The organism is Aeromicrobium ginsengisoli (genome assembly GCF_004134905.2).
Lineage (GTDB): Bacteria > Actinomycetota > Actinomycetes > Propionibacteriales > Nocardioidaceae > Aeromicrobium > Aeromicrobium ginsengisoli.
Window position 1 is genome coordinate 1234432 of record NZ_SDPQ02000002.1, and the last position, 55019, is coordinate 1289450.

At 68.9% G+C, this 55019-nt stretch carries 57 protein-coding genes (1 of these 57 running past the window's edge); 17 read left to right on the plus strand and 40 right to left on the minus strand.

All coding sequences use genetic code 11. The features are described from left to right. Positions 1-1110, minus strand: the beginning of a protein-coding gene (locus tag ESP70_RS12840) for a DEAD/DEAH box helicase (protein ID WP_149689634.1). The gene continues 1482 nt to the left of window position 1, outside the view; only the first 1110 of its 2592 coding nucleotides appear in the window; its start codon is at positions 1108-1110; the stop codon falls past the left edge of the window. A 107-nt stretch (positions 1111-1217) separates the two neighbouring features. Continuing rightward, on the minus strand, positions 1218-2498 hold the full coding sequence (locus ESP70_RS12845) for a phytase (protein ID WP_246162016.1): 1281 nt from the start codon (positions 2496-2498) through the stop codon (positions 1218-1220). A gap of 170 nt (positions 2499-2668) precedes the next feature. On the opposite strand from ESP70_RS12845, the gene ESP70_RS12850 reads away from it, so the two are divergent. From ESP70_RS12850 to ESP70_RS12870, 5 genes are read left to right on the plus strand one after another with little or no spacing between them, the layout of a single operon-like run. Then, complete coding sequence (locus ESP70_RS12850; protein WP_149689636.1) at positions 2669-3796, plus strand: serine hydrolase domain-containing protein; 1128 nt, start codon at positions 2669-2671, stop codon at positions 3794-3796. Continuing rightward, positions 3793-4437, plus strand: coding sequence for a 5,6-dimethylbenzimidazole synthase (gene bluB, locus ESP70_RS12855; protein ID WP_149689637.1), 645 nt, complete (start codon positions 3793-3795; stop codon positions 4435-4437). Before ESP70_RS12850 ends, bluB begins: the two co-directional genes overlap by 4 nt. Positions 4438-4466: 29 nt before the next feature. Continuing rightward, positions 4467-4979: a hypothetical protein gene (locus ESP70_RS12860; protein WP_149689638.1), complete on the plus strand. Its 513-nt coding sequence runs from the start codon at positions 4467-4469 to the stop codon at positions 4977-4979. A 39-nt stretch (positions 4980-5018) separates the two neighbouring features. After that, positions 5019-5837, plus strand: a complete 819-nt coding sequence (locus ESP70_RS12865) for a dioxygenase family protein (RefSeq protein WP_149689639.1) — start codon at positions 5019-5021, stop codon at positions 5835-5837. A 47-nt stretch (positions 5838-5884) separates the two neighbouring features. Next, positions 5885-6673 carry an MBL fold metallo-hydrolase gene (locus ESP70_RS12870; RefSeq protein WP_149689640.1) on the plus strand — a complete coding sequence of 263 codons (789 nt, stop codon included), beginning with the start codon at positions 5885-5887 and terminating at the stop codon, positions 6671-6673. Here ESP70_RS12870 and ESP70_RS12875 read toward each other — a convergent pair. The 3 genes from ESP70_RS12875 to ESP70_RS12885 form a co-directional block, all read right to left on the minus strand. Then, positions 6670-7707, minus strand: a complete 1038-nt coding sequence (locus ESP70_RS12875; RefSeq protein ID WP_149689641.1) for an isopenicillin N synthase family dioxygenase — start codon at positions 7705-7707, stop codon at positions 6670-6672. The genes ESP70_RS12870 and ESP70_RS12875 overlap by 4 nt on opposite strands. A gap of 45 nt (positions 7708-7752) precedes the next feature. Then, entirely contained in the window at positions 7753-8139 is a 387-nt protein-coding gene (locus ESP70_RS12880) for a thioredoxin family protein (RefSeq protein ID WP_149689642.1), read from the minus strand. 70 nt (positions 8140-8209) lie between these two features. Further along, positions 8210-9862: a protein kinase domain-containing protein gene (locus ESP70_RS12885; RefSeq protein WP_149689643.1), complete on the minus strand. Its 1653-nt coding sequence runs from the start codon at positions 9860-9862 to the stop codon at positions 8210-8212. A gap of 91 nt (positions 9863-9953) precedes the next feature. Between ESP70_RS12885 and ESP70_RS12890 the strand changes: the two genes are divergently transcribed. Continuing rightward, positions 9954-11066 (plus strand): PQQ-dependent sugar dehydrogenase, encoded by a 1113-nt coding sequence (locus ESP70_RS12890; RefSeq protein ID WP_149689644.1) that lies wholly within the window; start codon positions 9954-9956, stop codon positions 11064-11066. A gap of 80 nt (positions 11067-11146) precedes the next feature. After that, positions 11147-11323, plus strand: coding sequence for a hypothetical protein (locus tag ESP70_RS20150; protein ID WP_157439555.1), 177 nt, complete (start codon positions 11147-11149; stop codon positions 11321-11323). Between the two features lie 113 nt (positions 11324-11436). On the opposite strand, the gene cspE is transcribed toward ESP70_RS20150, so the two are convergent. Together cspE and ESP70_RS12900 are read right to left on the minus strand one after the other, a co-directional pair. Next, the gene (gene cspE, locus ESP70_RS12895; protein WP_056214575.1) at positions 11437-11640 is read right to left on the minus strand and encodes a transcription antiterminator/RNA stability regulator CspE; all 204 of its coding nucleotides are present in this window, start codon (positions 11638-11640) and stop codon (positions 11437-11439) included. Positions 11641-11853: 213 nt separating this feature from the next. Next, the gene (locus ESP70_RS12900) at positions 11854-12312 is read right to left on the minus strand and encodes a CAP domain-containing protein (RefSeq protein WP_149689645.1); all 459 of its coding nucleotides are present in this window, start codon (positions 12310-12312) and stop codon (positions 11854-11856) included. A gap of 253 nt (positions 12313-12565) precedes the next feature. On the opposite strand from ESP70_RS12900, the gene ESP70_RS12905 reads away from it, so the two are divergent. Next, complete coding sequence (locus tag ESP70_RS12905) at positions 12566-14944, plus strand: immune inhibitor A domain-containing protein (protein ID WP_246162017.1); 2379 nt, start codon at positions 12566-12568, stop codon at positions 14942-14944. Positions 14945-15055: 111 nt separating this feature from the next. Here the strand turns inward: ESP70_RS12905 and ESP70_RS12910 are convergent, their stop codons facing one another. The 7 genes from ESP70_RS12910 to ESP70_RS12940 all read right to left on the minus strand — a co-directional run bounded on the left by ESP70_RS12910 (position 15056) and on the right by ESP70_RS12940 (position 21823). Continuing rightward, a complete protein-coding gene (locus tag ESP70_RS12910) occupies positions 15056-16315 on the minus strand; it encodes an MFS transporter (protein ID WP_149689647.1) in 1260 nt (419 codons plus the stop codon). After that, positions 16305-16730 carry a MarR family winged helix-turn-helix transcriptional regulator gene (locus tag ESP70_RS12915; protein ID WP_149689648.1) on the minus strand — a complete coding sequence of 142 codons (426 nt, stop codon included), beginning with the start codon at positions 16728-16730 and terminating at the stop codon, positions 16305-16307. Before ESP70_RS12915 ends, ESP70_RS12910 begins: the two co-directional genes overlap by 11 nt. A 60-nt stretch (positions 16731-16790) precedes the next feature. Further along, a complete protein-coding gene (locus tag ESP70_RS12920; protein WP_149689649.1) occupies positions 16791-18002 on the minus strand; it encodes an APC family permease in 1212 nt (403 codons plus the stop codon). A 1-nt stretch (position 18003) separates the two neighbouring features. Continuing rightward, positions 18004-18819 (minus strand): exodeoxyribonuclease III, encoded by an 816-nt coding sequence (locus ESP70_RS12925; protein WP_246162018.1) that lies wholly within the window; start codon positions 18817-18819, stop codon positions 18004-18006. Between the two features lie 43 nt (positions 18820-18862). After that, positions 18863-19258, minus strand: coding sequence for a DUF1304 domain-containing protein (locus tag ESP70_RS12930; RefSeq protein ID WP_149689651.1), 396 nt, complete (start codon positions 19256-19258; stop codon positions 18863-18865). Positions 19259-19275: 17 nt separating this feature from the next. Further along, positions 19276-20100, minus strand: a complete 825-nt coding sequence (locus tag ESP70_RS12935) for an aldo/keto reductase (RefSeq protein ID WP_149689652.1) — start codon at positions 20098-20100, stop codon at positions 19276-19278. Positions 20101-20170: 70 nt separating this feature from the next. Then, on the minus strand, positions 20171-21823 hold the full coding sequence (locus ESP70_RS12940) for an FAD-binding dehydrogenase (RefSeq protein ID WP_149689653.1): 1653 nt from the start codon (positions 21821-21823) through the stop codon (positions 20171-20173). A gap of 175 nt (positions 21824-21998) precedes the next feature. On the opposite strand from ESP70_RS12940, the gene ESP70_RS12945 reads away from it, so the two are divergent. After that, on the plus strand, positions 21999-22523 hold the full coding sequence (locus ESP70_RS12945; RefSeq protein WP_149689654.1) for a hypothetical protein: 525 nt from the start codon (positions 21999-22001) through the stop codon (positions 22521-22523). Between the two features lie 61 nt (positions 22524-22584). On the opposite strand, the gene ESP70_RS12950 is transcribed toward ESP70_RS12945, so the two are convergent. Both ESP70_RS12950 and ESP70_RS12955 read right to left on the minus strand, forming a co-directional pair. Further along, entirely contained in the window at positions 22585-23328 is a 744-nt protein-coding gene (locus tag ESP70_RS12950) for a hypothetical protein (protein WP_149689655.1), read from the minus strand. 44 nt (positions 23329-23372) lie between these two features. Next, positions 23373-24626 carry a geranylgeranyl reductase family protein gene (locus ESP70_RS12955; protein ID WP_149689656.1) on the minus strand — a complete coding sequence of 418 codons (1254 nt, stop codon included), beginning with the start codon at positions 24624-24626 and terminating at the stop codon, positions 23373-23375. 43 nt (positions 24627-24669) lie between these two features. Here ESP70_RS12955 and ESP70_RS12960 point away from each other — a divergent pair, with 43 nt between their 5' ends. Next, positions 24670-25398 (plus strand): queuosine precursor transporter, encoded by a 729-nt coding sequence (locus ESP70_RS12960; protein ID WP_149689657.1) that lies wholly within the window; start codon positions 24670-24672, stop codon positions 25396-25398. Between the two features lie 9 nt (positions 25399-25407). Here ESP70_RS12960 and tgt read toward each other — a convergent pair whose 3' ends face one another. From tgt to ESP70_RS12985, 5 genes are read right to left on the minus strand one after another with little or no spacing between them, the layout of a single operon-like run. Continuing rightward, positions 25408-26607: a tRNA guanosine(34) transglycosylase Tgt gene (gene tgt / locus ESP70_RS12965; protein WP_149689658.1), complete on the minus strand. Its 1200-nt coding sequence runs from the start codon at positions 26605-26607 to the stop codon at positions 25408-25410. A gap of 4 nt (positions 26608-26611) precedes the next feature. Further along, entirely contained in the window at positions 26612-27244 is a 633-nt protein-coding gene (locus ESP70_RS12970; RefSeq protein WP_246162019.1) for a M50 family metallopeptidase, read from the minus strand. A 26-nt stretch (positions 27245-27270) separates the two neighbouring features. Next, positions 27271-27675 carry a tetratricopeptide repeat protein gene (locus ESP70_RS12975; RefSeq protein WP_149689659.1) on the minus strand — a complete coding sequence of 135 codons (405 nt, stop codon included), beginning with the start codon at positions 27673-27675 and terminating at the stop codon, positions 27271-27273. 49 nt (positions 27676-27724) lie between these two features. Continuing rightward, positions 27725-28366 carry a hypothetical protein gene (locus ESP70_RS12980; protein ID WP_149689660.1) on the minus strand — a complete coding sequence of 214 codons (642 nt, stop codon included), beginning with the start codon at positions 28364-28366 and terminating at the stop codon, positions 27725-27727. Between the two features lie 10 nt (positions 28367-28376). Then, a complete protein-coding gene (locus tag ESP70_RS12985) occupies positions 28377-28997 on the minus strand; it encodes an NAD(P)H-dependent oxidoreductase (protein ID WP_149689661.1) in 621 nt (206 codons plus the stop codon). Positions 28998-29098: 101 nt separating this feature from the next. Between ESP70_RS12985 and ESP70_RS12990 the strand changes: the two genes are divergently transcribed. Next, on the plus strand, positions 29099-30442 hold the full coding sequence (locus tag ESP70_RS12990) for a DNA recombination protein RmuC (RefSeq protein WP_223148710.1): 1344 nt from the start codon (positions 29099-29101) through the stop codon (positions 30440-30442). Positions 30443-30451: 9 nt separating this feature from the next. On the opposite strand, the gene ESP70_RS12995 is transcribed toward ESP70_RS12990, so the two are convergent. The 8 genes from ESP70_RS12995 to ESP70_RS13030 form a co-directional block, all read right to left on the minus strand. Next, entirely contained in the window at positions 30452-31072 is a 621-nt protein-coding gene (locus ESP70_RS12995) for a DUF998 domain-containing protein (protein ID WP_188110614.1), read from the minus strand. 11 nt (positions 31073-31083) lie between these two features. Next, positions 31084-32256, minus strand: a complete 1173-nt coding sequence (locus tag ESP70_RS13000; RefSeq protein ID WP_149689663.1) for a cystathionine gamma-synthase — start codon at positions 32254-32256, stop codon at positions 31084-31086. Positions 32257-32338: 82 nt separating this feature from the next. After that, positions 32339-33715: a cystathionine beta-synthase gene (locus ESP70_RS13005; RefSeq protein WP_149689664.1), complete on the minus strand. Its 1377-nt coding sequence runs from the start codon at positions 33713-33715 to the stop codon at positions 32339-32341. A gap of 44 nt (positions 33716-33759) precedes the next feature. Next, complete coding sequence (locus ESP70_RS13010) at positions 33760-34170, minus strand: hypothetical protein (RefSeq protein ID WP_149689665.1); 411 nt, start codon at positions 34168-34170, stop codon at positions 33760-33762. 296 nt (positions 34171-34466) lie between these two features. After that, a complete protein-coding gene (locus tag ESP70_RS13015; protein ID WP_149689666.1) occupies positions 34467-34955 on the minus strand; it encodes a DUF6318 family protein in 489 nt (162 codons plus the stop codon). Between the two features lie 67 nt (positions 34956-35022). Then, entirely contained in the window at positions 35023-35490 is a 468-nt protein-coding gene (locus ESP70_RS13020; protein ID WP_149689667.1) for a TM2 domain-containing protein, read from the minus strand. Positions 35491-35507: 17 nt separating this feature from the next. Further along, positions 35508-37808 carry a protein translocase subunit SecD gene (gene secD, locus ESP70_RS13025; RefSeq protein ID WP_149689668.1) on the minus strand — a complete coding sequence of 767 codons (2301 nt, stop codon included), beginning with the start codon at positions 37806-37808 and terminating at the stop codon, positions 35508-35510. A gap of 60 nt (positions 37809-37868) precedes the next feature. Next, positions 37869-38213: a hypothetical protein gene (locus ESP70_RS13030; protein ID WP_149689669.1), complete on the minus strand. Its 345-nt coding sequence runs from the start codon at positions 38211-38213 to the stop codon at positions 37869-37871. A gap of 64 nt (positions 38214-38277) precedes the next feature. Here ESP70_RS13030 and ESP70_RS13035 point away from each other — a divergent pair, with 64 nt between their 5' ends. Then, entirely contained in the window at positions 38278-39249 is a 972-nt protein-coding gene (locus ESP70_RS13035) for an aldo/keto reductase (RefSeq protein ID WP_149689670.1), read from the plus strand. A gap of 158 nt (positions 39250-39407) precedes the next feature. Here ESP70_RS13035 and ESP70_RS13040 read toward each other — a convergent pair whose 3' ends face one another. The 4 genes from ESP70_RS13040 to ESP70_RS13055 form a co-directional block, all read right to left on the minus strand. Continuing rightward, complete coding sequence (locus tag ESP70_RS13040; protein ID WP_149689671.1) at positions 39408-39998, minus strand: hypothetical protein; 591 nt, start codon at positions 39996-39998, stop codon at positions 39408-39410. Between the two features lie 140 nt (positions 39999-40138). Next, complete coding sequence (efeU, locus tag ESP70_RS13045; RefSeq protein WP_149689672.1) at positions 40139-41005, minus strand: iron uptake transporter permease EfeU; 867 nt, start codon at positions 41003-41005, stop codon at positions 40139-40141. A gap of 58 nt (positions 41006-41063) precedes the next feature. Beyond that, positions 41064-42341: an HRDC domain-containing protein gene (locus ESP70_RS13050; protein WP_246162020.1), complete on the minus strand. Its 1278-nt coding sequence runs from the start codon at positions 42339-42341 to the stop codon at positions 41064-41066. Next, entirely contained in the window at positions 42338-42931 is a 594-nt protein-coding gene (locus ESP70_RS13055) for a DUF3000 domain-containing protein (protein WP_149689673.1), read from the minus strand. The genes ESP70_RS13050 and ESP70_RS13055 overlap by 4 nt, the downstream gene beginning before the upstream one ends. A gap of 104 nt (positions 42932-43035) precedes the next feature. Here ESP70_RS13055 and hemE point away from each other — a divergent pair, with 104 nt between their 5' ends. The 3 genes from hemE to hemQ all read left to right on the plus strand — a co-directional run bounded on the left by hemE (position 43036) and on the right by hemQ (position 46199). After that, positions 43036-44079, plus strand: a complete 1044-nt coding sequence (gene hemE, locus ESP70_RS13060; protein WP_149689674.1) for a uroporphyrinogen decarboxylase — start codon at positions 43036-43038, stop codon at positions 44077-44079. A gap of 1 nt (position 44080) precedes the next feature. Continuing rightward, entirely contained in the window at positions 44081-45409 is a 1329-nt protein-coding gene (gene hemG / locus ESP70_RS13065) for a protoporphyrinogen oxidase (RefSeq protein ID WP_149689675.1), read from the plus strand. Positions 45410-45488: 79 nt separating this feature from the next. After that, the gene (gene hemQ, locus ESP70_RS13070; protein ID WP_149689676.1) at positions 45489-46199 is read left to right on the plus strand and encodes a hydrogen peroxide-dependent heme synthase; all 711 of its coding nucleotides are present in this window, start codon (positions 45489-45491) and stop codon (positions 46197-46199) included. A gap of 28 nt (positions 46200-46227) precedes the next feature. Here hemQ and msrB read toward each other — a convergent pair whose 3' ends face one another. Continuing rightward, positions 46228-46635, minus strand: coding sequence for a peptide-methionine (R)-S-oxide reductase MsrB (msrB, locus tag ESP70_RS13075; protein WP_149689677.1), 408 nt, complete (start codon positions 46633-46635; stop codon positions 46228-46230). A gap of 27 nt (positions 46636-46662) precedes the next feature. After that, positions 46663-47154: a hypothetical protein gene (locus tag ESP70_RS13080; protein ID WP_149689678.1), complete on the minus strand. Its 492-nt coding sequence runs from the start codon at positions 47152-47154 to the stop codon at positions 46663-46665. A gap of 86 nt (positions 47155-47240) precedes the next feature. Here ESP70_RS13080 and ESP70_RS13085 point away from each other — a divergent pair, with 86 nt between their 5' ends. After that, entirely contained in the window at positions 47241-48080 is an 840-nt protein-coding gene (locus tag ESP70_RS13085; RefSeq protein WP_149689679.1) for a PPK2 family polyphosphate kinase, read from the plus strand. 56 nt (positions 48081-48136) lie between these two features. Here ESP70_RS13085 and ESP70_RS13090 read toward each other — a convergent pair whose 3' ends face one another. The 4 genes from ESP70_RS13090 to ESP70_RS13110 form a co-directional block, all read right to left on the minus strand. Further along, the gene (locus ESP70_RS13090) at positions 48137-48895 is read right to left on the minus strand and encodes a sirohydrochlorin chelatase (RefSeq protein WP_056214478.1); all 759 of its coding nucleotides are present in this window, start codon (positions 48893-48895) and stop codon (positions 48137-48139) included. Between the two features lie 193 nt (positions 48896-49088). After that, complete coding sequence (locus tag ESP70_RS13100) at positions 49089-50774, minus strand: nitrite/sulfite reductase (RefSeq protein ID WP_149689681.1); 1686 nt, start codon at positions 50772-50774, stop codon at positions 49089-49091. A gap of 312 nt (positions 50775-51086) precedes the next feature. Next, complete coding sequence (locus tag ESP70_RS13105; protein WP_149689682.1) at positions 51087-51710, minus strand: hypothetical protein; 624 nt, start codon at positions 51708-51710, stop codon at positions 51087-51089. Further along, positions 51711-53360, minus strand: a complete 1650-nt coding sequence (locus ESP70_RS13110; RefSeq protein WP_149689683.1) for an acyl-CoA dehydrogenase family protein — start codon at positions 53358-53360, stop codon at positions 51711-51713. It abuts the gene before it with no gap. A 17-nt stretch (positions 53361-53377) separates the two neighbouring features. On the opposite strand from ESP70_RS13110, the gene ESP70_RS13115 reads away from it, so the two are divergent. After that, entirely contained in the window at positions 53378-54289 is a 912-nt protein-coding gene (locus ESP70_RS13115; RefSeq protein ID WP_149689684.1) for a YihY/virulence factor BrkB family protein, read from the plus strand. Here ESP70_RS13115 and ESP70_RS13120 read toward each other — a convergent pair. After that, a partial coding sequence (locus ESP70_RS13120; protein WP_149689685.1) for an HNH endonuclease signature motif containing protein occupies positions 54286-55019 on the minus strand: 734 nt, incomplete at its 5' end. The genes ESP70_RS13115 and ESP70_RS13120 overlap by 4 nt on opposite strands.

Sequence of the window (55019 nt, forward strand, 5' to 3'; positions counted from 1 at the left end):
CGTGTCGACCTCGGTCATCCGGCCGTCGATCTCGAGCTCGCCGGTGACCGTGGCCCGTAGCGCCTCGAGCGGCGAGATCTCGCGCGTACGCCGCTCGAGCACGCGCTGGAGGCGGGACTTGTCGACGAACACCCAGCGGTCGCGCAGGCGCAGCAGGCCCGTCTGCGAGCGGGCGAGCTGGTCGAGCTCGGCCGCCGAGAGCACGTCGTCGCCGAGTGCGACCTGCCAGTCGAACGAGAACAGCTGGCCCTGCGTGAACGCCGACGGGCGATCTGATCGCGGCGTCTCGTCACGGCGCACGACCGCGGACGTCGACAGCTCGCGGACGAGCTCAGGTGGCCAGCGGATCTCGATGCGGTTGGCCATCAGCGTCGGCGCGAGCGCGCGGTCGCCGAGGCGGGCCAGCTCGTCGGGGCTGACAGTCGCTGCACCCCGGGTGTGCGGGTCGCGCAGCCGTTCGGCGGGGGACCACCACGGCTCGAGCCGGCGCAGCATCGCCGCGGTCGGCTCCTTGGCGTCCTGGGCGAGCGGGTGCGACGCGGTGCCGCCGAACATGTCGCCGGCGTCGAAGGCGGCCCACGACCCCGAGCGCGGCTGCACCCTCAGGCGTACGACAGCGGCTTGGTCGGCGGTCGGCCGTTCGAGGAACGACACCATCAGCGACCACGAGAACGTCGTCTCGCGCTGGCGCGGTTGCTTTGCCTGGGGCGACACGTAGGGCTGACGCTGCGGCGTCGACGCGGCGGCGGGCGCATCAACCGCGAGGGCCTTGAGGAACGCGTTGATCGTGGCCTGTCCGGCGCCGGCGTTGGGCCCGATCGACGCGGCGGCGCTCTGCAGCTGGTTGAGCTCCGCGGCGTCGGGGGATCCCAGCGCGCCGCGGGCCATGATGCGCAGCGCGAGGATCGCCGGCGTCGCCCACGCGCGTACGGAGGGATCCGCGGACATGACGCGAATGCCCTGGCTCAGCGCGCCGATCGACTCGTTGGCCGTGGCCTCGTGGTCGCCGTCGGGGGCGTGGAAGACGAAGCGTGATTCAGCCGGATCCTCGTGCGCCACGAACTCCACGGGGAAGCGCAAAAGGCGGCGCAGATCCGTGGACGTGGGCATCCCTCCATTGTCGCTCACCCCTCCAACTTGCCGTCATGGGGTCATCCGCTCGACGTCCTGTCGACGGGCTCAAGGACCGGTCCTCGAGCCCGTCGAAAGGACGAACCTCAGCGGGTCAGGATCTTCGCGTCGAGGAACTTGAAGTTGGTGTTGACCCGCGCCTCGCCGTCGTCGCCCAGCTCGACCGGCGTGTTGTCGCCGTCCTGCACGACGAGCAGCCCGTGGGGATAGCCCGGCAGCGGAGTGCTGACCGTGTCGGCGCCGTCGCAGTCCTGCGAGCCGTCCGCCGCGGGACCGTCGACGATCGCGAAGTGCTTGAGCGGCCGAAGGGTCTGCCGGTCGTACGAGTAGAAGGTGTTGTCGCCCTGGCTCGACACGAGCAGAGTGCCGCTGCGCCGGCCCGTCTTGTAGATCGTGAGTCCTTCGGTGTCAGCAGCGATCCGGCCGCCGTAGCCGGGATCGGCGCCCGACGGCACGCACTCCTCGCTCTGCTCGTCGTACGTCGCAGGCACGCCGAACTCCTTCGTACGCTCGACGCTGCGCGGCTTGCCCTGGAACCGGCCGTGCCCGACCTTGACCTGCCACAGGCCGATGTCCTCCTGCGCGGCGTAGAGCGTGCCGGCGGCCTCGTCGACCACGAGCCCTTCGAGCTGCGGACCCTCACCGGGCTCCTCGCACGGCGACCAGGTCGTGCCGTTGGGCAGCCGGAACGTCGACGGGAAGTCGAGCGTGTCGACCTTCTTGTATGTCACCTTGCCGCCGACCGTCGAGAGCTTGAACAGCCCGACGTCCGTGGCGTGCCGGCGCGTGCCCACGACGTACGCCGTGCCGCGCTCCTTGAACGTGGTCAGGCCGTAGACCGTCGACTGCTCGTTGACCGCGGCCTGGTCGGCGGAGAACGCGAGCGGCACGTTCGCGGCCGTCACGTCGGTGAGGCGACCGGTGTGCTGGTCGATGACGTAGGAGCGGATCTGGTCGCGTCCGCGATCGCTCGTCACGGCGAGGTCGACCGTGCGTCCGCCGAGCCGGAAGCCATGCACGATGTCGACGTTGTTGAATCGCCCCGCCTCGTCGTCGGGCCCCGGCGCCGCGGGTGCCTTGATGCTCTGCAGCAGCTTGCCCTTGAGGTCGTACACCTTGAGGCCGGCGTTCTTCGCGGTGCCGATCACGACACTGTGCGCCTTGTCGTGGCGGTTGACCCAGATCGCGGGGTCGTCGGCGTCGCCGTTGCCGCCCGCGTCGTCGTCGTAGACGCCGGGCGTCTCGGTCGTGGCGGTGACGCTGACGAGCTGATCGGTGGGCCGCGGGTGCGCGAAGGCGGGAGCGGCGATCAGCGAGGGGACGAGGACGAGCGAGAGCGCCGCGACGGCGCGTACGGGTGAGGTCACGCGCGAGACGCTAACCAGCGAGCCCGACGGCAAGGTGTCCCCAAGGTGTGCCCCGGGGAAACAGCGTGAGGTCATCGGGCTCGCCGGCGGCAACTCGCCGGTCGAGTAGGGGAGGCCGCCTGCGGCCGAGCCGTATCGAGACCTCGAGAGTGATCTGGGATTCTGAGGGAGTGCTGACGAGGCGAGTGCTGGCGATGGGGGCGGTGCTGCTCGTGGCTGCGTGCACGGGCGAGCTCCCGGAGGACGATCCGGACCCGGCGATCTCGGCCACGCTGCCGACGGTCACCCCGCCGCCCGCGGAGTTTCCGGGCAAGACCTGGAAGCGCAACCCGAGCGGCGACTGGTCGGCCCTCGACGCGACGCTCGAACGTACGGGCTCCACGTGTGTCGCGGTGATCAAGGACGGCGAGCTGGTCCACGACGCGTACTGGAACGGCGGCAGTGAGCAGGGCCGGCACCGGGTCTACTCGATCACCAAGTCCCTGACATCGCTGCTGGTCGGCATGGCGGTTGATGAGGGCACTCTGACGCTCGACGGCACCGCATCGGAGCAGGTCGACGAGTGGCGCGTCGGCCCCGCGGCCGAGGTCACGGTGCAGGACCTGCTCTCGATGACATCCGGGCGCCATTGGGACGAAGCCACCGACGGCCAGATGATCCGTGCCGAGGCGGACAAGACGACGTACTCCGTCAAGCTCCCGCAGGACCACCAGCCCGGCACCAGGTGGGTGTACGACAACTCCGCCGTCCAGGCGCTCGAGTCGGTGCTCGACGACGTCGACGAGACCGATGACGTCGCCGACATCGCGCAGGACCGGCTGCTCGATCCGCTCGGCATGCGCGACACCGTCTGGGCCCGCGACCAGTCCGGCAACGCGCTGACGTTCTCGGGCGTCGAGTCGACCTGCCTCGACCTGGCCCGGGTCGGCCACCTCATGCTCAACCGCGGCACCTGGTCGGGCCAGCAGCTCGTCTCGGCCGACTACGTCCGCCAGGCGACCAGCCCTTCGTCACAGCTCAACGCGGCGTACGGACTGCTGTGGTGGGTCAACGGCAAGGGCCGCATCGTCGAGGTGCTCCGGCAGGCCGGCTACGCGAGCGACAAGCCGCCCTATGACGGGCAGCTCGCGCCGGATGTGCCCGACGACGCGTTCTGGGCGTACGGATACGGTGACCAGTACGTCGCGGTCGTGCCCTCCGAGGGTGTCGTCGCCGTACGTCTGGGTGGCCGGCCGGCGAGCCCGGACGACCTGACATTCGAGGGGTTCACCCGCGGAGTCCTGCAGGGAGTCGAGTGACCGAGCACGCGTACGACAAGGAGGACCGCGAGGCGGTCTATCGCGTCATCGCCGAGCGCCGCGACATGCGGCACTTCGCCGGCGGCACGGTCGACGAGGAGGTGCTCGCGCGTATGCTCGCCGCCGCGCACCAGGCGCCGAGCGTCGGTCTGATGCAGCCGTGGCGCATCGTGCGGGTCACGGATTCTGCGCTGCGCCAGGCACTCCACGACCACGTCGAGGTCGAGCGCCGCAACACGGCCGAGGCGATGGGCGAGCGCGCGGACGAGTTCATGCGGCTCAAGGTGCAGGGCATCCTCGACTGCGCCGAGGTGCTGGTCGTGGCGTTGGGCGACGACCGCGAACGCCACGTGTTCGGGCGCCGCACGATGCCGCACATGGACCTGGCTTCGGTGTCCTGCGCGATCCAGAACCTGTGGCTCGCCGCGCGCGCCGAGGGCCTGGGCATGGGTTGGGTGTCGCTGTTCGTGCCCGCCGAGGTCGCGACCCTGATCGGCGCGCCCGCCGGTGCCGAGCCCGTCGCGATCCTGTGCCTCGGCCCGGTCACGGAGTTCTACTCGCGGCCGATGCTCGAGCAGGAGAGCTGGACGTCCGTACGCCCGCTGGGCGAGCTGTTGGCCAACAACGTCTGGCCCGGCTGACTGTCAGACCTCGGTGCTTGAGTCGAGGCATGGATCCAGACGAACCCGGTTGGCCGCTGATCGACGACTTCTTCGCCGGTGAGGCGTCCGGTCTGGCGGAGCCAACCGTGCGCCGCTATGTCCGGGTGCGCGACCGCCTCACGCAGTTCCTCGACACCGCCGAGATGGGGGAGTGGCTCGGCACGGACCCGGGCACGGTGTTGTCAGCCGAGCGCGAGTTCCACGAGTGCGGAGCCTTCTGGCACCTGTTCGGTCCCAACGAGCTGGTCTGCGTGCTGCCGGGTTTCCTCCAGGAGCCGTGGTTGCCCGACAGCCTCGGCGAGACGCGTACGCAGATCAGCCTCGTCTCGCGATTGCTCAGTCACCTGAGCCGCAAGCGATTGATCGACCACTCGCTGTTCGCCTGCGCCTTCTGGGACGCCGAAGCCGCGGTCAAGCAGGCGCGCATCGACCTGACGAGGCGCTCGGCCACCCAGGAGCCCGACGCGTGGGCTGACCAGATGCCCGATCGCTTCAAGCAGGAGCCGGGGTCGCAGTGGTGATGCTATAGTTGAAGCATCAACTACTAGAGGAATGGCACGATGGCGACGTACTCGATCACCGACCTGGACAACCGGCTGCGGCCCAGCCCGTTGATGCCTGTGCTCTTCGTGGGCCACGGCAACCCGATGTACGCCATCTCCGACAACTCGTTCACCCAGAAGTGGACCGAGGTCGGCCGTGGGCTGCCCGAGGCGCAGGCCATCGTCGTGATCAGCGCCCACTGGCTCACCCCCGGCCAGACCCACATCACGGACGCGCCCAAGAACAAGATCATCTACGACTTCGGCGGGTTCCCCGACGAGCTCTACCGTGTCCAGTACGACTCCGTCGGCGACACCGATGTCGCGAGGCTTCTGGCCAAGCAGCTCGTCGACTACGAGGCCGAGCTCGACAAGCAGTGGGGCCTCGATCACGGGACGTGGAGCGTGCTCAAGCACCTGGCGCCCGCCCCCGAGGTGCCGATCCTGCAGATCAGCATCGACTACGCGATGCCGCTGCCCGAGCTCTACCAGCTCTACGGCCGGCTCCGCGCGATGCGCCGCCGCGGCGTCGTGTTCATCGGCAGCGGCAACATCGTGCACGCGCTCGGCCGGGTCAAGTGGGACGGTGGCACGGCGTGGGACTGGGCCGAGCAGTTCGACGCCGACACGGCGGCGGCACTGCGTGACCGCGAGGTCGGCAAGCTCGTCAACCCCTACGCGACGTGGTCGGAGGCCCGCATCGCGGTGCCGACGGACGACCACTACCGCCCGATGGTCGCAGCCCTGAGCCTGCTCGAGGACGGCGAGGACATCGAGTTCTTCAACGAAGCGATCGACATGGGCGCAGTCGGCATGAGGTCGTTCATCTCCGCCTGACGACGGCCGTCGGCTCGTATGCTGTTCGGCACCCCGAAGGAGCCGTCATGACAGCTGTCACCATCACCCACATCGGCGGTCCCACCGCGTTGATCGAGTTCGGTGGATGGCGCATCCTCACCGATCCGACATTCGATCCGCCCGGCCGGCGCTACTTCTTCGGCTGGGGCACGATGTCCAGCAAGCTCGTCGGCCCCTCGGTCACACCCGACGAGCTCGGCCCGATCGATGCCGTCCTCATCAGCCACCACCATCACGCCGACAACCTCGATCCCACCGGCGTCTCGATGCTGCCGCAGCTCGGCACCGCGCTGACGACCACGAAGGCCGCGAAGAAGCTCGGCGGAGGAGCGATCGGCCTCGCTCCATGGGACACCTGGACGCTCGAGGCGCCGGGCAAGGAGACGATCACCGTCACCGCGACGCCGTGCCAGCACGGTCCGGTCGGCCTCAACCCGATCACCGGCCCGGTCATCGGTTTCGCGCTCGCCTGGGCGGGACAGCAGCACGGCGCGTTCTGGATGACGGGTGACACGGTGCTCCACGGCGGGCTGCGCGACGTCGCCTCGCGGCTCGACATCGGCACGGTGCTGATGCATCTCGGCGCGGTGCGCTTCCGCTACCTCACCGGGTGGTTCCGCTACACGATGGACGCCCGGCAGGGTGCCGAGCTGCTCGACCTGGTCAAGCCGACCTCGGTCGTACCCGTGCACTACGAGGGCTGGTCGCACTTCCAGCAGGGTCGCGACGACGCCGAGAGGGTGCTCGCCGCGTCGCCGTACGCCGACCGGGTCACGTGGGTCGATCCGGGCGGGGCGACGACGGTCACCGCCTAGCGCTGCGACTGCATGACCCGGGCGCTCTCGCGCTCGGCGGCGACGTTGATGACGCCGACGCGCGAGCCGGCGAGCTTCGCGGCGATGTGCTCGGCGATGGTCACCGGCGCATAGAGGTTGGGGTGGTCGGCGTCGACGCATGCGGGCAGCGTGGTCACGACGGCCTCCGCGTTGCCGTCGTGGAAGAACGCGGCTGACCGCCGGCGCCGGATCGTGCCGTCGACGATGGGCGGCTTCACCCGGTGCAGCGTCGACATCCACCGCTCGTTGGTCCAGCGCGCCATCAGGTCGCCGAGGTTGATGAGCAGTGCGCCGTCGGCAGGTGCGACGTCGTGCCACACGCCGTCGGCGCCGAGCACCTGGAGCCCTGGTGCCTGGTCGGCCCACAGCACCGTGACGATGCCGAAGTCGGTGTGCTCGCCCATCCCGGTGAGGTCGGCGTCGAGGGCGATCTCGGTGCCGGCGGGGAGCGCGTAGTTGTTCATGCGCAGGACCTCGATTGAAGCGTCCGTCATCGCGTCGAAGAACCCCCGAGGCAGACCCAGGGCATCGGTGAAGATCTCGACCATGGTCCCGGCGACGCGCTGCGCCTGGTCGGCGTATGCCGTGACACGACCTTCGAACCCGCTGAGCGCCGGCCAGGTGTTGGGCGCGTAGTGCTCGGGCATCGACACACCGGGATGGTCGCTGACGGTGCTGCCGACGTTGAACGCCTCGAAGAAGTCGTTCATCCGCGTCGCCGACTCGACGCCGGCGCTCAGTGAGAGTGACTCCGAGCGTGGCGCCGAGTAGCCGCGGTTCTCCCACGCCGGCCGTACGTACGACAACTTCTCTGCGACCGGCAGGTCGAAGAACGCGTCGATGGCCTCGGTGAGTCCGGTGATGACGTCGTCCGGCACGCCGTGGCCGATCACCTGGATGAAGCCGACCTCGCGGCACGCCGCATCGATCTCGGCGGCGACGCGGTCGCGATCGGCGACCGCGCCGCCCCGGACGTACGGACCGATGTCGACGGTGGGGACGCTGAATCGCATCCGTGGAGATTAGCCAGCCGATGTTTCAGCCGCGTGAAGAGCCGGTCACGCCTGGCGCGCCTCGGGTGCTTCGGCTTCCTGGGCGGCGATCTGACGACGTACGTCGTCCATGTCGAGGTCCTTGACCGCGGTGATGATCTGCTCGAGACCGGCGGCCGGAAGCGCTCCGGGCTGCGAGAAGACCAGGACGCCGTCGCGGAAGGCCATCAGCGTCGGGATCGACGTGATCTGGGCGGCTGCGGCGAGCTCGCGCTGGTCCTCGGTGTCGATCTTGCCGAAGACGACGTCGGTGTGCTGCTCGCTCGCGGCCTCGAAGACCGGGCCGAACTGCTTGCACGGTCCGCACCACTCGGCCCACCAGTCGACGAGGGTGATGCCCTCAGCGCCGATGACGTCGTCGATCGTGTCCTTGGTCAAGGTGACGGTGCTCATGACTGCCTCTCATAGGAAAACTCCGTACGCAGTGTTCAACGGTACGAGTGTGGTGGGCATTCCCGGCCGATCAGGGAGCGGTGGTCGGCTCCTCCGTGGGCGTCGTCGACGTCGCGGGTGCCGGGGTGGGTGTCGGCTTGGTCGGGCCGGTTGTCCCCTTCTTGTCCTTGCCTGCGGGCTTGTCGCTCTTGGGATCCTTCTTGTCGTCCTTCTTGTCGGACGGGTCCGGCGACCCGAATCCGTTCGAGACCGTCAGCGTCACGGTCGAGCCGATCTTGGCGGTGCTGCTCGGATCGACCGCGATCACGGTTCCGGCAGCCGCGTCGTCGGTGGCGAACGAGGCATCGGCGCTGAGGCCCAGCTTGTCGAGGATCGCCACGGCCTCGTCGTACGTTGATCCGACCAGAGCGGCGACGGGGATGCGAACGCGTCCGGTGGCGACCGACAGGGTGACAGTCGTGCCCTTGTCGACGTCGGTGCCCGCTGTCGGCGTCTGGCGTACGACCTCGCCGGCCTTGGCGCCGGCGACGTTCACGTTGCGGATGTCGACGTCGAGCCCGGCCTTCTCGAGCGTCGCTGTGGCAGCGCCCTGTGACGTGCCGTCGACATCGGGCACCGTCACGGTGCCACCGCCAGCGAGCAGCATCCAACCGAGAGCCGCGGCGATCAGCACGACGAGCGCCGAGCCGAGCAGCACCATGCGGCGAGGCCGCCGCCGTGCGTGCTCGGCCGCCACTTCACTCCCGCCGGTCGGCGCCGTCACGAGCGTCTCGGGATTGTCGCCCGGCGCGCCGACGCTCACGGGTCGCTCGACGATGCCCGGCAGGGTGTCATCGGGACGGGCAGCCGCGTCGGGCATGGTCGGCTCCCCACTCATCTGGGGCGCGTGGCCCGGAGGTGCGGGGATCGACGTGGCCAGGGCCGCCGCCGCCACGGCCACCGCGGTCGCTGAGGGTGGACGTGTGCTGGGTTCCTTGGCCAGCAACGCGTCCACGAGTGTCGCGGCGTCCGCGGGAACCGTCTCCGGCAGGTCGGGGACCTCGTCCTGGAGGTGGGCGAGCGCCGTCGCGATGTCGCTGTCGCGGTGGAACGGCAGGCTGCCCGTGAGGCAGGCATAGGCCACGACGCCGAGGGAGTAGAGGTCCGAGGCCGGAGTCGCCGTACGCCCGGCGGCCTGCTCAGGGCTCAGGTAGTCCGCAGTGCCGACCAGTGCGCCCGACTGGGTCAGCGGCTCGCCCCCGGCGGCGTGCGCAATGCCGAAGTCCACGAGCATGACCCGGCCATCAGGCGTCACCAGGATGTTGCCGGGCTTGAGGTCGCGGTGCACGATTCCGGCCTCGTGAGCCACCTCCAGGGCGGACGCGATGCCGGACACGATCGCCATCGTCTCGCCCGTGGAGAGCTCGCCGCGCTCGGCCAGCAACGCCGACAGGGGGGCGCCGTCGATCAGCGGCATCACCAGGAACGGCACAGGCTTGCCGTCCTCCTCGTCCTCCCCGTAGTCGAACACGTTGACGATGCCCGGATGGTGCAGCTTGCCGGCCAGCTGCGCCTCGACGCGCAGGCGCGCACGCACGCTCTCGTCGTCCGCGAGGTGCGGGCGGATGATCTTGATGGCCACGGAGCGGTCGAGGACCTCGTCGTGGCCTTGCCAGACCTCGCCCATGCCTCCACCGCCGATGAGCTTGTCGAGGCGGTATCGACCGCCGAGCAGGGGTGGCATCTGTCCAGATTAGAGGCGTATCCCACGCGCTACATCTCGAGGATTCCCGGACGGGCTGTCGCAGTCGGGTCAGGGCGGGCATGATCGAGGCATGGAGCGCCGAAGCCTGCTGACCGGACTTGCCGCGATCGGTGCCGCCACCCTCGTGGGATGCGGCAGTGATGGGGAAAAACCCACTCCCACGCGTACGCCGACGACGGGTCCCACGACGGCTCCCACCACCGCTGCGACCCCGACCAGCGTCGACCCCGCGATCGCCTCGACGATCGCGACCGGGCTCAACGTGCCGTGGGACATCGTGTTCCTCGAGAGCGGTGACGCCCTCGTCTCCCAGCGCGACGAGGGATCGATCCTCCACATCTCGACGGCCGGCAAGGTCACCACGGTCGGCGACGTCGACGGCGCCAGGGGTGGCGCCGGGGGAGAAGGCGGCCTGCTCGGCCTCGCCCTCGACCCGGAAGACGAGTCGACGCTGTTCGCCTTCGTCACGACCGGCTCGGACAACCGGGTCGTACGCCTGAGGCTCCGGGGCGGTTCGATCGCGTCGCAGAAGCCGATCCTCACCGGCATCGGGATCGGCGGCCGGCACCACGGCGGTCGCCTGTTGTTCGACGGCGACGGCAACCTCTTCGTCTCGACCGGTGACGCCGGCGACGGTGCCCTGGCGCAGGACAAGGACTCGCTCAACGGCAAGGTCCTGCGGATCACCCGCGACGGCAAGGCGGCCGCCGACAACCCGTTCGACAACCGCACCTGGTCCTACGGGCACCGCAACATCGAGGGGCTCGCCTACGACGCGGACGGCCGGTTGTGGGCCACCGAGTTCGGCGACAAGGCCAAGGACGAGCTCAACCTCATTCGGCGCGGTGGCAACTACGGCTGGCCGGAGGTCGAGGGCATGTCCGACAACGATGACTTCGTCAACCCCAAGGTCACCTGGGGCACCGACGAGTGCTCTCCCGCGGGCGTCACCATCACCCGGTCGACGGCGTTCCTCGGCGCGCTGCAGGGTGAGTGCATGTTTGCGGTGCCGCTCGACGGGACCAAGGCGGGCAAGCCCAAGGCGTACTTCAGCGGTGACCACGGACGCATCCGCACGATCGTGACCGCCCCGGACGGCGCGCTGTGGGTGACCACCAGCAACACCGACGGCCGCGGCGACCTGCGCGACCGCGACGACCGGATCCTCCGCGTGACGCTCTGAAGCTACCGAGGCGTAAGGGTTACCGGCGGGCAAACATGAGGATATCCTCAGGTCAACGCCCGTGAGCAGAGGAGAGCCCCATGGACGAGTCCACGTTCGAGATCGATTCGCAGCAGGTGGCCGAGGCATCAGCCAGGTTCCCCGCTCATCGGCTCGCTCCGCGGCACGCCAAGCCCGACACCGACGTCAGCTATCTCGAGAACGCGCCGAGCGCCGAGTACGGCCGGCACGCGTGGGACGAGTGCGGACACCTCTGACGTACGCCTGAACATGCGAAAGCCCCCGGAGCAGTGCTCCGGGGGCTTTCGTCAGTCCGAAATCAGAGCGGACGGCAAGCCGGCCCCAAGCTCTCGCGAGCTTGTTGTCTGACTCAGAGGGGCCGGATGTTCGCGGCCTGCAGGCCCTTCTGGCCCTGCTCGACGTCGAACTCGACCTTCTGGTTCTCGTTCAGCGAGCGGTAGCCGCTGGACTGGATGGCGCTGAAGTGCGCGAACACGTCTTCGCTGCCGTCATCGGGGGCGATGAAGCCGAAGCCCTTGTCAGCGTTGAACCACTTGACGGTTCCTGTTGCCATGTCTAACTCCTCTTGGCGAGTTGTCACTCACGACCTTCGCGAGTGACTGTCGCGACGTACATCCAACCTTCGAGAAGAACTAGACACCCCGAGAGGAACTCATTCATTCTTACGGCCCAACGTCGTGCAACTGCCGACAAGCCTAGGGCACAGCGAACCCCAAAGGGAAAGCCTTCCGGGTGGTGAATTCAAAAATTCACCACCCGGAAACGGTCACTGCTTTCGACCGAAGACCTGCGACACCCACCACACTCCGTCGCCGTCCCTGACGGCGCCGACTCCGATCCAGCGGACCTTGGAGTTGAGCAGGTTGGACCGGTGCCCCGGCGACCTCATCCACGCACTGACCACGCGACCACCGGTCCCGTAGCCGTACGCGATGTTCTCCGACACCAGCGAGAGACCGCAGGCATTGAGGATGGTCGACATGCTCTGGTGCTTGAGCACCCCGTGACTGGCCATCCACGCGGCCTGCTTCTCCGCATAGCGGTCGACGCAGGACTGGGACTTGACTGCGACCCGGTCCCGATCGACTCGCTTGACGTTGGTCCACTTGATGACGTCACTCTCGTACGTCGTCGACGTCACGGCGGATGCCGGTGCAGACGCCAGAACCAACAGCACCATTGCTACTACTCCCGCGAACGCGCGCGGGTTCAGTATTTTCTTCATGGGTTCTCCCTCCCACCCCACACCTTAGGTCAGGCGTGAGCAGTGGCGAGGGAGAACCCGGATGTTCGAGACGTAGTCCTGAAGGACTACGCCCTTATAGTCAGGTCGGGCTAAATGTCAAGACTGCCTTTCTTCCTGAAAATTACCTAAGTTGACCCCGTTGTGCAGGGCGCCTCACGAGGGCGTACGCACCGCAGGCCGGGCAAACCACCCGGCTGCTCCATCAAAGGGAACGAGGGGAACAGTGAAGCGTGTGACGTCAGGCCTAGTCGGCCTCGCACTCGCGGCAGCATTCGGGACGGCCTATACGGCTCCCAGCTCCGCGTCAGCAGCACCGCCGGTCGCCGGTAGCGATCGTGTCACCAACAAGCAGGACGAGCTGAGCAGTCCGATGGAGGACAAGCGCCGCGCACTGCGTGAGTCCGCCATCACCGGAGTGCTCAACGGTGAGCTCAAGCCCGTCGAGAAGGACGGCAGCACCGTGGTCAAGGTCGGCCGCGGCACCAGCCCGGCCGACGCGGCCCGTGCCGGCAACAAGAAGTTCCGCAAGAACTTCACGGCCCGTGCCGGCGCCAAGCAGCAGGACCAGTACGTCGAGCTCTCGCAGGAGCGCAACGACAAGATCTTCGTGATCCTCGCTGAGTTCGGCAACGAGCGGCACCCCGACTACCCGGACGTCGACACCGACCCCGACACCCCCGGACCCACGACGTTCGAGGGCCCGCTGCACAACAAGATCCCCGAGCCCGACCGCACCAAGGACAACTCCACGGTCTGGCAGTCGGACTTCAACCGCCAGCACTACCAGGACATGTACTTCAAGACCGACGCCGAGTCGCTCAAGACGTACTACAAGACGCAGTCGTCGGGCCGCTACTCGGTCGACGGCACGGTCTCGGACTGGGTCAAGGTGCCTTACAACGAAGCGCGCTACGGCCGCGAGGACTCCGGCACCTGGTACCTCATCCAGGACGCGGTGACCGCGTGGATCGCCGAGCAGAAGGCCGGCGGCAAGACCGACGCCCAGATCAAGACGGCGCTGCAGGCGTACGACCAGTACGACCGCTACGACTACGACGGTGACGGTGACTTCAACGAGCCCGACGGCTACATCGATCACTTCCAGATCGTGCACGCCGGCGGCGACGAGGCCGACGGTGACCCGCAGCAGGGCGAGGACGCCATCTGGTCGCACCGCTGGAACGCCTTCCTGACCGACGCCGGCGTCACCGGCCCGGCCTACAACCGCCTCGGCGGCACGCAGATCGGCGACACCGGCATCTGGATCTCGGACTACACGGTGCAGCCCGAGAACGGCGGCCTGTCGGTCTTCGTCCACGAGTACGGACACGACCTCGGCCTGCCGGACGCCTACGCGACCGCTGGTGGCGGCGACAACTCCAACGAGTACTGGACCCTGATGGCCCAGAGCCGGCTCAACGCCAAGGGCGAGCCGCTCGGCACGCGACCGGGTGACATCGGTGCGTGGGAGAAGCTGCAGCTCGGCTGGCTCGACTACGAGGCGATCGGCGCCAAGGAGAAGCGCACGCTGGCCATGGGCCCGCAGGAGTACAACACCAGCAAGGCCCAGGGTGCGGTCGTGGTCCTGCCCAAGAAGAGCGTGACCAAGGACAACGGCGCACCGGCATCCGGGACCAAGCAGTTCTTCTCCGGTTCGGGCGATGACCTGGCCAACTCGATGACCAGGGACGTCGACCTCACCGGCAAGACCGGTGCGGAGCTGACGGCCAAGGTCCACTACGCGATCGAGGAGGGCTACGACTACGCGTACGTCCAGGCCTCGACCGACGGTGGCGCCAACTGGACGTCGCTCGACGGCACGATCAACGGCACGCCGATCGGCGAGGACACCTCAGGGCGTCCGGGCATCGACGGCGAGCAGGCCACGTGGGCCGACCTCAAGGTGCCGCTGTCGGCGTACGACGGTCAGAAGATCAAGCTGCGCATCTACTACAAGACCGACGGCGGCCTTGCCCTCGCCGGCCTGTACGCCGATGACGTCGCGGTCAAGGCCGGTGCCGACACGGTGTTCACCGATGGTGCCGAGGACGGTGCGACGAGCTTCGAGCTCGACGGGTTCTCGATCGTCGGGGCCACCACGACCGAGCTGTTCGACAACTACTACGTCATGGGTCACCGCTCCTACGTGTCCTACGACAAGCACCTGTTGACCGGCCCGTACAACTTCGGCTTCACCAACACGAAGCCGGACTGGGTCGAGCACTACAAGTACGGTCACGGCCTGCTGATCTCGTACTGGGACACCTCGATGAAGGACAACAACACGAGCCTTCACCCGGGATCGGGCCGCAACCTGCCGATCGACGCCAACCCGAGGCCGATCATCAACATCGCAACGGGTGCACCGTGGCGTCCTCGGATCCAGGTCTACGACGCACCGTTCTCGCTTCACAAGGCGGACTCGATGACGTTGCACACCAACGGCGTCCCGAGCTACATCCGTGGGCAGGCTGCTCAGCCACTGTTCGACGACACCAAGAAGTACTGGTACGCCGAGCTGCCCAGCCACGGTGTGAAGCTGCCGGCGGTGGGTGTCAAGGTGAAGGTCCTCGAAGAGGCCGGCACCTCACTGAAGGTCAGGTTCAACTGACCTGAGTGGCAAGGACTGGGGGGCGCGCATCAGGGGGTGCGCGTCCCCCGCTTTGTGCTGGGACGGAGCCGCGGCGCCCGCTCTGACCTGGGGAAGGGGCGCCGCGGCAGCTCAGTGGGTGCGCACGACCTCGTCGATGGCACCCGAGGCGCCGCCGAACTCGTCGGCAACCTCGCCGCTGACGTCGTCGTGGCCCGCGAGGGTGCGATCCGCCTCGGCGAGCAGCCGGCGACCGGAGGCGAGGACGGCGATCGCGACGAGCACCGTGATCGCGCCGATCGCGAACGGCACGTGCACGTTGAAGTGCTCGACGAGCTTGCCGGCGGCGAACGGCGCGAGGCCGCCGCCGATGAAGCGTACGAAGCCGTAGGCCGCCGAGGCCACCGGGCGCTCGACGGGGGAGACCATCATGACGGCCTGCGTCATCAGGGTGTTGTTGATGCCGATGAAGATGCCCGCGGCGATGACGCAGCCGATCATCAGCACCTGGTTGGTCGGGCTGATCGCCATGACGGCGAGGTCGACCGCGAACAGGCCGAGTGAGCCGTAGAGCGACGCAGCGGTGCCGAAACGCTCCTGCAGCCACGGTGCGCCGATGACGGAGAAGAACGCCACCAGCACGCCCCAGCAGAAGAACACCCAGCCGAGCGCCGTGATCGACAGACCCATCGGGAACGGGGCGTAGCCGAGCATCGTGAAGAAGCCCCAGTTGTAGAGCAGCGCCGTGATGCTCATCGTGAGGAGGCCGCGGTGGCCGAGGGCGCGCAGTGGTGCACTGAGGGACGTCCGGTGCTCTGGCTTGGGTGTGGCCGGCAGCAGGAACACCGTGGCGACCAGGGCGATTGCCATGAGCGCCGAGACGCCGTAGAACGGGCCACGCCAACTGATGTTGCCGAGCACGCTGCCGACGAGCGGTCCGGCGGCGATGCCGAGGCCCAGCGCGGCCTCGTACAGGATGATGGCCCCGGCGAACCCGCCTCGGGCACTCGCGACGATCGCGGCCAGCGAGGTGGCGATGAAGAGCGCGTTGCCAAGACCCCAGCCGGCGCGGAACGCGACGATGCCCGAGATCGTGTCGGTGGACCCGGCGAGGGCGGCGAACGCGACGATGATGACGAGGCCGGTCAGCAGCGTTCGCTTGGCGCCGAGGCGGCTCGACACCCAGTTGGTGACCAGCATCGCGACCGCGGTGACGACGAGGTAGCTGGTGAACAGCAGCGTCACCTGGCTCTCGGTGGCGTGGAGCTGGGTCTTGAGCGCCTGCAGGATCGGGTCCACCAGGCCGATGCCCATGAACGAGATGACGCAGGCAAAGGCGACCGCGTAGACGGCCTTGGGCTGCTTGAACAGGCTGATGTTGTCAGACGACATGAAGCTCCGTGACGTTGTAGAGGGCAGGAAGTGCTGCCTCGACGGCAGCGAGCTCGTCGGGGGACAGCCCCGCGAGCCGGTCGATGATGATGGCGTCCTGTGCGGCCCGACGGCGCTCGAGCACCTCGCGGCCGTGCGGCGTGATGTCGATCAGGGCGGCGCGCCCGTCGCGAGCATCGGCCTTGCGGCTGACCAGGCCGCCGGCCTCGAGGCGCTGCACCAGTCCGGTCATGGCGGGTTGGGTGACGGCCTCGCGCTCGGCGAGTGTCGTGATCCGCATGGCGCCTTCGCGCGACAGCCAGGACAGCGTCGACGCCGCCGTACGGCTCAGGGAGTCGGTGCGGGTCGAGCGCAGGAGGCCACCCGCGAACTCGCGGAGGGCCTGGGCGAGGTGTTCCAGATCAGGTTGCGCCATGCAACCAAGTGTATGACGGAGTTATGCAACATTCAACTTGTGGTCGTTGTGGCAGGTGTCTCAGCGGCGACGCAGGGCGTAGAGCGCACCGCCGGTGGCGACGACGATCGCGCCGACCAGGATCGTCGAGGCCGGCAGGCTCAGCGCGAGCGCCGTGCACCCGATGAGGCCGAGGACGGCAACGAGGCGCGGCACAGCGGCGCGGTCGAGGGTCCAGGCCGAGGCGTTGGCGATCGCGTAGTAGATCAGGACGCAGAACGAGGAGAACGCCACGCTGGTGACGAGGTCGCCGAAGCAGATCAGCGCGGCGACCACGACCGCGACGGCGATCTCAGCAGCGTGGGGCACCCGCGTGCGTACGCTCACTGCCGCGAGGCCGCGCGGCAGGTGACCGTCGCGGGCCATGGCGAGCGTCGTGCGGGAGACGCCGAGCATCAGGGACAGCAGCGCCCCGCCGGCCGCCAGGGCCGCGGCGACCAGCACGAGGGGCACCAGGCCGTCGGCATCGGCCGCCTTGACGCCGGAGACGAACGGCCGCACCGAGTCGGCCAGTCCGGCGGGCCCGAGGACATGCAGGAGCGCGAGTGCGGCGGCCGTGTAGAGCCCCAGCACGAGGACGAACGTCACCGCGATCGCGCGGGGGATGGTGCGGGCGGGCTCGCGCACCTCCTCGCCGAGCGTGGCCAGGCGTGCGTAGCCGGCGAACGCGAAGAACAGCAGACCTGCGGCCTCGAGCACGCCACCGGACGAGGTCGGCAGGTCCGGGCTGGGTGCGGTGCCACCGGAGGACATGGCAACGACGGCAACGACCACGATCGCGACGACCCCCGCGACGAGCGGGATGCTGACGGCGGCTGACTTCTCGACGCCCGCGAGGTTGACCGCGGTGAAGACGGCGACGGCCGCCAGAGCGCCGAGCCGAGCGTGGTCGGGCCACAGGTAGCTGCCCAGCGCGAACGCCATCGCCGCGCACGACGCGACCTTGCCGGCGATGAACGACCACCCGGCGAGGTAGCCCCACAACGGTCCGAGCTGCTCGCGGCCGTAGACGTAGGTGCCACCGGCGACCGCGTGCCGGCGAGCCAGCCGCGCCGACGAGATCGCGTTGCACGCCGCCACCACGGCAGCGATGGTGAGAGCGATGAGCAGCCCGTCACCGGCCGCTGAGACCGCAGGCGGGAACACCACGAACAGGCCGGCGCCGATCATGGCGCTCATCCCCACGGCGACGGACCCGACGAGCCCCAGACGTCGATCGAGCGGGGCGGTCATGTCAGAGGTTGTAGTCGATCACGAGGGGAGCGTGGTCGGACCAGCGCTCGGCCCAGCTGGGCGCCCGGTCGACGACGGCCTCACGGGCCACGGCGGCGAGCTCGGGTGTGGCGATCTGGTAGTCGATGCGCCAGCCGGTGTCGGTGTCAAAGGCCTGCCCGCGCATCGACCACCAGGTGTAGGGCCCGTCGATGTCGCCGGCGAGGGAGCGGTGCACGTCGATCCAGCCGAGCTCACCGAAGTAGCGGTCGAAGTAGGCGCGCTCCTCGGGCAGGAAGCCGGCCTTCTTGACGTTGCCCTTCCAGTTCTTGATGTCGCGCTCGGTGTGGCCGACATTGAGATCGCCCGTGACGACGCCGTGGTTGCCGGTGGCCCGGATCTCGGCCAGGCGTACGGCCATCTGCTCGAGGAAGCGGTACTTGTCGTCCTGGCGCGGGGTGCCGGCCTCGCCGGAGTGGACGTAGGCCGAAACGGCCGTCAGCGTCGAGCCGTCGGACAGCGGCACGTCGGCCTCGATCCAGCGGCCCGAGTCGTGGAAGTAGTCGTCACCGTTGCCGACGCGGAACTCGGTGGGCTCGGCGCGGCTCAGCACGGCGACGCCGGCGCGTCCCTTGGCGGCGGCCTCGGCGTGGACGACGTGATAGCCCGAACCGGCGATCAGCTCGCGCACGATCTCGTCGGGTGCGCGGACCTCTTGCAGCGTCACGATGTCGGCGCCCCGCTCGGCGAGCCAGTCACCGAACCCGAGGGTCTGGCCTCTCGTCTTGTTGTGGGCGGCGCGGATGCCGTTGACGTTGACCGTGGCGATACGAAGCACGGGGCTCACCCTAGTCGGCGGCCCCGACGCTTCCGACCGCGTGTCAGTTGGCGGCGATGAGCGCTGTGACGACAGCCAGGAGCGCCGGTACGCCCTGGATCGCGGCTGCGCGGGCGAACGCCTTGCCACCGCTGGAGATCAGCACGATCGCAGCTGCCAGCATGCTGCCACAGGCGAACACGATCAACGTCCAGCCGACCTGGTCGTGCGTGTCCGACGACCTGAGCACCGCGATGCCCACCGCGGTGCCGACAGCGAGGAACAGGTTGTAGAAGCCCTGGTTGAACGCCAGCGACGCCGTCGTGTCGGCGTCCTCCTGAGAGGCCAGCCCGAACGTCTTCCACGTCCTGGGCTTGCGCCAGTCGAGGGACTCCAGCTTGAAGAACAGGATGTGCAGCGCCGCGGCGATGCCGGCGAAGATCAGGGCGAGAACGGTCATGCCCTGCAACCTAGTGGCTAGAACTCCTCGTGCGTACGAGGATCGCCACCGATCCGCTGCCCGGTCTCGAGCCCGGCGATCTGCTCGAGGTCGTCGTGGTCGAGCTCGAAGTCGAAGATGGCGAGGTTGCTGCGGAATCGCTCGGGGGTCGCCGACTTCGGGATCGGGGCGGCGCCGATCTGGGTGTGCCAACGAAGCACGACCTGCGCGACGGACTTGCCGTGCTTCGCGCCGATCTCCGACAGCACGGGGTTGTCGAGCAGGTCGCTGCCACGGCCGATCGGGCTCCAGCTCTGCGTCACGATGCGATAGCCCTCGTCGGCCGCGCGCTGCTCGGCCTGCGGGAAGTAGGGGTGCAGCTCGACCTGGTTGACGGCCGGCGCCACTCCGGTCTCGGCGACGAGGCGGCTGAGGTGCTCGGGCAGGAAGTTGGACACGCCGATCGAGCGCGTCAGCCCCTCCTCGCGCAGCTCGATCATGGCTTGCCACGTCTCGACGTACGTGTCGATGCGCGGGAGCGGCCAGTGGATCAGGTAGAGGTCGACGTGGTCCAGACCCAGGTGCTCGAGCGATGCGGTCAGCTCGATGCGCGGACCCTGTGAGCCGTGGGCGTGGCCCGGCAGCTTGGTCGTGACGAACAGCTCGTCACGGGAGACCGGCGAGTCGGCGATGCCGCGGCCCACCTCGGACTCGTTCTCGTAGCGGGTCGCGGTGTCGAGCAGGCGGTAGCCCGTGTCGATCGCCTCGACGAAGATCTGCGGGTCCTTGATCGAGTACGTGCCGAAGCCGAGCAGCGGCATCTGGCGTCCGTCGTTGAGCTCCAGGAGAGGTGCGATGTCCATGCGTCAAACCTACGCTGAGGCGTCCTTTCGACAAGCTCTAGGAGCGGTAGGCGCTCAAGGACCGTGGAGGTCAACCCACCTGGTGGGCGGCGGCTCGGCCGGCGGCGCGGCCACTGAAGATGCAACCTCCGAGGAATGTGCCCTCGAGCGAGTTGTATCCGTGCACCCCGCCGCCACCGAACCCGGCGACCTCGCCGGCGGCATACAGGCCGTCGATCGGCGATCCGTCGGTGCCGATCACGGCAGAGTCGAGGTTGGTCTCCAGACCGCCGAGCGACTTGCGGGTCAGCACGTGCAGGCGTACGGCGATCAGCGGACCCTTCTTGGGGTCGAGGATCTTGTGCGGCGACGCGACACGGATGAGCTTGTCGCCGCGATAGCTGCGGGCCTGCTTGAGCGCGGCGATCTGCAGGTCCTTGGTGAACGCGTTGTCGAGCTCGCGATCGCGATCGGCCACCTGCCGGCGTACATCCTCGAGGTCCACCGGAGCATCAGGCGTCAGGGCGTTCATGCCCGCGACGAGCTCCTCGATCGTGTCCGCGACGATGAAGTCCTCGCCCTGGGACTTGAACGCCTCGACGGGGCCGGTGGCGCCCTTGGCCAGCCGCTGCTTGACGAGCTCGCGCACGCTCTTGCCGGTCAGGTCGGGATTCTGCTCCTGGCCGGAGAGGGCGAACTCCTTCTCGATGATCGCCTGGGTCAGCACGAACCATGAGTGGTCATGGCCGCTCTGGCGCAGCAGCTTGAGCGTGCCGAGCGTGTCGAAGCCGGGCAGCCCGGGAATCGGCAGTCGCTTGCCGGCGCCGTCGAGCCAGATCGACGACGGGCCGGGAAGGATGCGGATGCCGTGGAGGGGCCAGATCGGGTCCCAGTTCTTGATGCCCTCGACGTAGTGCCACATGCGGTCGCGGTTGATGTGGCTCGCGCCGGCCTGCTCGGCGATGCCCAGCATGCGGCCGTCGACGTGGGCCGGCACGCCGGAGATCATGTGCTCCGGGGGAGTGCCGAGGCGCTCGGGCCAGTTGGCGCGGACGAGCTCGTGGTTGCCGCCGATGCCGCCCGACGTCACGATGACGGCCTGTGCGGTCATCGTGAACTCTCCGATGGACGTACGCGAGGTGGGTGCGGCACGTTCGGCGTCGGTGGGCTCGAGGACCTGTCCTCGTACGCCCGTGACAGCGCCGTCGCTGACGATCAGCTCATCGACCCGGTGGCGGAACGCGAACTGCACGAGGCCCTGGTCGTGCCCGGCGCGGACGAGCTTCTCGAACGGCTCGACGATGCCGGGACCGGTGCCCCACGTGATGTGGAACCGTGGCACGGAGTTGCCGTGGCCGCTGGCGAGGCCACCGCCGCGCTCGGCCCAGCCGACGACCGGGAACACGCTGTGGCCACGTTCCTTGAGCCAGGCGCGCTTCTCGCCGGCGGCGAAGTTGACGTACGCCTCGGCCCACTGCCGCGGCCAGTGGTCCTCGTCGCGGTCGAACTGCGCGCTGCCCATCCAGTCCTGCATCGCGAGCTCGACCGAGTCCTTGATGCCCATGCGGCGCTGCTGCGGCGAGTCGACGAAGAACAGTCCGCCGAACGACCAGAACGCCTGCCCGCCGATGCCCTGCTCGCCCTCTTGGTCGACGAGGATGACCTTGCGGCCGGCTTCGACGAGCTCTGCGGTGGCGACGAGGCCCGCGAGGCCCGCTCCGACGACGATGACATCAGCATCCATGACGCAGATTGTGTCGTACGGGGTCGAGAGGTCCCGCCGAGGAGTCCGGTCAGGCCGTCACATACCACGGATTCGAGCGTGAAACGGCACCTGCGACAGGGATGAAATGTCTGTTGTATAGGACTCCTATGGGTCTAGATTCAGCGGTAACACTCATCGTTGGGAGAAAACAACTATGGCCTTTGACTTCAAAGCGCTGAGCAAGATTGACCAAGGACTGCTGGCGACCGGGGCGGTCACGGTCCTGCTGACCTTCTTCCCCGCTTATGCCAAGGCGACCGTGGAGGCGAAGGGCACCGGACCCCTTGGCAGCTTTGGCGGATCCGAGGACCGCAGCGCATGGGTCGAGTGGGCGACGCTCGGGGCTCTGCTCCTGATTGCAGCCTTCGTGATCGTCGTGCTGAAGCTGGTGGCTGGCAACCTGCCGGAAGGTGCTCCGTGGAACTTGATCGTTGCCGCAGCAGCAGGCTTGGGCACATTGATCCTGGTGCTCTACGTATTCACGTTCGGGGAGGACGTGCCGGCATCCGTGGCGAAGTCGATCGACTACAGCACAGGCCCAGGCTGGTCGGGGTGGCTGCTATTGCTCTCAGCCATTGCGTTCACCGTGTTTGCGTTCCTCTCGTTCAAGGAGTCGGGCGAGAAGATCCCGGAGATCAACAAGAAGGACACGCCGCCGCCGGCGCCGCCTGCCGCGTGACGCACTGAGCTGAACGACGAAGGGCCCGGCTCCGGCCGGGCCCTTCGTCATGTTCCGGGCGCTACTGGCTGATGGTGCCCCGGGTCAGCGCGCGGAAGCAGTAGACCTGCATCAGGAGCGACACCGGGATCGAGACCGCGAGCCCGACGACGATGGCGTACGAACCGAGGCCGCTGATGACGCCGATCAACAACACCGAGAGCAGCGCCAGGCCGAGGTGCTCCCGCACCAGTCGGAAGCTGGCCTTGATCGCCTCGACCGTGCGCATGTCCTGGTCCAGGACGAACAAGATCGTGAAGGAGGCGAAGAACCCGAACGCCAGCCCCGGGAGGAAGCACAGCACCATGCCGACCAAGGTGGCCGCGCCCAGCGTGAGGAACGTGACGAGGAGTCGGCCGAACCCGCGAGTGTCGTACAACATCGCGAAGGTCGGCGTGGTGCCGTCGGCGATCGCGAGGGCCACTCGCTGGAGATTGGTCTGCAGCAGCGAGACCGGGATCAGCAGCACGAAGAAGACCCCGATCGCGATGCCGATGCGGATGAACACACGGCGTATCTCGGCGTCGGACATGTCCTCGCCGTTCAACATCAGGTCGAGGTAGAACACGAAGTACGCGACGTAGAAGGCAATCATCAGCAGGATCATCGGCACCATGCCGAGGACGAACACCTTCCAGTGCTCGGTGAACTTGCGCCAGCTCCAGCTGAGCATCTCGCCGATCTCGTACGGCTGGCGGGGCGGCGGCGTGTAGTAGCCCGGGGGCGGTGGGTAGTACGGCGGCTGGCCCTCAGGCGGCTCGGTCATGGCCAGAGATTAGCCGTTGCGAAAGGCAACGACGTGCGAACGCGCTAAGACGTGAACGGCGGCCGGTGATCGAGGCGTACGGACTGACGGCCGGCCCAACGCCACAGGCGGGCGGTGAAGTCGCGGTCCTCGTCGGTGACGAAGTTGCCCATGACCCGCAGGGCGAACGTCATCAGGCGGTGGGAGCGCATGCCGACCGGGCCCGCGGTCGGCAACAGGCGCGGCACGGTGATCAGGCCGGCGAGGCGGCGGGCGATCGAGAACGCCTCGCCGTAGTGCGTCGTCAGCAGCGCGGGCCAGGCGTCCTGGAGGTCGGTGCGGGACCGCATGAGCTCGGCGCCGACGCGTCCGGTCTCGAGTCCGTAGTCGATGCCCTCGCCGTTGAGCGGGTTGACGCAGCCGGCTGCGTCGCCGACGAGGATCCAGTTGGGCCCGGCGACGCCGGAGACGGCACCACCCATGGGCAGCAGTGCGCTGGTGGGCATCCGGAGCTCGCCGCTCAGGTCCCACTCCTCGCGTCGCAGCGTTGCGTAGTACTCCATCAACGGGCGGATCTGCAGTTCGGCGGGGCGTTTCGCGGTGGCGAGCGCGCCGACGCCGAGGTTCACCTCGCCGTCGCTGAGCGGGAAGATCCAGCCGTAACCGGGAAGCAGCTCGTCGTCCTCGCCGCGGAGCTCGAGGTGCGAGGAGATCCACGGGTCGTCGCTGCGGCCTGACTTCACGTAGGAGCGACCGGCCACTCCATAAGCCGTGTCGCGGTGCCACTCGCGGCCGAGCACGCGACCCAGCGGCGAACGTACTCCGTCGGCGACGACGAGCCGGTCGCACTGGATCGTGTGCGGCGTGCGGTCCTTGCCGAGCTGGAACGTCACGGCGGTGACCTTGCCGGAGGCGTCGCGCTCGGCGTCGACGGCGCGGGCGCCCTCGAGCGGTGTCGCGCCGGACTCCAGCGCGACGCGGAAGATCTTGTCGTCGAGCTCGGTGCGGGGGACGGCGGAGCCCCAGTCGGGCAGCGAGCCGCCCGGCCAGGGGAGCAGCAGCTCCTGGCCGAAACCGGCGGCGCGAAGACCGCGGTTGGTGCCGTGGCCGCGTACCCACTCCTCGAGGCCCAGGCGCTGGAGCTCGGCGATCGCGCGTGGCGTGAGGCCGTCGCCGCACGTCTTGTCGCGGGGGAACGTCGCGGCGTCCGCGAGCACGGTGTCCATGCCGAATCGCGCGGTCCAGGCCGCTGCCGCCGCTCCAGCGGGGCCCGCGCCGACGACGAGCACGTCGGTGCGGGTCGGCAGGTCAGCGGTCATGCATCGATTCTCCCAGAGGTGCCCGCACTGGCAGGATGGGCCCATGACTTCTGCCGCCACCTCGGCCCAGCCGGACCGCGAGATCCACTACGCGTCGCGCGGCTCGTCCTACTTCGACGTGATCCTCGCGCTGTTCTGCGTGGTCCTCGTGGTCTCCAACATCGCGGCGACCAAGTCGACGGAGTTCATCTCGGGGCACGACGTCTCATTGGGGCCGGTCCAGGTGCTGCCGATCATCTCCGACGGTGGCGCGATCCTGTTCCCGCTGGCCTACATCCTCGGCGACGTGATCTCCGAGGTGTACGGGTTCAAGGCGGCGCGGCGGGCGATCCTGGTCGGCTTCGGCACGGCGATCCTGGCATTCGCCACGTTCCTGATCGCGATGAAGCTGCCCGGTGCGAGCTTCTACGAGAACCAGGACGCGTTCGAGAGTGTCGTCTGGTCCGGCGTGCAGATCGTTGCGGCGTCCCTCGTCGCCTACCTGACCGGCCAGTTCCTCAACTCGTACGTGCTGGTGCGGATGAAGGCCCGCAGCGCCGAGCCGGGCCTGTGGCGCCGGCTGATCGGCTCGACCGGCGTCGGCGAGGCTGCCGACACGTTCATCTTCTGCGCGATCGCCGCGTCGGCGATCGGCATCACTACCGGCGGCCAGTTCGTCAACTACTTCGTCGTCGGCTTCGTCTTCAAGTGTGCCGTCGAGATCGTCGTGAGCCCGGTGACGATGCTGGTCATCAACGCCCTGAAGCGCCGCGAACCGACCTACTGGGTGTGACGACGGGCCTCAGGCATAGAACCGGGCCAGGAACTCGGTCTTGAAGTCGGCGAACGTGCCGGCTTCGATGTGCGTACGCATGTCGTCGACGAGGCGCACCGTGAACCGTTCGTTGTGGATCGTCGCGAGGGTCGCCGCGACGTACTCCTTGGTCTTGAACATGTGGTGCAGGTACGCCTTGGAGTAGTGCGCGCACGTGTAGCAGTCGCACTCCGGGTCGATCGGGCCGAAGTCGCGTCGTGAGGCCGCGACGTTGAGGTTGTAGCGCCCGGTCATGGCGTACACCCGCGACGAGCGGGCCACCCGCGACGGCGACACGCAGTCGAACGTGTCGCAGCCGTTCTCGACGGCGGTGAACAGGTCGTCGGGCTCACTGATGCCGAGCAGATGCCGGGGCTTGTCGTCGGGCAGCTCCTCGTTGACCCACCGCACGATCGTGCCGAGGTTCTCCTTCTCGATCGCGCCGCCGACGCCGTAGCCGTCGAAGTCCAGCCCCACGAGCCCGCGGGCAGCGGCCCGGCGCAGGTCCTCGTGCTGCGCGCCCTGCACGACGCCGAACAGCGCTTGCGCGGGCTTGTCGGACCGCTCGTCGGCGAGCCTCTGGTGCTCGACGACGCAGCGCTCGGCCCACGCCTGCGTACGTTTGATGGACTCCTCCTGATAGCCGCGGGAGTTCATCAGCGTCGTCAGCTCGTCGAACGCGAACATGATGTCGGCGCCGAGCTGGTGCTGGATCTGCATCGACACCTCGGGCGTGAAGCGGTGCTTGGACCCGTCGAGGTGCGACGTGAACGTCACGCCGTCGTCGTCGACGAGCGCGAGGCGGTCCTTGCCCTCGGCGATGACGTCGTCGGCCTCGACGCCCTTGGCGTCCATCGAGAGCGTCTTCTTGAAGCCCGCGCCGAGGGAGAGTACCTGGAACCCGCCGGAGTCGGTGAACGTCGGGCCGGGCCAGTTCATGAACGTACCGAGGCCACCGGCCTCGTCGATGATGTCGGCGCCGGGCTGCAGATAGAGGTGGTAGGCGTTGGCGAGCAGCGCCTGGGCGCCGAGGTCGGTCATCGCCTCGGGCAGCACGGCCTTGACCGTGGCGCGGGTGCCGACGGGGATGAACGCCGGCGTGCGGATCTCGCCGTGCGGGGTCGAGATCGTGCCGGTACGCCCGAGGGCGCCCGGGAGCTCCTTGCCGACGGTGAACACGTCCGCCATCCAATCAGGTGAACAGGTCGGTGACGCGTACCGCTCCGGCCAGCGCGGCGAGCGTGAGCAGCAGGAAGATCGTGTTCCACACCGCCGCGGGCAGGATCGTGAGGCGGGCGAGGATGTCCGCGTCGGTCGTCCGCGTGCGCATGCGCCGGCGATGCGCCCAGAGGTCGAGGGTCATGCGCGGAGCGGCGACGAGCAGGAACCAGGCGAACGCCAGGGCGGCGAAGTCCTGCACGCGTTCAGGCGCCTGCCAGATGAGCAGGCCGACCGCGACGCCGCTGAGCCCGACCACGACGAGCCCGAACCAGTTGCGGATGTACAACAGCATCAGCGCAAGCGTGGCCAGCCCGGCGTACAGCGCCCACGGGGTATGACCACCATCGATGAGCAGCACGGATCCGAGCCCCAGTGCGGCCGGCGCGAGATAGCCCGCTGCGGCCGTCGCGATCATGCCGGCACCCCGGGGCTTCCCGCTGGAGACGGTCAGCCCCGAGGTGTCGCTGTGCAGCCGTATGCCGTTGAGCCGCCGGCCGGTGAGCACCGCGACCACGGCATGCCCCGCCTCGTGCACGAGAGTCACGAGGTGCCTGGTCGTACGCCACACGGGTGGCAGCACGACCAGCGCCAGGGCTGTGGCCACGGCGGCCCACTGGGTGTCCAGGACGGTCAGCCGGCCTGTCGGTCCACGAGCTCGACGCGCGTGGCGTCGCGCTCCGACGCCCCCATCGCGGCGGCGACGCGGTGGTGCACCGCGCCCTCGCTGTGCCGGCTCTGCCGGTCGAGGGTCAGCCCGAGCGCGGTCTGCGCCCACATGCTCGTGGGTTCCAGCTCGACGAGCGTGCGGAACGCCTCCTCGGCGAGCGGCAGGTGCGCCGCAGCGAAGTGGGCCCGGCCCAGCAGCTCCCAGGCCGCGGGGTTGCCCGGTTCGGCTTCGACGACCTTGCGGAGCACGCGAGCAGCGTCGCGCGGGAAGCGCGAGTCGAGCAGGTCCTCGCCGTAGCGGAACGCGTCGAACAGGTCGAGCGACTCGATCTTCTCGTCGCTGAGGTTCGGGGTCAGGTAGATGGTCATGAAGCCTCCTTCCAGGGCGTCGGCGGGGTCAACGCCGCCATGACAGGGTTCATTCCGCGGGCTCGGTCGTCTCGGTGGGGGTCGGTGTGGGCGTCGTCGCTGAGGGTGTCGGCGTCGGGGTCGTGGCGCTCGGCGTCGGGGTCGTGGTGGGGATGGTTGTCGTCGGTGTGGTGGTCGGCGTCTTCGTGGGATCGCTCGGTTTCGGGTCGCCCTTGCTGCCCCCGAACGTGTCGCCGATCGTCGTGCCCTTGGACCCGTCGAGCGTACGGTCGGCCACCAGCTCGTACGTCGTGATCGCGGCCAGCGCCAGGGCCAGCACGACGACGGTCGTCACGGCGATCGTCTTCCAGTGCAGCCGTGGCGCTGGTTCGTCGGGCACGAACTCGGCGCGTTCGACGGGGGCATCTTCGCCGGCCTGGTCGATGGTCTCGGCGATCTCGCCATCCGCCTCGACGCGGCGCTGGATCACCGTGCCGGTAGCCGTGGTGACGAGCAGGGTGCGGCCCTTGTCGAGCGTACGGGCGTAGAGCGCCGACGTGACGGTGACGGTCGCGCTGCCAAGGGCGGCGCCCACGAGGGTGCCGGCGACACCGAGCCGCGAGGCGATCCAGGCGGCCGTGACCGCGGCCAGCACGCTCGCGGCGAGCTGGAACCAGGAGACCTCACCCAGGAACCCGCGACGCTCAGACATACCGGCCAGCCTAGGGTGTCGAGCCGAATACCTCTGATGCCAGCGTTTCGACCTCGTCGAGCCACGTTGCTCGCTGATCGTCGGTCGAGTCGGTGACCGGGCGCAGCACGCGGCGGGTCACGCGAGGCCCGCCGAGATAGGGCGCGACGCAGCGGCCCCAGATCGAGGCCAGCGGGTCGTGGTAGAGCTCGCGCTCGCGTTCGTCCGTCGCGTCCGACGTGTTGACCACGAACAGCTCGGCGATCGGGGCGAGCGGCTCGGGGTGGCCGGTGGCATCGGCCAGACGGTAGGCGACACCGGGCACGACCACGCGGTTGATCCAGCCCGTCAGGATCGCCGGCGGCATGCCCCACCAGTTGGGGTGGACGACGACGAGGCCCTCGGCGACGCGGAGCTCCTCGCGGTGCAGCGCCGCCATCGGGTCGTTCTCGCGGGCCAGGACCGACTCGATGGCCGCGCCGCTCGTGTGTGACTCCTCGGCGGTCAGCACGGGATCGAACCGCTCGGCGTAGAGGTCGTGCGACCGTACCTCGTGGCCGAGATCGAGCAGTCGGTCGCCGATCCGCTCGGCCAACGCGTGGCAATAGCTGGTGGCTCGGGGGTGGGCCAGCAGGAGCATCACGGTCGCCATGGATGACGATTCTGGCAGCCCGGGCGGCGCTGTGCGGGCGAACGGGCGTGTCATCGGCCTGTCGGCGCGATTGTGTCGGTCCCGGTTGCGACACTGACGACATGGAACTCGTCATCGTGCTTCTCGTGGGACTCGGACTCGGCCTCGTCGGGGGCTGGTTGTTCGGTCGGGCGTCGCGTGCCGACGTGATCGGCGTCGACTCGCAGGTGCTCGAGGCGCGTCACGCCGCGCTGATCTCGCAGGTCCGTCACGACGAGGCCGTCGTACGCGCGGAGGTCGAGCAGCAGCTCGCCGCCGCCCAGGCCTCGGTCCAGGGGCTCCGCGAGCAGCTCGTGCTGGCGCAGGACCAGCACCGCCAGACGGTCGAGGCGCACCGCCACGAGACCCGCCAGCGTGAGGCGGCGACGCAGACCGAGAGCAAGGTGCTCGAGAAGCTCGCGCCCGTCGCAGCGCAGCTCAAGGACATGCAGCAGAAGGTGCTCGACCTCGAGAAGCAGCGCAGCGAGCAGCACGGCGATCTCGCCGCCCAGATCCGGGCGACCCGGCAGAGCGCCGAGCAGTCCAAGATGGCCGCCGAGACGCTGTCGGCTGCCCTGCGCAACAACTCCGTACGCGGTGCCTACGGCGAGCTCCAGCTCAAGACCTTGGTCGAGTCGGCCGGTCTGCTCAACCGCATCGACTACTCCGTGCAGGAGTCGATCTCCGCCGACTCCGGCGCCCGTCGCCCCGACATGGTGATCAAGCTGCCCGGCCGCAAGCAGGTCGCGATCGACTCCAAGGTGCCGTTCAGCGCGTTCATCGACTCGTTCCGCGAGGACATCAGCGAGGCCGAGCGCAAGTCGCTCCAGGCCCAGCATGCCAAGCAGGTCCGCGGTCACGTCGACGCGCTGGCCGGCAAGGAGTACTGGACGGGGCTGCCGGTCAGCCCCGAGTACACGATTGCGTTCATCCCGAGCGAGGCGATCCTCAACACCGCCCTCGACGCCGATCCCACGCTGCTGGAGTACGCCTTCAGTCGCGGCATCGTGCTGGCCACACCGGTCAACCTGTGGGCGACGCTCAAGACCGTGGCGCTGACGTGGAAGCAGGAGGACCTCGCCGAGAACGCCCAGGAGCTCGTCGACCTGGGCCGCGAGCTCTACAAGCGGCTCGGCAAGCTGTCCGACCACGTCTCCAAGCTGGGTCGCTCGATCGAGGCCACGGTGCGGTCCTACAACGACTTCGCCGGCTCGCTCGAAGGGCGCGTGCTCGTCACGGCTCGCAAGCTCGACGGCATCGACGAGGCGCGGATGCTCGGCGAGGTCAAGCAGATCGAGGGCGACACTCGCCGGCTCACCGCGAGCGAGTTCACCGCGCTCGAGGAGACCGGCATCGCCCGCCCGGAGATCGACTTCGAGCAGGTCGGCCTCCCCGGCGTCGCCGGCGACGACGAGCGCACGGCCTGACTCACCTGCTCACCGCGTGCGGCTGAGCGCTGCGACGACGCCGACCCAGACGTAGCCCGGCCACAGGGCCAGGCGTTCGAGCGCGCCGAGCGCGGTCGATCCGTCACCGGCCAGCAGCGCCGCGAAGCCGACGACTCCGACTGCGGACAGCGCGGCAACCACCAGGGTGGCCCGGGCGAGCCGGGGACGCATGGCCCACAGGCTGAACGCCGTGAGCAGCAGCGCGGTGGGTTGGGCCAGGAAGACGGGCAGTGCGACGAGGCCGTGCAGACCGCCGTGCTCGTTGACCGGGACCAGCCCCACACCGACGGAGCCGAGCCCGGAGACGCACCAGACCACCACGGCGGCCGTGCCGGTACGCCCTGGCAGGGTCCGGGAGCCCAGCAGGAGCGCTCCGAGAGCGAGGGTGACGCCGAACCAGATGAACCCGATGTTCATCGCGGTGTGCCACGGAGAGCACAGCACGTCGCCACGAACCGTCCGGCACGAGGTGTTGCCGAGGTCGCTGATGGTGGAATCGGTGAAGCCGTAGTCCCGCGAGGCCTGCAGCCCCACGACGACCTCGGTCACGACGTAGAGCGGTTGCAGCGTCCACGCCGCTCTGCCCAGGCCGACGCCTCGTGGGCTCAACCTCGAAAGGCTCAGCGGAGAGCCTGCTCCAGGTCGCCGATCAGGTCGCCGATGTCCTCGATGCCGACGGACAGGCGTACGAGGTCGTCAGGCACCTCGAGCAGCGAGCCTTCGGTCGAGGCGTGCGTCATCGCACCGGGATGCTCGATGAGGGACTCGATGCCGCCGAGGCTCTCCGCAAGGGTGAACAGCTCGGTGCGCCCGCAGAAGTCGAGCGCCGCCTGCTTGCCGCCGGCCAGGCGTACGGAGATCATCCCGCCGAAGCGACGCATCTGCTTCGCCGCGACCTCGTGACCGGGGTGCTCGGGCAGGCCGGGGTAGAGGATCGACGCGATGCTCGAGTGCCCCTGCAGGAAGTCCACGATCGCCTCGGCGTTGTCGCAGTGCTTGTCCATCCGCACCGCGAGCGTCTTGGCGCCGCGCATCGTCAGGTAGGCGTCGAACGGCCCCGGCACGCCACCGGCACCGTTCTGGAGGAACGCGAACGCGGCGTCGAGCGCGTCGTCGTCAGTGATCAAGGCGCCGCCGACGACATCGGAGTGGCCGCCGAGGTACTTCGTCGTCGAGTGCAGCACGATGTCGGCGCCGAGCTCGAGCGGTTGCTGGAGGTAGGGCGACGCGAACGTGTTGTCGACGACGAGCTTGGCGCCGGCAGCGTGCGAGATCTCGCTGATCCCCGCGATGTCGCCGACGTTGAGCAGGGGATTGGTGGGCGTCTCGATCCAGACGGCCTTGGTCTCGGGCCTGATCGCCGCACGGATCGCGTCGAGGTCGTTGACCGCGGCGACGGTGTAGGTGATGCCCCACTGGCTGAACACCTTGTCGATCAGCCGGAACGTGCCGCCGTACGCATCATCGGGGATGACCATGTGGTCGCCGGGGCGCAGCAGCGAGCGGATCGCGCAGTCGGTGGCGGCCATGCCGGAGCTGAACGCCCGGCCGTGGGCGCCGCCCTCGAGTGCTGCGAGGTTGGCCTCGAGCGCCGTACGCGTCGGGTTGCCGGTGCGGGCGTACTCGTAGCCGGAGCGCATGCCGCCGACGCCGTCCTGCGCGAAGGTCGAGGAGGCGTAGATCGGCACGTTGACCGCGCCGTTCTCGGCGTTGGGCTCATAGCCCGCGTGGATCGCCCGGGTGGCAAAGCCCTGCCACGCGCCCTCGTCTTGCGTGCTCTTCTTCTCGCTCATGCCGCCACCCCCGTAGAAGACCCACGATACGGAGATGCCGGCATGAGTGCTGCCTCATTGTTCACTCGCTGGCGCTCGCTCATCAGACATGCACCCCAAGCAGGTCGTGGCGGGTCAGGACACCGAGCGGCTTGCCGTCCTCGATGACCATGACGGCGTCGCTGGTGTGCAGGGCCTCCAGTGCGTCGTCGAGGCTCTCGCCGGAGCCGAGCAGCGGGAGCGGTGGCTCCATGTGCTGCGAGACGGCGTCGGTCAGCAGGGCGCGGCCCTCGAACACGGCGCTGATCAGCGCGCGCTCGTTGACGCTGCCCGCGACCTCCCCGATGACGACCGGCGGTTCGGGGCCGACGACGGGCATCTGGGAGACGTTGTACTCGCGGAGGATCTCGATGGCGTCACGGATCGTCTCCGACGGGTGGGTGTGCACGAGGGCCGGCATGCCGCCGGACTTCGTGCGCAGCAGGTCGCCGACGGTCATCTCGTGAGGCGTGCCGTCGAGCGGCTCGCGCAGGAATCCGTAGGACGACATCCAGTCGTCGTTGAAGATCTTGGACAGGTAGCCGCGGCCGCCGTCGGGCAGCAGCACGACGACCAGGGCGTCGGGACCGGCTTCGGCGGCGACCTGGAGCGCAGCGACGGTTGCCATGCCGCAGGATCCACCCACCAGGAGGCCCTCTTCGCGGGCCAGGCGACGGGTCATCTCGAACGAGTCGGCGTCGCTGACCGCGATGATCTGGTCAGGGATGTCGGGGTCGTAGGCGCTGGGCCAGAAGTCCTCGCCGACCCCTTCGACGAGGTAGGGGCGTCCGGTGCCGCCGGAGTAGACGGAGCCCTCGGGGTCCGCGCCGATGACCTTGACCGCGCCGCCGGAGACTTCCTTGAGGTAGCGGCCGACGCCGGTGATCGTGCCTCCGGTGCCCACGCCGGCGACGAAGTGCGTCACCTTGCCGTCGGTGTCGGCCCAGATCTCGGGGCCGGTCGTCTCGTAGTGGCTCTCGGGGCCGGCCGGGTTGGAGTACTGGTCGGGCTTCCAGGCGCCGTCGGTCTCACGTACGAGGCGGTCCGAGACGTTGTAGTAGCTGTCGGGGTGGTCGGGCGGCACCGCGGTCGGGCACACCACGACCTGCGCGCCGTAGGCCCGCATGGTGTTGCGCTTGTCCTCGCTGACCTTGTCGGGGCAGACGAAGATGCACTTGTAGCCGCGCTGCTGGGCGACCAGGGCGAGTCCGACGCCGGTGTTGCCGGAGGTCGGCTCGACGATCGTTCCGCCGGGCTTGAGTGCCCCCGAGGCTTCAGCGGCGTCAACCATCTTGACCGCGATGCGGTCCTTGGCGCTGCCGCCGGGGTTGAGGTACTCGATCTTGGCGGCCACGGTCGCGGATCCCGCGGAGGTGACCGAGTTGAGACGGACCAGCGGGGTGTTGCCGATCAGCTCAACGATGTGGTTTGCAATGGGCATGTCGCCATTCTTGCACTCGGCAGCTCAGTGGGATCGCGCCGTCGTCAGGGCTTCGTGAGCACGGGCGCGGCCTCGCGCACGTCGAGCTCGGCGGCCGGGCCCGACGCCTGCAAGGTCTGCCCGATCGTCTGCCAGGCGCCGTCGTCGACGCGGTAGCGGACCCGGTAGGTCACGTCGACGCGCGGATGCACGTCGTTGGCCGGCTCGCGGTAGCGATGCGTCACGTCCATCGCGGGATATGGCCTGCCGGGTCGGCTCGTCGTGGAGGCCGTGCCGTCGTCGTGGATCCACGTGTAGCGGACGGGTGTGGCGACCAGGTCGACGTCGAACCCCAGTAACGTCACGCTGCGCTCGAAGGGCTGCGGCTGCGTGTAGAAGATGGTCTCGACGTTGACCAACGTCTCCTCGCCGGGCTGGATCTGCACCTCGAGGCTGGGCAACCCGATCTCCCGCACCGCCCGAAGCACATCCCCCTCAGTGAGCTCAGCATCGTCGGGCTCTCCCGGATCCACATTCCGGCAGCCGTAAATGAGTACCACCGGATCCACGCGACAAATTTGAACGGGCCGGGATTCCTCCGATTGATGCCGATCGGTGGGAACTGTCGCGCGATCAAATGAGTCTGGCTCCTCATCTTCAGCCTCGATGTAGAGCTCCGGTCTGAGGTCTGCAGGATCGACATCGACGTCAGCAGCGACCCTGGTTGGAACGAGTGCAATCAAGGCGACCGCAGCGACAACAATTGGCCGAATCATGGCTTTTCCAAAATCGTGATGTTCCTTAGGACAAATGGCGCCTTTGGCGACAGGTCAAAGCCAAACCTGTAACGCTTGATGGTTCCTTCATTGACGTCCATGTCAGCGTTGACTCGGGTGTCGCCGACCAACTCGATTTCATCGTCGTGAAGGTCCCACAGGCGTACTGAAATCCGGTCTCCCTTCGCGTAGATCGCCCGAAACTTGTCGGCATACCGTTTGCATGGTTTGCATCCTGGAGCTGAGAGCCGCGACAACTCCTCGACATCACCGGTGCTCGCTGCGTAGTTGAAGACGTCGATGTAGTGCTTGACGAATGCCGCGGCGCCTTCGGGCGTGTCTTCCTTCGCCTGGGCGGGCATGGTCGGCGGCGTGGCGGTCGGCGTCGCCGAGGTGGCCGTGCGCTTCGGCTCCTTGGGCTCCGGATCCGACGAGCACGCGCCCAGGGTCAGGAGGGCCACCAGAACAATTCCCCCGAATCGCATGCCGGAGAAACTACCGAAACCCGCCGGGTTCTGTCAGCCCCCGAGCAGCGGCTGTGGACAACGTGTCTCAGGGACGGAGTGGACGACCCTCAGAGTCGTTGGGGTCGCCGGTGAGCATGAGAACGCCGTCGATCAGCGACCACAGCGAGCCGATGCCGCACGTGAAGATCGCCACGAGCAGCTGCGCCACACCCGTGCCGGTGTCGCCGATGTAGAACCGCCCGATGCCGAACGGCAGCAGGATGTTGAGCAGTCCGGCGATGAGCTTCTGCTTGTCGGAGTACGGCACCCCGGTCACCGGGTGCACACCCCACGGAGCGCCGGCATGGGCGCCGTATGCATACCCGGGCGGTGGTGGATATCCGCCGGGCGGCGGCTGATATCCCGGTGGGGGACCGTAGCCCGGAGGCGGCGGAGGCGTGCCGTAGCCCGGAGGTGGCTGGTTGACCCGACCGTAGTCGGGCTCACCACCCTCCAGCGGGACAGTCGGCTCGTTGCTGTCGGACTCGGGCGGTTCCGGCGGTGTCGACGTCATGCCCCACACGCTAACGGCTACACGACCGCACCCGTCGTCGAACGGCCGTCATCGACGTTCGCGTATGGGTCGATGACCTTGTTGCCCGGATCCGACGGGTCGTACGGCCACCGCTCCTCCAGCACCACGGCCAGCGCCGATGCCGTGAAGATCGTCGACAGGATGCCCACCGACAGCCCGAGCAGCAGCGCGATCGCGAAGTCCGTCAGCGAGTCGCCGCCGAGCACGGCCAGCGCGGCGAGGATGAACATCGCGCCGAGTCCCGTGTTGATCGTGCGGGGGATCGTCTGCAGGATCGCCTCGTTGACGACCTGCCGCAGAGGTCGCTTGCGGTTCTCGCGCGTGTGCTCGCGGATGCGGTCGAACACCACGATCGTGTCGTTGACCGCCAGACCGATGATCGACAGCACCGCGGCGAGGAACACGCCATCGATCGGCTTGCCCCACCACGCGAACACCCCGACCACGGTCAGGACGACCGACGACATCGACAGCACCGCTGCAGCGGCGTACGTCCAGCGGAACCGCCACGCGAGATAGATCATCTGCGCCGCGATCGCGATGCCGAACGCGATCAGCGCCTTGTCGCGCAGCTCCTTGCCGAGGCTCGGGCCGACCAGCTCGTCGCGCTCCTTCTCGACGTCGCCGGCGACGCCCGACAGCGCCTCCTCGATCTGGAACGCCTCGTCGTTGGAGATGTCGTCGACGCGGACCGTGATGTTCTCTTTGCCGTCCTCGCCCGACGACGACTGCACGACGGCCTTGGGGAACCCGGCCGCGCCAACGGCGTCACGCGCCTCGTCGACGCTGACGGACTGCGACGACGAGTACTCCAGCAACCGCCCTCCGGTGAACTCGACACCGAGGTTGAGCCCGCGCAGAGCGATCCCGCCGATCGAGAGCACCGCGACGACCGCGGTGACCGCGATCCATGTGCCACTGCGCTTCATGAGGTCCGGGCCGCTCTCGGCGAGCCATGTGCGGATGCGGCCGGTCCCGGCGAGCCCGCTGATCCCGGGCCGCTTGCGGACGTACGCCCGGCGCACGGCCCACTCGCTCAGCACCCGCGCGACGACGAGGGCCGACACCATCGAGGCGATGACGCCGATGGACAGCGTCACGCCGAAGCCCTTGACCGGCCCGGAGGCGAAGAAGAACAGCAGCGCCGCCGCCAACAGGGTCGTGACGTTGGAGTCGATGATCGCCGACCACGCCTTGTTGAACCCCGTGTTCAGGGCGGGCGACAGGCCGGCCTCCGTACGTTCGGCATACTCCTCCCGCGCTCGTTCGAACACCAGCACGTTCGCATCGATCGCCAGGCCGATCGCGAGCACGAAGCCGGCGAGGCCGGGCAGCGTCAGCGTCGCGCCGAGCCAGACCAGCAGCCCGTACGAGATCAGGGCGTATGAACCGAGCGCTATCGTCGCGAGCAGGCCGACGAGCCGGTAGACGAACATGATGAACAGGCCCGTGAGGATGATGCCGATGATGGCGGCCTCGATCGAGGCATCGATGGCTACCTTGCCGAGCGTCGGGCCGACCGTCCGCTGCTCGACGATCTCGACCTCGATCGGGAGCGCGCCGCCCTTGATCAGGACGGCGAGGTCCTTGGCTGACTCCTGCGTGAAGCTGCCCTGGATCTGCGTGCTGCTGCCGCCGCCGGAACTGCACAGCTCCGGCACGACGCCGGGGGAGGAGATGACCTTGTCATCGAGCACGATCGCGACCCGGTTGCCGGCCGCGGTGTTGGAGCACGCGTCGGACACGAGCTGCTTCCAGCCGCCACTGCCGGTGCCGTTGAACTGGACGCCCACGACCCATTCGCCGAGACCCTGCTGCTCGGTCTCCGCCGTCGCATTCTTGACCCCGGTGCCGTCGAGCAGCGGCTTGCCGATGATGACGGGGGCGCCGCTCTCGTCCGGCAGCAGCTGTTCGCCCTTGGCCGCCTTCTCGTCCTGGGCGGGGACGCGCAGCACCTCGTGGAACGACAGCTGGGCGGTCTGCCCGATGACCTCGGCCGCCTCGCGTGGGTCCTGCACGCCGGGCAGCTCGACGATGATGCGCGTGTCGCCGGAGCGAGCCAGGGTCGGTTCGGCGACGCCGAGCGCGTCGACGCGGCCGCGGAGCACGCTGAGGGCGCGATCGGTCGACTCGGCGTTGGCCTTGGCGCGGTCGGAGTCCTTGGCCTGCAGGACGATCTGGGTGCCGCCCTTGAGGTCGAGGCCGAGCTTGGCCGAGCTGGTCAGGGCAAGGGCTAAGGAGATGGCGACGACGGCGAATGCGGCGACGGCGCGCCACAAGGGTGCACGGGATGACATGGGACAGCTTTCGGAGAAACACGCCGACGACGGCGCGGAAGGACGGGTGGGTTGGCGGGCTCAGAGAGCCGGCGGTGCCCGTCCGGTGGGTGTGACGAGGTCACGGCCCGTGCGTACGACGAGGGGGTCAGCGGTCGCGAGTGCCGCTGCCGGGCGTACGTCTGCGGTCGCGCTCGGCGGTGTGGATACGAGGTCCAGGTGCAGCGGCGCGTGGTGGTGGGTCGCAGGCAGGGAGACGTGCTGGGTGCGCGCAGCCTTGACGGCGGAGCCCGCATGGCTCACGCCTGACACGGTGGTGCGCTGGGCCGAGACCCGGGTCGGCCCGCCGAACGTCACGAGGAGCACAGCGACCAGAGCCGCCGTCAGCGCAGCCGCGGTCCTGCGCGCTGCGGGCCTCGAGAACATCTGGCGAGTGTACGTGAGATGAGACGGTTGCCGGCCGCATCCAAAGCCTGCCTAGGCTGGACGCATGACGAGCCAGCGAACCCTTGGATCCAGCGACATCACCGTCTCCACCGTCGGCGTGGGGTGCAACGCGTTCGGCACCCGCATCGACGCAGAGCAGACCACCGCCGTCGTCGACGCCGCGTTCGAGCACGGCATCACGTTCTTCGACACCGCGGACTCGTACGGCACCGGTCAGAGTGAGCTCTTGCTGGGCGAGGCGCTCAAGGGTCGCCGCGACGAGGTCGTCATCGCGACGAAGTTCGGCATGGACATGCAGGGCGTCAACGGTGACGACGGCGGCCGGCGCGGCACCCCGGCGTACGTCCGCACGGCGGCGGAGGCGAGCCTCAAGCGGCTCGGCACCGACCACATCGATCTCTACCAGCTGCACACGCCGGACCCGTCCACGCCGATCGAGGACACGCTCGGGGCGATGACCGAGCTGGTCAAGGAGGGCAAGGTCCGCGCGATCGGCAGCTCCAACCTGCAGGCCTGGCAGGCCGTCGACGCCGATTGGATCTCCCGCACCAAGGGGCTCGAGCGCTTCGTGACGGCGCAGAACGAGTACTCGCTCTACAACCGCACCGCGGAGACCGAGCTCGTCCCGGCCTGCCTCGCGCTGGGCGTCGGTGTGCTGCCGTATTTCCCGCTCGCGTACGGCTTGCTGACCGGCAAGTACCAGCGTGGTCAGGATGCTCCTGCGGGCACCCGCCTGGCAGTCCAGTCCGATCGCCTCGCGACGGCCGACTGGGACCGCATCGAGGCGCTCGAGGCATACGCCGAGGCTCGTGGCATCTCGATCCTCGACCTGGCGATCGGCGGGCTCGCCGCGCAGCCGGCGGTGTCCAGCGTCATCGCCGGGGCGACGAAGCCGGAGCAGATCGCGGCGAACGCCGCTGCGGGCGGGTGGACGCCGACCGCTGAGGACCTCGACGAGCTGTCGGAGATCGGCCGACCGGCGCAGTCCTACACCACGTTCGCGCCGCGACGTTGACTCGGTGAGGGTCGCGCCGGGCTGGGAAGCGCCTCACGGCGCGTGGCCGCTCGAAGCGGCTAATGTTGGGACCCGGGGCTACCACAGCCCGACGCGTGCACCAGCCTAACCGAGCAGCGGCGCAACTCAAGGCACCTCGGCCCTCGGTGTGATTCAGATCAATGCAGGCGGGACGAACGCTCGAGCTCGGCGGCTCGGCGCAGGTGCACCGCGGTGTCGACGAGCTTCGCCGCGCTCTGCGGATCGCCGCTGTCGAGCTGGGCCCGCCCCACGCCGACGATGTGCGCGAACGCCGCTGCCCGGTCGAGCGTCACGTCGAAGTCGTCGCCGACGATGCCGCGCACGACGGTGTCGACCAGCGCGATGACCTCTTCGGGACCCGGGGGATCGACGACGCCAGCCAGCACCTCGTGCACGGGTGCGTACGCCTTGCCGGCGGAGAACTCGCGCGCGGCCTGCTCGGGCTGGCGGTAGACCCAGGTGCGCAGCAGGTAGAGCCGCCAGAGCGCACCCGCGAGGCTGTCGGCAGCGGCGTGCGACCAGAGGTCGGCGATGACGCCGAGGCCTTCCTCGTCGGCGAGGTGCAGCACCCGGTCGACGAGGCCCTGGTCGTCGCCGGAGCGCGGTCCGCGGACCAGCAGCGTGGCGATGCGATGACCGGCGGCCGCCATCTCTGCGGGATCGGCGCCATCAGCTTGCGCCTCGAACAACGCCGATCCGGGCAGCGACGGTCGCTTGAACTCATTCACGTCGCCACCTCCCAGAAGGGCCCACGATACGGAGGCGTCGACGTGACGTATTGATGGTTCGCTCGCTGGCGCTCATTCACGTCGCGCCCCCTGCGGAATCCCTCCGGTCATGCGTCAACCGTAACCGCGTGCACCCAAGATCAGGCGCTCTGAACGACCTTGGATTCGTGGGGTGTCGTCGCCACCTTGGGCTTGCGCAGATAGAGCGGCAGGATCACGGCGAGATAGATCGACCAGCAGATGCCCTGCAGCCACGACGGGTCCGGCTGGAAGTTGACGGTGCCCTTGAGCAGGGTGCCGTACCAGCTGTCCTTGGGGATGGTCGAGGAGATGTCGAAGATCGCGTTGCCGAGGTGGCTGATGCCGCCGACGTCGCCGGTCAGGCGGGGCAGGAACCCGGCCTCCTGCAGGTCGTAGACGCCATAGGCCAGCACGCCGGCCGCGACGATGATCAGCAGGAATCCGGTGACGGTGAAGAACTTGCCGAGGTTGACCTTGATCGCGCCGCGGTAGATGCCGATGCCGAGCAGGATCGCGATGAGGAAGCCGAGGGTGGCGCCGATGAACGGCTGCGGTGAGTACGCGTTGGCGATCGTGCTCCACATGATCGCCGCGGTCTCGAGGCCCTCGCGGCCGACCGTGAGGAACGCGACCAGCGCAATGGCGCCGTTGCCCAGGGCGACAGCCGAGGCCATCTCGCCCTCGAGCTCCTTCTTGAGCCCGCGCGCGGTGCGGCGCATCCAGAAGATCATCCAGGTCACCAGGCCGGCGGCCAGGATCGACAGCGTGCCGCCGACGCCCTCCTGCGCCTTGAACGACAGCTGTTCGAACGCGATCGTGACGAACGTGAACACCGCGATGACGAGCGCGATCGCCGCCGCGACTCCCAGCCACACGTAGCGGATCTCGTGCCGACGTTGGGTCTTGACGAGATAGGCGATGAGGATGCTGACGATCAGGCTGGCTTCGAGGCCCTCGCGGAGACCGATCAGAAGGTTGGCGAACACATCCTCGATCGTAACTTAGGTCGGGCTTACCTCGGTCGCCGAGAACCTAAGAACTACGTCACACCGACTCAGGCTTGAGGGCCGCCGTGAGCGGGTCGACGATCAGGCCGATCTGCCACGCGCGAGCGCCGTCGGCGACGAGCGCCTCGGTCACCGTGTCGACCGTGATCGGCGTCGGCGGCTCCCACGCGAGATTGCGGACGAGCTGCGGGCTGATGAGGTTCTCGGTCGGCAGGTCGTGCTTCTCGGCGAGCTCGACGACGACCTCGCGGCTGCGGGCGAGACGGTCGGCGGCTTCGGGGTTCTTGTCGGCCCAGGCGCGTGGTGGGGGCGGCCCGTCGGTGCGTTGACCGGTCGTCGGCAGCTCGGACTCGTCGAGCGTGAGTCCGCGTTCGATCGCGTCGTACCACTCGCTGAGGAACCGCCGCGGGCCGCGATTCTTCATGATGCGCATCGACTTGAGCGCGTTGGCGTCCTGCGGGGGATTGACCGCGATCTCAAGGATCGAGGTGTCGGGCAGGATGCGTCCCGGCGTGGTGTCGCGAGCCTCGGCGATCGCGTCGCGGGTCTCCCAGATCTCGCGCACGAGGCCCAGCGCCCGGCGCCCGCGGGCCTTGTGGATGCCGGACGTACGCCGCCACGGCTCCTTGCGTTCGGGCGGGCCCTGGAACGACAGCAGTGCTTCGAACTCCTCGGCGGCCCACTCGCGCTTGCCGGCCTTCTGGAGCTCGGCGTCGATCAAGTCACGGAGCTCGACCAGCACCTCGACGTCGAGCGCGGCGTAGACGAGCCACGGCTCGGGCAGTGGGCGGGTCGACCAGTCGGCCGCGGAGAACTCCTTGGCCAGGCTCAGGCCGAGGTAGTGCTCGACGAGCGCGGCCAGGCCCACGCGCGGCAGGTTGAGGAGCCGCCCGGCGAGCTCGGTGTCGAACAGCGACTCGGGATAGAGGCCGACCTCGGCGAGGCACATGAGGTCCTGCGTGGCGGCGTGCAGGATCCACTCGTTGCCGTCGAACGCGGTGTCGAGCGGCACGAGGCTGTCGAACGCCGTGGGATCGATCAGGTGGGTGCCAGAGCCCTCACGGCGTACCTGCACGAGGTAGGCGCGCTGCGAGTAGCGGTAGCCCGAGGCCCGCTCCGCGTCGAGCGCGATCGGACCGGTGCCGGCCGCGATGCGTTCGCACGTGTCACGGAGCAGCTCCGGGGTGTCGACGACCGGCGGCAGCGGGTCGCGGAGCTCCAGGCGGGGTGCTTGCGGTGTGACCGGTTCCGGCGTCTCGTCTGCTATGGCGTCGGTCGGGATCTCGTCGGGGGTGGTCTGGTCAGCAGGGGTCAACGGACACCACGCCTGCGGGGTAGGGGGATGACGCCGGGCGCCAACGGCGGGAGCCCGGCGATGGCGCACAACAGGTTGGACCACGCGGCGGCGTGCGAGTCCATGCCGGGGGTCGGGGGCTCGGTCAGCGGCGTCCACGATGCGCGGACCTCGATCTGGGCGTCCGATCCGTCGGCCTCCATCTCGCCGAAGCCCTCGGAGCGTACGACCGTGACGCTGCCACTGCCGGCGGTGTAGCCGCTGCCGTACGCCTCGAGCGCCTCGGTCAACCAGCTCCAGCCCACGCTGGGCAGCACGGGGTCCGCCGCCATGTCGGCGTCGATGTCAGCGCGGGCGAACGTCACACAACGGAACGTACCGCCCCAGGCGTCGTTTCCGGCAGGGTCGTGCAGCAGGATGAAGCGGCCGGTGGCCAGCTCGTCGTCGCCGACCAGCACGTCGCCGCTGATCGCAAACGCGTGCGGGGCGATGCGTTGGGGCGCAGGCATCTCGTCGACCACGACCTCGGGTCGAAGGACGGCCTGCCGGATCAGCTCCACCGCAGAGATGAACTGCGCGGGGGTGCGGTCGATGTCGCTTCGGGCTCCCACCCTGTGATCGTAGGCCTGCCGGGGTCAGCCGGGGCCCCGACACTCCGCACGAGCGGGGTCGCTGCCCGACTCTGCCGGTCACTGCCCACCTGAGACAATGCAGTGTGACCGCGACCTTGACCGACAGTCCCTTCCTGCAGGCAGCCCGTCGCGACCGCCCCGCCCACACGCCGGTGTGGTTCATGCGCCAGGCCGGTCGCGCGCTGCCCGAATACCTCGCCATCCGCGAGGGCGTCCCCATGCTCGAGTCGTGCTTCCGCACCGACATGGTCGTCGAGATCACGATGCAGCCCGTACGTCGCTACGGCGTCGACGCCGCGGTCTTCTTCTCCGACATCGTGGTGCCGCTCAAGGCGATCGGCGTCGACCTCGACATCGTCCCCGGCACAGGACCAGTCGTCGCGGAGCCGATCCGCACGCTCGCCCAGCTCGACCAGCTCCGCGACCTCGAGCCCGACGACGTCACCCCGATCACCGACGCTGTCACGGCGCTCGTCGGCGAGCTCGGGGCCACGCCGCTGATCGGGTTCGCCGGTGCGCCGTTCACGCTCGCGTCCTACCTCGTCGAGGGCGGTCCGTCGCGCGATCACCGGCTGACCAAGCAGCTGATGTACTCCGACCCCGACCTGTGGCACGCCCTGCTGGGTCGCATCGCGGCGATCGCGGGGCAGTTCCTGCGCCTGCAGGTGCAGGCCGGTGCCTCGGCGGTCCAGGTGTTCGACTCGTGGGCCGGTGCACTGTCACTCGCCGACTACGAGACGTACGCGAAGCCGCACTCGGCCGCGGTGCTCGCGTCGGTGGCCGACCTCGACGTCCCGCGCATCCACTTCGGCGTCGGCACGGGCGAGCTGCTGCACGCGATGGGCGATGCCGGCGCTGACGTCGTCGGTGTCGACTGGCGGGTCCCGCTCGACGAGGCTGCACGCCGCATCGGTCCGGGCAAGGCGGTGCAGGGCAATCTCGACCCGGCCGCGGTGTTCGCGCCGACCGAGTTCCTGCACGCTCGCGCGGCGGAGGTCATCGAGGCCGGACGCGCCGCGGAGGGCCACATCTTCAACCTCGGGCACGGCGTGACGCCGGCGATGGACCCCGACGCACTGACACGGCTCGTGGAGTTCGTCCACGGCTACGAGCCGGTCGCCGGCTGAGATGCGCGTCGCAGTCGTCGGCGGTGGCATGTCCGGCCTCGCCGCCGCACACGAGCTGGTCGCGGGTGGCGCCGAGGCTGTCGTGCTCGAGGGCTCGGACCGGTTGGGCGGCAAGCTCAAGCTCGGCTCGGTCGGTGACGTGACGCTCGACCTCGGCGCCGAGTCGATGCTGGCCCGGCGGCCCGAGGCGCTCGACCTGGTGCACGAGGTCGGCCTTGACGAGCGCGTCGTCAACCCGCGCACGATCACGGCGTCGATCTGGACGCACGGAGCGCTCCGGGCGATGCCGCCGACGGTCATGGGCATCCCCGCAGATGTCGATGCCCTCGCCGCTTCGGGCATCGCTGAGGTCGATCCGCACGTCCTGCCGGTGCCCGACGACGACGTGTCCGTCGCGTCGTTCGTCACCGAACGCCTCGGCCGCGACGTGTTCGACCGGCTCGTCGAGCCCTTGCTCGGCGGGGTCTACGCCGGGCACACGGATGCGCTCTCGTTGCGGGCGACGACGCCGCAGATTGCCGCGCTCGGCCCAGACCTGCTCGCCGGGGCCACCACAGCACGGGCCGCCGCCAACGCGACCGGCCCGGTCTTCGCCGGGCTCGTCGGGGGAGTCGGCCAGCTGCCGGCGGCGGTCGCCGCGACGCCCGGCATCGACGTACGCCTCGACGCGACGGTGCGCGCCATCACGCGTACGTCCGAAGGGTGGCGGCTCTCGGTCGGGCCGACGACCGACGTCGAGCACCTCGATGTCGACGCCGTCGTCGTCGCCGCGCCGGCACCCGCGGCCGCTCGCCTGATCGCCGAGGACGCGCCTGACGCCGCGTTCGCGCTCGCCGCGATCGAGTACGCCAGCATGGCGATCGTGACCTACGTCTTCGACGAGCCACCGGCGTTCGACGGCTCGGGCTTCCTGGTCCCGCCGGTTGACCACACGTTCATCAAGGCCGCGACGGTGTCGTCCAACAAGTGGGGGTGGGTCGCTGACACGGGGCGCACGGTCATCCGCGCCTCGGTCGGACGGGCCGGCGAGGCGACGTTGCTGCAGCACGACGACGGTGACATCGCGGCTCGTGCGCTGGCCGACCTGCGCACCGCGTTCGGCCGCCTGCCCGAGCCGCTCGACCACGTCGTGCAGCGCTGGGGTGGCGGGCTGCCGCAGTACGACGTCGGGCACCTCGACCGTGTGGCCGTCGTCGAGCGCTCGATCGCCGCGGTGCCGGGCCTCGAGGTCTGCGGCGCGGCCTACAACGGCGTCGGCATCCCCGCCGTCATCGCGTCGGGCCGGGCGGCTGCGCGGCGCATCCTCGACGCTGGGACAATCGGAGCATGAGCGAGCGCAGCGAGCGAATCATCAAGACAGGGTTCATGCCGGCGTCTCCGTATCGTGGGCTTCCTTCGGGGGCGACGGCATGACCGAGCGCGTGGAGAACAAGGGCAAGCTGGCCAAGGAGATCAACGACACGATCCGCTACACGATGTGGTCGGTGTTCCGTCTCGAGCGACCCCTCGGTGATGCTCCGCGTGCCGCGTTCGCCGCCGAGGTCGACGAGCTGATCGGCAAGCTCGCCGCCGATGACGTCGTGGTCCGCGGCACGTACGACGTCAGTGGCCTGCGGGCCGACGCCGACCTGATGATCTGGTGGCACGCGCCGACCAGTGACGCGCTGCAGGTGGCCTACAACGCGTTCCGGCGCACGGAGCTCGGCTCCCACATGGCGCCGGTCTGGTCGCAGCTCGCGCTGCACCGGCCTGCCGAGTTCAACCGCTCGCACATCCCGGCCTTCATGGCCGAGGAGGAGACGCACCCCTACGTCTGCGTCTATCCGTTCGTACGGTCGTACGAGTGGTACCTCCTGCCTGAGGAGGAGCGCCGCGACATGCTGCGCGAGCACGGCATGCAGGCCCGCGACTACCCCGACGTACGCGCCAACACCGTGGCGTCGTTCGCCCTCGGCGACTACGAGTGGATCCTCGCGTTCGAGGCCGACGAGCTGCACCGCATCGTCGACCTCATGCGCGAGCTGCGAGCCAGCCGCGCCCGCCGGCACGTACGCGAGGAAGTCCCGTTCTACACCGGCCGCGCGCACACGGTCAGCGAGCTCACCGAGCTCTGGCCCTAGCCACGGGGACGCGCACTCCAGCGGAGGCTCAGGCGTCGGGCTCGAGCTGAAGCGCGACGCCGTTGATGCAGAATCGCTGGTCCGTGGGCGTCGGGAAGCCTTCGCCCTCGAACACGTGGCCGAGGTGCGAGCCGCAACGTGAGCAGCGGACCTCGGTGCGTACGCCGCCGAAGACCGAGCGGTCCTCGATGTACTGGACGCGGTCCTCGGCCAGTGGCGCATAGAACGCCGGCCATCCGCAGTGTGCGTCGAACTTGGTCTCGCTGCGGAACAGCTCGGCGCCGCAGGCGCGGCACGCATAGACCCCGACCGTGGGGTCGGTCTCATAGGACGAGCTGAACGGCCGCTCGGTGCCCTGCTTGCGCAAGACCTGGTACTCCTCGGGGCTGAGCTCGGCCTTCCACTCTTCCTCGGTCTTCTCCACGTCGTACGTCATGCGTTCAGCCTACGACGTGGGGCGCACTCAGCGCTGGGCGTCGAAGGGGACGTGCTCGAGGAGGTGGACGCTCGGGACGTCGAGCTTGCGCTGCGCCCGTGCGGTCCAGTCGATCCGCAGGAACTCCTGCACGATGTGCGGCTCGGTGAGGATGATGGCCTCCGACGAGCCGGTGTCCTTGACGAGCTGGACGAGCGCGTCGATCGGGTCGTCCTCGGTCAGCAGCGCGGAGACCTGCTGGCCGCGCTCGGTGAGCAGAGCGGCGCTGGCGTCGAGCTCGGACTGCCCGGCCTTGACGATCTCCTCCTGCACGTCCTCGATCGCGTCGGCCTCGCCGATCGGCACGATCTGCCCCGAGCCGAGGGCGCTCATCGATGAGGTCAGGATCGCGTTCGAGCTCTCGACCGGCAGCAGGAGGTGGTAGCGGACGGTGTCGTCGAGCCCTTCGTGGAGGGCGATGATCTGGTCGGCATCGAGCGCGTTGAGCTGGCGCTCGATGAGCAGAGCAACGTCATACATGTGTCGTGATCCCTTCGTCGCCTTCACCTTACGGTGGGGCGTCCCGCACGCCCGCGACTGGATCCATGTTCGGGCATACTTCCGCCATGGCCAAGACCTTGGATGAGCTGCTCACGGTGACCGCGCCGGTGGACCTCCCGTCGTACGACTCGCGCGCGACGACGGGGTTCGACGGCAAGAAGGCGGACGCCGAGAAGCAGCTGACCCAGCTGGGCGAGGAGCTCAGCAACCTGCAGGAGAAGCTGTTCGCCGGTGGCCGGTCCGGCGCGAGCCCGACGCGCGTGCTCGTCGTGCTGCAGGGGATGGACACGTCCGGCAAGGGCGGCATCATCCGTCACGTCGCCGGACTCGTCGACCCTCAGGGACTCGCGATCACGTCGTTCAAGAAGCCGACCCCCGAAGAGCTCGAGCACGACTTCCTCTGGCGCGTCGAGAGCCGGCTGCCGCAGCCGGGCGAGATCGGCGTCTTCGACCGCTCGCACTACGAGGACGTCCTGATCGGACGCGTGCGCCAGCTGGCGACGCCCGCGGAGATCGAGCGGCGCTACGGCGCGATCAACGACTTCGAGAAGGCGTTCACCGACTCCGGCGGGATCCTCGTCAAGTGCTTCCTGCACATCACCAAGGACGACCAGAAGGAGCGGCTCGCCGCCCGGCTCGACGACCCGACGAAGCACTGGAAGTTCAACCCCGGCGACCTCGACGAGCGGATGCTGTGGGACGACTACCAGCGCGCGTACGCCTTGGCGCTCGAGCGGTGCTCGACCGACCACGCGCCGTGGCACCTCGTGCCGAGCGGTCGCAAGTGGTACCGCAACTGGGCCGTCGCGACCCTGCTGCTGGAGCAGCTGCGCGCCCTCGACCTCAGCTGGCCGCAGGCCGACTATGACGTCGAAGCCGAGAAGACCCGGCTCGCAGGGATGTGACGGTCGTTCCTTGAGCTTGGCGAAAGGATCCTTTCGCCAAGCTCAAGGAACGGGACTCAGGCGAACAGGGCCTCGAACGGGACCAGGTCGACGGCACCGACGGCGTAGCGGGCCAGGATGACCCGGGCCACCTCGACATCGACGCCCAGCGGCTCGGCCACGGCAACGGCTCCTGCTTCGTACGCCAGCTCGGCCACACGGTCGGGCAGGACACCCGGTGCGAGGAAGAGCTGACCGACGGCGATGTGGCGGCGTCCGTCGGCGCGATGCGTACGCACGGCCTCACCCGCAGCGGGCGGGACCGCCGAGGCGAACGCCGCGATCGTCGGCAGCTTGTGGTGTGCACCCCACGCGCGGGCTGCGCGCGAGATCGCCGCGTTGGCAATCGGGTCGGACGAGCCGGCGCCGGCTAGGACGAGCGCGTCGAGCTCACGGACCCGGTTCTTCGACAGCGCCTCACGGAGTCGCTTGTCGAGCACGTGGAAGAACGCGTTCTCGATGCCGAGGACCTTGGTCGCCTCGATCTTGATGCCGTCGTGGCGTGCCAGGGCGCCCTTGATGACCTGCGGCACGTCGACGTTGGCGTGGAACGCTTCGGTCAGCAGCAGCGGGACGACGACGATCTCCTGGAAGCCCTCAGCCACGAGCTGGTCGACGACACGGTCGAAGTCGGGCTCGGCGAGGTCGAGGAACGCAGGCTCCACCCGGAGGTCGGGACGCATGCATGCGACCAACTCCGTAAGGGCTGTGATGGTCTCGGCAGAACGCGGGTCGCGGCTGCCGTGCGCAAGAGCAATGAGTGCTGGTGCGGTCATGATGCATCCTCCTTTCGAGATGGTGCTGTCGGTGATTCGTGGGTGGTCAGGTTGCTGGGGGAGAGCTGGCCGATGAAGCCGAGGCGGAACGCCCGCAGACACGATCGGCACTCCCACTCGCCGTGGGCGTCGCCGTGGGGACGCAGGTCCTCGTCGGCGCAGTAAGGGCAGTGGAACGGGACGGCGCGGGCGGTCATCGCAGCACCTCCTCGTCGGCGCGGGCGACCCAGCGGGCGAAGGACTCGGCGTCCTCACGCTGCTCGAGATACGTACGCGATAGCTTCTCGATGTAGTCCGGGAGGTGATCGCCGATGACCTTGTGCGCGCGCAGCTTGCGGCCGAAGCCGGCCTCGAGCCCGAGCGCACCACCGAGGTGCACCTGGAAGCCCTCGACCTGGTTGCCGGCCTCGTCCATCACGAGCATGCCCTTGAGGCCGATGTCGGCGGTCTGGATGCGGGCGCACGAGTTGGGGCAGCCGTTGACGTTGACCGTGATCGGCGTGTCGAGCTCGGGCACGCGCTGCTCGAGCTCGCCGATCAGGTCCTTGGCGCGGTCCTTGGTGTTGACGATCGCGAGCTTGCAGTACTCGATGCCGGTGCACGCCATCGTGTTGCGGCGCCACTGCGACGGCCGTGCGTTCAGGCCGATCTCGGCGAGCGCCGCTACGAGCGACTCGACCTTGTCCTCGTCGACGTCGAGCACCAGCAGCTTCTGCATCGGTGTCGTGCGGACGCGGTCGCTGCCGTGGGCCTCGACGATGTCGGCGACCTGGTGCAGCAGGGTCCCGGAGATGCGCCCGACGGTCGCGGCGGCGCCGACGAAGAACTTGCCGTCCTTCTGGCGGAACACGCCGACGTGGTCGGCCGGGGTCTCGGGTGCCTCCGGTGCGTCGAGATCGACGAGCGTACGCCCGAGGTACTCCGTCTCGAGCACCTCGCGGAACTTCTCGACGCCCCAGTCGGCGATGAGGAACTTCAGCCGAGCACGCGTGCGCAGACGGCGGTAGCCGTAGTCGCGGAAGATGCTGGTGACGCCCTTCCAGACCTCGGGCACCTCGTCGAGCGGGACCCAGACGCCGAGTCGCTGGGCCAGCATGGGGTTGGTCGACAGCCCGCCGCCGACCCAGAGGTCGAAGCCCGGACCGTGCTCGGGGTGCACGGCGCCGGCGAACGCGATGTCGTTGATCTGCGGCACGACGTCGTGGCCGGGGTGCCCGCTGATCGCGGTCTTGAACTTGCGGGGGAGGTTGGAGAACTCCTTGTCCCCGATGAACTGGCTCTCGATCGCGTCGATCGCGGGCGTGCCGTCGATGATCTCGTCCTCGGAGACGCCGGCGACGGGGCTGCCGAGGATGACACGGGGGCAGTCGCCGCACGCTTCCTGCGTCGACAAGCCGACAGCCTCGAGGCGGTTCCAGATCGTGGGGACGTCGCGGATGTCGATCCAGTGGTACTGCACGTTCTGGCGGTCCGTGAGGTCCGCGGAGTCGCGGGCGTACTCGACCGACAGGTCGGCGACGGTGCGCAGCTGCTCGAGGTTGAGCTGGCCGCCGTCGATGCGTACGCGGAGCATGAAGTACTCGTCATCGAGCTCTTCGGGCTCGAGCGTCGCGGTCTTGCCGCCGTCGATGCCGGGCTTGCGCTGCGTGTAGAGGCCCCACCAACGGAACCGGCCCCGCATGTCGCCGGGATCGATCGACTCGAAGCCGCGGTGCGCGTAGATGTTCTCGATGCGGGCCCGGACGTTGAGCGGGTTGTCGTCCTTCTTGGACTGCTCGTTGGCGTTCAGCGGCTCGCGGTAGCCCAACGCCCACTGGCCCTCGCCGCGCTTGGGGCGCGGTCGACGGGCTGGTGTGTCGGTACCGGGTGCTGAAGCCATGAACGTCCCTTGGAGGCAGGGCACACGGCGATCAGGACGCTTGCGTCACGATGATGGTCGCCGCACGCCTGGATTGATCGAAATCAGAGCAGAGGTCGCGCGTTGATCAACGACACATCATGTTGCGGGCGCGACCGAGGTCGACGTGAAGTCGTCCCACGAGCCAGAGGGTCTGCGCAGCAAGCATGGAACCAGTGTGGCCGCGGGCCGCGCGCGGCGACAAGCACGGGTCTTAATATGTGGGACGGCTATCCATATGTCGAGACAGCGCGCAGGAGCTGAGCGTGGAAGTGGCCTCGGTTGTGGGCTGGGTCACTCGTGCGGGACGAGCGCGGTGACGGCGTACGCGCCGACGATCGACGCCACAAGAGTGGTCCCGGCGGCCACGAGGGCGACGTCCCACGGCACGAGATCGGCCGTCGCGAGTCCGATCACCGCGGCGGGCTGGAACACCGTGAGCAGCCCCAGTGGCAGGACGGCTCCGCCGACGATCGCCGGTATGCCCGACAGGGCCTCGTGTCCGCCGCCGTCGACGCTGAGCGTCGTCCACGCCCCGATGAGCCCGACGACGGCTGCCCCGACCGCCGTGACGACGAGCCCCGGCTGCGTGAACACCAGGGTGTCGCCGAGCCGGTCGTCGAGCCCGAGGGCCGCGAGCCCACCCAGCACGGCGCCGACGGTGTGGGCGGCGAGGGCGGGCAGGATCGTCGCCCACGGTCGCCGGCCGACGACCGCGAGGGTCAGGACGGCTGCGGGGTTGGCGAGGCCGAGCGTCGACCGCTCGTCGGTGGAGTGCAGCTGGGCGTACCAGGTGAACAGGACCGTCACGGCGGCCACGGCGGCCACGGCAAGGGTGGCGTCGGCGGCACGCAGGGCCAGGGCCGCGACGAGGGTCAGGAGCGCCGACAGCAGCGCCCCCATCGACAGAAGACGCATTCAGTTCTCCAGGTGAGGGGTGGCACGGGCGACGATGCCCGCGAGATCGAGCCCGCGGGGGAGCGTGCCGAACGTGCCGCCCCAGTCGCCGGCGAGGCGTGAGGCGCAGAATGCGTCGGCGACGGACGGGTCGCCGTGCTTGATGAGCACCGTGCCTTGGAGGGCGACGGCCATACGGCCGGCAATGCGCCGCGCCCGCACCTCGACGTCGCTCAGGTCGGCAAGCTCGGTCAGCACCTCGTCGACGACCGCGTCGAGCCGAGCATCCTCACCGCGTACGGAGCCGACCTCGGTGATCCACGCGTCGAGGCTCTCTGGCTCGCGGCCGAGCGCACGCAGGACGTCGAGGGCGTTGACGTTGCCGCTGCCCTCCCAGATCGAGTTGAGCGGCGACTCGCGGAACAGGAGCGGCATGCCCGACTCCTCGACGTAGCCGTTGCCGCCGAGGCACTCGAGCGCCTCGGCGACCATGAACGGCGTGCGCTTGCAGACCCAGAACTTCTCGAGCGCCAGACCGATGCGGCGCAGGGCCTGCTCGTGCGGGTCGTTGAGGTGGTCCACGGCGCTGGCGAGGCGCAGTGCGACGAGGGTGGCCGCTTCGCTCTCGACCGCGAGATCGGCGAGCACGTTCGTCATCGCGGGCTGGTCGGCCAGCGTCGCACCGAACGCCGCGCGGTGGGACGCGTGCCACGCCGCCTCGGCGAGTGCCTTGCGCATGATGCCGGCCGAGCCGAGGATGCAGTCCATCCGCGTCGCGGACACCATCTCGATGATCGTGCGGATGCCGCGACCCTCGTCGCCCAGGCGTACGGCGAATGCGTCGTTGAACTCCAGCTCGCTCGACGCATTGGACCGGTTGCCGAGCTTGTCCTTGAGCCGCACGATCGACAGCGCGTTGCGGGTGCCGTCAGGGCGTACACGCGGCACGACGAAGCACGTCATGCCGTCGGGTGCCTGGGCCAGCACGAGGAACACGTCGTTCATCGGCGCCGAGGTGAACCACTTGTGGCCGGTGACGAGGTACTCGCCGTGGGTCTCGGTCGGCACTGCCACGGTGGTGTTGGTGCGCAGGTCCGAGCCGCCCTGCTTCTCGGTCATCCCCATGCCGGCCAGCAGCCCGGCCTTCTGCTCCGGCGGCCGGAGCCCGAAGTCGTACGTCCTGGACGCCAGCCCCGTCGTCCACTGCTTGGCGAGTGCGTCGTCGGCGCGCAGGGCGGGCACCACGGCGTACGTCATGGTGATGGGGCACATGTGGCCCTGCTCGGTCTGCCCCCACGCGAAGAACCCGGCGGCGCGCTGGAGGTGCGCGACCGGACTCTGCGACACCCACGGCTCGGCGGTCAGGCCGAAGCCGACGCCCTGCGTCATCAGCCAGTGCCAGGACGGGTGGAACTCGATCTCGTCGATGCGGTTGCCGTATCGGTCGGCCGTGCGCAGGACGGGCTCGTTCTCGTTGGCGAGGTGCCAGTGCTCACGGGCCTCCGCGGACCCGGCGAGGCTGCCCAGCGGAGTCAACGTCTCGACAATGTCGGCACCGTGATTGCCGCCGAATGCCCGCACGCCGTCGAGCAGAGCGTTGTCAGCGGTCGCGACGTTGTAGCCGACCAGCGGAGTCGCCTGGTTCGAAGGTGCACGCTGCAGGGGATCCATGTCGCTACGGTAGAGCCATGGCGGTTGAACCGGTAGGTCGACCGGCGATCCCCGAAGCAGGCAAGAAGCTCGTCGCGCGCACCGTCAGCAGCTGCTTCCGCTACCGCGTGACAGGCCTTGCCGCCGAGGCCGCGTTCTTCGCGATCCTGTCGCTCCCGCCGCTGGTCTTCGGCCTCGCCGGCACGATCGGATTCATCGCCGAGCGCTATGAGGTCGCCAAGGTCGAGGTGCTGAGGGACCGGGTCATCGACCTCGCGTCACAGGCCCTGACACCGGACACGGTCGAGAAGGTCATCACGCCGACGCTCAACGACGTGCTCGGCGGCGGCCGCATCGACGTGATCTCGATCGGGTTCGTCCTCGCCCTGTGGTCCGGCTCCCGCGCGCTCAACGTGTTCATCGACACGATCTCGATCATCTACGGCCTCGGTGGTCACCGCGGGATCGTCAAGACACGCGCCCTGTCGTTCGCGCTCTACATCGTCGCGCTGCTCGTCGGGATCGTCCTCGTGCCGCTGGTGCTGGCCGGCCCGCAGGTCGCGGCCGACCTCCTGTCGGATCGCTGGGCATTCCTGCGATTCGTCTACTGGCCGGCGATCCTCATCCTGTCCGTCGGGTTCCTCACGACGCTCTACCACCTCGCGGTGCCGGTCAAGAAGCGCTGGCGGCACGGTCTGCCCGGAGCCGTCTTCACGCTGTTCCTGTGGGTCTTCGGCAGCTACTTCGTCCGCTGGGCGCTGGGCTTCTCGACGGGTGGCACGTCGATCTACGGCCCGCTCGCGGCGCCCATCGCGGTGCTCCTGTGGCTGTACGTCCTGTCGATCGCGGTCCTCATCGGCGCCGCCATCAACGCCGCCGTCGAGGAAGGCCTCGAGGAGATGGGCTGGTGGGGCCACCCCCGCAAGATCCTCCCGCCCGAACCGGCCTAGGGTCGCCAGCGGTGGTTGCGTTTCCAGGTGTCGGATCCGGGTGGCCGGTATTCGGGGTGGCCGTCGACGGGACTCATCCGGATGGCCCATCGCGTGTCGTGGATGGTGCGGTGGTGGAAGGGGCAGATCAGGACGCCGTCGGCGAGGCGGGTCTCGCCGCCGTCGGCCCAGCGCATGCGCCAGTGGTGGGCTTCGCACCATTCGGGTGGTCTGTCGCAGTCGGGGAAGGTGCAGCCGCCGTCGCGGTTGGCGAGGGCTTGTTTCTGGGTCTTGGTGAACAGGCGCTGCTCGTGCCCGTGGTCCAGCGGGAGTGGTTTGCCGTTGAAGACTTGGGGGATGAGTCCTGCGTTGCAGGCCATGAGCCGGGCCTGCGAGGCGCTGATCCGGGTGCCGGTGGACAGGGTGGCGGGTGTGATGCCGTGGACGAGGGTGTCGTGGTCGAACCGGACCATGAGGGTGGCGCTGAGTCCGCCTTTGCCGGGGAGCTTGTCGGTGGGCAGGTGGTCGCACAGCTCGGCGAATCCCATGCCGAGGCGGTGCCGGTGCTCCAGGTCGCGGTCGTAGTAGGACTCCGCACCGGGGGTGTGGTCGTGGAGGTGGTCGCGGCGGGGTGCGCTGATCGCCTCGATCGCGGTGCGGAGCTGGTCTGCTTGGGCTTGGGGGATGCGGAACCCGCCCCGGCACGTCCCGTCGCCGTCGTCGGACATCCAGAACTCCGACCGCCGCCAGG

Coding starts and splice junctions, on each gene's coding strand:
- ESP70_RS12860 (WP_149689638.1), top strand. CDS start 4,467: ATGGATCCAGACGAACCCGGTTGGCCGCTGATCGACGACTTCTTCGCC.
- ESP70_RS12865 (WP_149689639.1), top strand. CDS start 5,019: ATGGCGACGTACTCGATCACCGACCTGGACAACCGGCTGCGGCCCAGC.
- ESP70_RS12870 (WP_149689640.1), top strand. CDS start 5,885: ATGACAGCTGTCACCATCACCCACATCGGCGGTCCCACCGCGTTGATC.
- ESP70_RS12875 (WP_149689641.1), bottom strand. CDS start 7,707: ATGCGATTCAGCGTCCCCACCGTCGACATCGGTCCGTACGTCCGGGGC.
- ESP70_RS12880 (WP_149689642.1), bottom strand. CDS start 8,139: ATGAGCACCGTCACCTTGACCAAGGACACGATCGACGACGTCATCGGC.
- ESP70_RS12885 (WP_149689643.1), bottom strand. CDS start 9,862: ATGCCACCCCTGCTCGGCGGTCGATACCGCCTCGACAAGCTCATCGGC.
- ESP70_RS12890 (WP_149689644.1), top strand. CDS start 9,954: ATGGAGCGCCGAAGCCTGCTGACCGGACTTGCCGCGATCGGTGCCGCC.
- ESP70_RS20150 (WP_157439555.1), top strand. CDS start 11,147: ATGGACGAGTCCACGTTCGAGATCGATTCGCAGCAGGTGGCCGAGGCA.
- cspE (WP_056214575.1), bottom strand. CDS start 11,640: ATGGCAACAGGAACCGTCAAGTGGTTCAACGCTGACAAGGGCTTCGGC.
- ESP70_RS12900 (WP_149689645.1), bottom strand. CDS start 12,312: ATGAAGAAAATACTGAACCCGCGCGCGTTCGCGGGAGTAGTAGCAATG.
- ESP70_RS12910 (WP_149689647.1), bottom strand. CDS start 16,315: ATGTCGTCTGACAACATCAGCCTGTTCAAGCAGCCCAAGGCCGTCTAC.
- ESP70_RS12915 (WP_149689648.1), bottom strand. CDS start 16,730: ATGGCGCAACCTGATCTGGAACACCTCGCCCAGGCCCTCCGCGAGTTC.
- ESP70_RS12920 (WP_149689649.1), bottom strand. CDS start 18,002: ATGACCGCCCCGCTCGATCGACGTCTGGGGCTCGTCGGGTCCGTCGCC.
- ESP70_RS12930 (WP_149689651.1), bottom strand. CDS start 19,258: ATGACCGTTCTCGCCCTGATCTTCGCCGGCATCGCCGCGGCGCTGCAC.
- ESP70_RS12935 (WP_149689652.1), bottom strand. CDS start 20,100: ATGGACATCGCACCTCTCCTGGAGCTCAACGACGGACGCCAGATGCCG.
- ESP70_RS12940 (WP_149689653.1), bottom strand. CDS start 21,823: ATGGATGCTGATGTCATCGTCGTCGGAGCGGGCCTCGCGGGCCTCGTC.
- ESP70_RS12945 (WP_149689654.1), top strand. CDS start 21,999: ATGGCCTTTGACTTCAAAGCGCTGAGCAAGATTGACCAAGGACTGCTG.
- ESP70_RS12950 (WP_149689655.1), bottom strand. CDS start 23,328: ATGACCGAGCCGCCTGAGGGCCAGCCGCCGTACTACCCACCGCCCCCG.
- ESP70_RS12955 (WP_149689656.1), bottom strand. CDS start 24,626: ATGACCGCTGACCTGCCGACCCGCACCGACGTGCTCGTCGTCGGCGCG.
- ESP70_RS12960 (WP_149689657.1), top strand. CDS start 24,670: ATGACTTCTGCCGCCACCTCGGCCCAGCCGGACCGCGAGATCCACTAC.
- tgt (WP_149689658.1), bottom strand. CDS start 26,607: ATGGCGGACGTGTTCACCGTCGGCAAGGAGCTCCCGGGCGCCCTCGGG.
- ESP70_RS12975 (WP_149689659.1), bottom strand. CDS start 27,675: ATGACCATCTACCTGACCCCGAACCTCAGCGACGAGAAGATCGAGTCG.
- ESP70_RS12980 (WP_149689660.1), bottom strand. CDS start 28,366: ATGTCTGAGCGTCGCGGGTTCCTGGGTGAGGTCTCCTGGTTCCAGCTC.
- ESP70_RS12985 (WP_149689661.1), bottom strand. CDS start 28,997: ATGGCGACCGTGATGCTCCTGCTGGCCCACCCCCGAGCCACCAGCTAT.
- ESP70_RS12990 (WP_223148710.1), top strand. CDS start 29,099: ATGGAACTCGTCATCGTGCTTCTCGTGGGACTCGGACTCGGCCTCGTC.
- ESP70_RS13000 (WP_149689663.1), bottom strand. CDS start 32,256: ATGAGCGAGAAGAAGAGCACGCAAGACGAGGGCGCGTGGCAGGGCTTT.
- ESP70_RS13005 (WP_149689664.1), bottom strand. CDS start 33,715: ATGCCCATTGCAAACCACATCGTTGAGCTGATCGGCAACACCCCGCTG.
- ESP70_RS13015 (WP_149689666.1), bottom strand. CDS start 34,955: ATGCGATTCGGGGGAATTGTTCTGGTGGCCCTCCTGACCCTGGGCGCG.
- ESP70_RS13020 (WP_149689667.1), bottom strand. CDS start 35,490: ATGACGTCGACACCGCCGGAACCGCCCGAGTCCGACAGCAACGAGCCG.
- secD (WP_149689668.1), bottom strand. CDS start 37,808: ATGTCATCCCGTGCACCCTTGTGGCGCGCCGTCGCCGCATTCGCCGTC.
- ESP70_RS13030 (WP_149689669.1), bottom strand. CDS start 38,213: ATGTTCTCGAGGCCCGCAGCGCGCAGGACCGCGGCTGCGCTGACGGCG.
- ESP70_RS13035 (WP_149689670.1), top strand. CDS start 38,278: ATGACGAGCCAGCGAACCCTTGGATCCAGCGACATCACCGTCTCCACC.
- hemG (WP_149689675.1), top strand. CDS start 44,081: ATGCGCGTCGCAGTCGTCGGCGGTGGCATGTCCGGCCTCGCCGCCGCA.
- hemQ (WP_149689676.1), top strand. CDS start 45,489: ATGACCGAGCGCGTGGAGAACAAGGGCAAGCTGGCCAAGGAGATCAAC.
- msrB (WP_149689677.1), bottom strand. CDS start 46,635: ATGACGTACGACGTGGAGAAGACCGAGGAAGAGTGGAAGGCCGAGCTC.
- ESP70_RS13080 (WP_149689678.1), bottom strand. CDS start 47,154: ATGTATGACGTTGCTCTGCTCATCGAGCGCCAGCTCAACGCGCTCGAT.
- ESP70_RS13085 (WP_149689679.1), top strand. CDS start 47,241: ATGGCCAAGACCTTGGATGAGCTGCTCACGGTGACCGCGCCGGTGGAC.
- ESP70_RS13090 (WP_056214478.1), bottom strand. CDS start 48,895: ATGACCGCACCAGCACTCATTGCTCTTGCGCACGGCAGCCGCGACCCG.
- ESP70_RS13100 (WP_149689681.1), bottom strand. CDS start 50,774: ATGGCTTCAGCACCCGGTACCGACACACCAGCCCGTCGACCGCGCCCC.
- ESP70_RS13105 (WP_149689682.1), bottom strand. CDS start 51,710: ATGCGTCTTCTGTCGATGGGGGCGCTGCTGTCGGCGCTCCTGACCCTC.
- ESP70_RS13110 (WP_149689683.1), bottom strand. CDS start 53,360: ATGGATCCCCTGCAGCGTGCACCTTCGAACCAGGCGACTCCGCTGGTC.
- ESP70_RS13115 (WP_149689684.1), top strand. CDS start 53,378: ATGGCGGTTGAACCGGTAGGTCGACCGGCGATCCCCGAAGCAGGCAAG.